This is a genomic window from Yoonia sp. R2331 (assembly GCF_041103235.1).
Classification (GTDB): domain Bacteria; phylum Pseudomonadota; class Alphaproteobacteria; order Rhodobacterales; family Rhodobacteraceae; genus CANMYO01.
Genome location: NZ_JBGCUN010000001.1, coordinates 2,781,810 through 2,835,296, shown reverse-complemented (window position 1 = coordinate 2,835,296; position 53,487 = coordinate 2,781,810). Strand labels below are relative to the sequence as shown.

The following is a 53,487-nucleotide window of genomic DNA, read 5'->3' as shown; positions in this document are numbered from 1 at the left end:
CAACCGAAATCTTCGCCCTTCTGTGTCAGCGCGCAGATGTCGCGGCTGAGCGGTGCGTGTTCATCGACGACGGGTTGCACAACTGTATCGGCGCACGGGCGGCAGGGATGGACGCAATCCATTTCACAGGTCCCGACGCCTTGCGCCGCGACCTTTCAGCACGGAGCCTGTTATGAGCGAATACAACTTCGCCTATCTGGACGAACAGACCAAGCGCATGATCCGCCGCGCGATCCTCAAGGGGTTGGCGATCCCCGGCTATCAGGTGCCATTCGCATCTCGCGAGATGCCGATGCCCTATGGTTGGGGTACGGGCGGGGTGCAGGTGTCCGCGGCGGTGATGATGCCAGATGACCGGTTCAAAGTGATTGACCAAGGGGCAGACGACACGACCAATGCCGTGTCAATCCGCACCTTCTTTGAGCGCACGGCAGGCGTCGCAACAACGACGAAAACGTCAGAGGCCACGGTCATTCAGACCCGCCACCGCATCCCCGAAGAGCCGCTGAATGAAGGCCAGATCCTTGTCTACCAAGTGCCGATCCCAGAGCCTTTGCGGTTTCTGGAACCCCGCGAAAGCGAGACGCGCAAGATGCATAGCCTTGAAGAATACGGGCTGATGCATGTGAAGCTTTACGAAGACATTAGCCGCCACGGCCATATCGCGACGTCATATGATTACCCGGTCAAGGTTGAGGGGCGCTATGTCATGGACCCATCCCCAATCCCGAAGTTTGACAACCCCAAGCTTGGGAATATGGCGGCGATCCAGTTGTTCGGGGCGGGCCGCGAACAACGCATTTATGCGCTGCCACCCTACACTCAAGTGGTGTCGCTTGATTTCGAGGACCACCCTTTTGAGGCCTCTAAACCGGATCATCCTTGTGCCATGTGCGGGGCGGAAAACAGCTACCTTGACGAAGTGATCACCGACGATGCGGGCGGGCGGATGTTCGTCTGTTCCGACACCGATTTCTGCGAGGCAAGGCAGGTCGCAGGCCACACCGGCACAATGAACGGAAAGGACGCGGCATGACACCTTTGCTTTCGGTCCAAGGGATTACAAATTTCTACGGCCACCATATCGGCTGCAAAGATGTGGGGTTTGACCTTTACCCCGGTGAGGTCATGGGGATTGTCGGTGAAAGCGGGTCGGGAAAGTCCACGCTGCTGAATTGTATGGCGGGGCACTTGACGCCTGACGCAGGCGCGGTCGTGTTCAACACCCGTGGTGATGGTCCGCGAGATACTGTCACGATGTCAGAACCCGAACGCCGCATGTTGTCGCGGACTGATTGGGCTTTTGTTCATCAACACGCCCGTGACGGGCTGCGTATGGGGGTCAGTGCGGGCGGCAATGTGGGCGAACGCCTGATGGCCGTCGGCGAGCGTCATTATGGCGATATCCGGGGAAAGGCGACCGATTGGCTGGGCCGCGTGGAAATTGACGCCGCCCGTGTCGATGATCGCCCCACGACGTTTTCTGGCGGGATGCAACAACGCCTTCAAATCGCCCGCAACCTGGTGACAGGGCCAAGGCTGGTGTTCATGGACGAACCAACAGGCGGGCTTGATGTGTCCGTGCAGGCGCGCCTGCTTGATCTGTTGCGCGGCTTGGTTCGCGACATGGGATTGTCTGCGATCATCGTCACCCATGACCTCGCTGTCGTGCGCCTCTTGGCGGATCGTTTGATGGTCATGAAAGACGGCCACGTCGTAGAGGCGGGCCTGACCGATCAGGTCCTCGACGATCCCCAGCACGCCTATAGCCAACTCCTCGTCAGTTCTGTTTTGCAGGTGTGAAAATGATTGAACTTAAAAACGTGTCCAAGACCTTTACGCTGCACAATCAAAGCAGTGCGGTGATCGAAGTCATCAATGACGTCTCATTGTCCGTGGCGGCGGGTGAATGTGTGGCGCTGACCGGTGCATCGGGTGCCGGAAAATCTACCCTGATGCGGATGATCTACGGCAACTACCTGACGCAAACCGGGCAAATCCTGATCGACGGGACCGACTTGGTGCAGGCCGAACCGCGCGAGGTGATCGCGCTACGCCGCGAGATTCTTGGATACGTCAGCCAATTCCTGAGGGTTGTGCCGCGTGTGCCGACGCTTGATGTCGTCGCGGAACCGCTACGCGCCGTTGGGGCCACCGCAGAAGATGCGCTTGCCCGTGCCGAAGAATTGCTCGCGAAACTCAATATTCCAAGGCGGCTTTGGTCCTTGTCTCCCACAACCTTTTCGGGGGGTGAGCAACAACGCGTCAACATTGCACGCGGCTTTGCCCATCCCTATCCGGCGATGTTACTGGACGAACCGACAGCCAGCCTTGATGCGGCCAACCGCGAAGTCGTGTTGTCTCTGATCGAAGACGCCAAGGCCCGAGGTGCTGCAATTGTTGGCATCTTTCACGATGAGGCCGCGCGCGACCGCGTCTGTGACCGTGAAATTGACGTGGGCCAATTTACACCCGGAATTGCGGCATGAAGAACGGGTGCCTCATCGCAGTTGTCGGCCCGTCCGGTGTCGGCAAGGACAGCGTCATGGAAGGGCTCGCCACAGCCGATCCATCGCTGCACCTCGTGCGGCGCACGATTACCCGAGCGCCGGCGCTGGGTGGTGAAGACTACGATGCCGTCAGCATTGCGGAGTTCGAAGCGATGGCGGCGCGTGGGCACTTTGCCGTCCACTGGGGCGCCCATGACTTGCAGTATGGCATTCCCGCGTCCATCGAAACTGTACTCGCCAGAGGGCAAGACTGCCTCGCAAATTTTTCACGTTCCGCGCTTCAGGCGGGTGATGCGGCCTTTTCCCATTTTTGTGTCCTCAACATCACCGCGGGGCCCGAGACGCTTGTGTCGCGTCTGAAGGCACGAGGCCGCGAAAGCGAGGAACAGATTGCGAAACGTTTCGCGCAAGCGACCAAGCCGTTGCCCAATGGCCTGGACGTCATGACGATCAGCAATGATGGCGCGCTTGAAGAAACTGTCGCAAGCGCCCTTTCACTGCTTCAACCAGTGAGGGTGTAGCGTTGGATAAGTTCAAATCGCCCATCGGGGCGCTCACCGCACAAGGCAATACTGCCCAACTCATAGCGGTCGGCCATGGGCGGCAGGTGCGCTTGCGCGGTTTCGATCCATATCGCCCGGTCCGTTTCGGGCAAACGCCCGCTCAGCGTCAGGTGGAACCGGAATTCCTCCATCACGTACGGATAGCCCCAGCGCTTCATCAGCGCCTCCTGATGCGCGTTCAGACCTGCTTTGCGGCGTCGCTCCAATTCAACCTCGGAAGCGGGCGCGCGAAGGGGGTCGAGGTCGCGCACACATGCGCTTGCGACCCGTTCCAACCCGCTCAGATCGCCGGTCGGGGTCAACGCAAGAAATCCGCCCAATGTCGTCAGCTGCAAACCACCGCTTTGTGCAGGTGCGCAGCGCCCAGCCAAATCGGCGGCCCTCGCTTGCAGTTCATCGAGTGTACGGCCATCCGCCAGCCTGAACGGCGGCTTCAACGTCCCATGAAAGCCGTACTTTCGCGGTGTCATCGTAATGTCATCCAAACCGGGCACATCTGCCTGACGCGTGGCGCTGCCCGTCCGCACATTCCATCCCAGCCACGTGGCCCCAAAATTGGCCAATGCGTCATCGAACGGCGCGTCATAAATCGCGAAACGAGTGTATGTCATGAATTATCCCCTTAGGCCTGCCGCTATGGACCCTTTGGATGACACTTCTATGTCAGACGATCTTTGCCTCGCCAATGCACGATTGGTATTGCCGGATCAGATTCTGACGGGATCCGTCACGATTGAGCAAGGCGTGATCACTGAGGTTGCCGAAGGCGACAAATGTCCAAGCGGCAGTTTGGATTGCGCTGGCGATTTCGTCATGCCCGGTCTGGTCGAACTGCACACCGACAACCTCGAACGTCATATGGAGCCGCGCCCAGAGGTGGATTGGCCGCATTTGCCTGCACTCATCGCCCATGATGCGGAATTGGCATCGGTCGGGATCACGACCGTGTTTGATGCTTTGCGCGCGGGATCGATTCATTCAGGCAAAGGGCGCTACATTGACTATGCACGCACGGTCGCGGATGAGCTTTTGGCAGCCCGCGCCAAAGCTGTGTTCAAGATCAGCCATTTCCTGCACCTGCGCGCAGAAATCTGTTCTGAAACCCTGCTTGACGAATTGGCCCGTTTCACGCCCGATGACCGTGTCGGCATTGTCAGCCTGATGGATCACACGCCCGGCCAGCGGCAATTCCGCGACCTGACCGCCTTGCGCACCTATGTCGCCAAGAAACGTGGCATGGATGACAACGACTTCGCTGAACATGTGGCGAACCTGAAAAGGTTGCAGTCCGAATTTGGCGACAAGCACGAAAAGGGTGCCGTATTAGAGGCCAAGCGTCTGGGTGCGGTTCTGGCGAGCCACGATGATACGACCCGCGATCACGTTGTAACTTCGCAAGAGAATGGCGTCGGGTTCGCTGAGTTTCCAACCACCCTAGAGGCCGCGTCAGCCTGCCGAGACCATGGTATCGCCGTCATGATGGGCGCGCCCAACGTCATCCGTGGCGGATCCCATTCCGGCAACGTCGCCGCAATCGAACTGGCAAAGGCCGATCTGCTGGATATTCTGTCGTCTGACTATGTGCCCGGAGGGTTGTTGATGGCGGCCTTCCGCGTCGCCGAATTCTGGAACGATCTGCCACGCGCGATTGCGACAGTGACACGCACACCCGCAATGGCGGCGCGATTGCTGGATCGTGGAAGCCTGCAAACAGGTCTGCGTGGTGATGTCCTGAGGGTGAATAACACCCAAGGCACCCCTGTGCTGCGTGGTGTGTGGGCCAAAGGCACGCGCATCGCCTGATGCGCACAAAGAAACCGATAGCGCAGGCGACTTTCCGGTCTGCGCCTTCGCCTACCTGTTACAATGTCATGTTTCGGTCCTTGAGGGGGGTACGTCGCATCAAGCGCGCTTTGACCCCCGAGTTAATAGGAAAGATACATGTCCGTTCGTACGCTACTTCTTACGTCTTCACTCACTTGTTTTGTGCTGCCAGCCTTTGCGCAAGACATGAACTTCAACCGGATTGCGTCGTTTCAAGTCGCCGATAACCTGCCAGAGGCCGAAGAAACCTCGGCCGAGATCATCGCAGCCACCGCCGATGGAATGACGCTGGTCTACACGGACAGCCCTGGCGCCTCGATTGGGTTCATCGACATCACTGACCCGGCAAACCCGGCTCCGCTCGGTGTATTCATGCCAGAGGGAGAGCCGACATCCGTCGCAGTGATCGGGAACCATGCGCTAGCTGGTGTGAACACGTCCCAAAGCTACACAGAGCCATCGGGCTTTCTGGTTGAGATCGACGTGACCACACAGCAAGAAGTCGGGCGTTGCGATTTGCCCGGTCAGCCTGACAGCGTGGGCATTGCACCTGACGGGTCTTTCCTTGCTGTTGCGATCGAAAACGAACGCGACGAGGACCTTGGTGATGGCCGCGTGGGCCAGATGCCTGCGGGCTCGGTCTTCATGGTTAATCTTACCGAAGACGGTTTGATCGCATGTGATACCGCACGGGTTGCCGATATCACGGGCCTCGCCGACATTGCGCCGGAAGATCCAGAGCCAGAGTTCGTGTCCATCAACAGCGAAAACGAAGTCGTGGTGACCCTGCAGGAAAACAATCACATCGTGGTTTTGTCTTCTGCCGGCGAGGTCCTCAGCCACTTTTCCGCCGGTGAAGTCACGCTGAACGGCGTCGACACCAATGAAGAAGGCGCGCTGGTGTTCAACCAGACAATCACCGTCCCGCGCGAACCCGACAGCATCACATGGATCGACAACACCCATTTCGCCATGGCCAACGAAGGCGACATGGACGGCGGATCGCGCGGCTGGACGATCTTCAGCCAAGACGGCGATGTGGTCTTTGAAAGCGGCGTTTCGTTCGAACATGCCATTATCTCGGTGGGCCACTACCCCGAAGAACGCTCAGGCAACAAAGGCGTGGAACCCGAAAGCGTGACGTTTGATGTTTTTGGCGGCACACCTTTCGTCTTTGTTGGCGCGGAGCGGTCCTCCATCGTGGGTGTCTATGACATTACCGATCCCACCGCTCCTGAATTGACGCAGCTCTTGCCATCGGGCATCGGGCCAGAGGGCTATGTGACAATCCCAGAGCGTAACCTGCTGGTCTCTGCCAATGAAGTTGATGACGCAGGTGCGCGCGCGCACGTCATGCTTTTTGAATACCAAGAGGCCGCGGCAACCTACCCGCATCTGACCTCCGCAGGTATGGATGAATTGACAGGATGGGGCGCGATTTCTGGTCAGGTCATGGCCGAGGACGGCACGATCTACGCCGTGTCTGACAGTTTCTACGGTATGCAGCCCACGATTTTTCATATCGACGTGTCAGAGACTCCTGCTCAAATCGTGGACGCCATTCGGGTCACGCGCGAAGGCCAGCCCGCGCAATTGTTGGACATGGAAGGCATTGCGCTGGACGGTGACGGCGGCTTCTGGATCGCGTCCGAGGGTCGGTCTGACCGTCTTGTGCCCCACGCGATTTATCACGTCGGTGCAGATGGCGCGATTGAGGATTATATCGCGTTGCCAGATGAACTGCTCGCGGTTGAACGCCGTTTCGGGTTCGAAGGGATCACGCGCGTGGATGACATGCTTTATGTCGCCGTTCAGCGCGAATGGCGCGACGATCCAGCAAACCACGCCAAAGTCCTCGGCTACAATCTGGAAACCGAAGAATGGTCGGTGATCCACTACGCCAAGACTAAGCCGTCAACGGGCTGGGTCGGCCTGTCAGAAATCGTCGCACATGGCGGTTTCATGTACTTCATTGAACGCGACAACCAGCACGACACCCGTGCAGTGACCAAGATCATCACCCGCGTGCCAATGTCGGCGATGAAGGGCATCGTCGCACTAGGAGAGACACCAGCGGTGCTAGAGCCTGAATTGGTCGTTGATCTGTTGCCCTATCTGACATCCACGGGTGGCTATGTCCTCGACAAGGTCGAAGGTCTGGCCATCGCAGAAGATGGCACAATGTGGGTTTCCACGGATAACGACGGTGTCGACGACCATTCGGGTGAGACGATGTTCTTCTCGATCAGCATGGAATAAAGCTTGGCTTCACAACCTCGATGAGCCCCGCCGCACGTTGCGCGCGGGGCTCATTGTTTTTCCATTTGAAGGCGAGCACCCTCTTGGCTAAAGGGACCCCATCTGCTGAACACAGCACATCGGGTTTGTGGCATTCCCTTACGGGAACCTTCGGTAGACTGAGATCGGCATCTTTGGGACTGCGGCCAATATTCTCTAGCCGCCGGATACTGCGCGCCGCTGCTCAAACAACAAAATGAAAGCAACCTTAGATTTGCGAAATTTTGACATCCGCAAAGCTGAGACCCAGTAAGAATAGTCAGTAAATTTCAATGGCCGCTTTGGTGAAACCGGCCGCACCTAGAAACGCACATCCTGCAAATTCGAGAGAATGCCGCGTCAGGAACATGCCCAGTCACCAAGGCCGGTTTTGTCTGCAAATCTGCCCTGATCCCTCGGGCCTATCCTCGCCCACGCGCGGCCAGATCATTGATCCCTTCGATCAGTTCCGCCTCGGCGATGGGTTTGGTCATGCGGATCACCTCGCTAAAGCGCGGATGCAATTGCCCGGCACTGCCGTAGCCGCTCAGAAACATGAACGGCACGTTGCGTTCCAGCAGGTGCTGGGCAAAGCCTTCACTGGTGGTGCCATCGCCCAGGTTGATGTCCAGAACGGCCACGTCAAACGGCGTTTCCTCGGCCCCGTTTTCCGCGCTTTTCAGGTCGGCATAGGGGCCCACAACCTCGAACCCGTGTTTTTCGAGGGCAGCCTTGATTCCGAAGGCAATCATCATCTGGTCCTCAAGCAGCAGGACGCGGGGCGTGGCAGTCATGGGGTCGTCTCCAGTGGAAAGTTCAACGTATAGGTCAGGCCGGTTGCCGGGACATCGCGCGACACGTCGGCTTGCAATTCGGCAGGCAGGATATCAAGCAGCAAGATGTTACCAAATCCGCGCGGCCCCTCGGCATCAATGGCTGCCTTTGTGGTCCGGGTTTCAACCCAGCGCAGCGTGGCGCGATTGTCGGCCACCCTTGCGGACAGGCTGACATGGCCGTCGGCATCCGACAGCGCCCCGTATTTGGCGGCATTGGTCAAAAGCTCGTGGAACGCCATCGAAACCGTCATCACCTGCCGCGCCGGGATCCGCACCGGGTCACCTTCCAACGTGACCCGGTTCAGGTTCTGCCCCAGAAAAGCAGCGGCCTCACGCTTGAACAGGGCGAACAACTCCACATCAGACCAGTCTCCGCGTCGCAGGGAATCGTGGGACAGGGCCACAGCGCGCAGCCGGTCATAGGTGGCTCGGTAATAGCTGTCGACATCGGTATGCCCGGTGCGCGACAGGTCCATCACGGCAATCGCGGTGGACAGGGTGTTCTTCACGCGGTGCTCTAATTCGTACAGCAACATGTCCATCTGCTGCTCTTGCCGTTTTTCGGCGGTAATGTCGCGCACAGTGCCCACCAGCCGAACGGGTTTGCCATCCTCAAAAATGCAATCCGCCACCGCGCGCACCCAGCGCATGGGCGCGCCATCCAGCGGGTACAGGCGATAGGAGATGTCCAGATGCCCGTCATTTGCAGGGTCCAGCGCTCTGGCCGTTTCCGCATCATGAAGCGCGTGATCCTCAGGATGCACGCCCCGAAGGACCAGATCATAGTTTGTCGGCTCGTCCGCCGAGACGCCCCAGATTTCGCGTACGCGGTCGTCCCAAAATGTCTCCTGCGTGGCGGGGTCGAATTCGAACACCCCGATGTCCGACGCGCGCAAGGCAACCTCGCGCCGGCGCTGTGCGGCATCTTCGATGCGTAGGATGCGCAACGCATCCGAGGGCGCTTGATGGGTCATCTGAACCTTTTGATGCGGGCGCAGCCCGTCGTTTCAGCCACGCGCACGACACCCTAACGTATATCAGGCGGCCCGGCTACGGCCTTACGGTTGTGCACAATCCGGCCTCACTGCGGCCCCAAAATGCCCGCAAGCAATGGTTAACGTGATCCCGTCGCTGGAAAAAGAGGCTCGTTATGCCGCTCAAATCGCTCTATTTTGTTGCCGTGTTGGGCATCTTTGCCATTGCTGCCACGCTCTTTGCCTGGGGCCAGCCGCTGATCTGCACCTGTGGGCAGGTCAAGCTCTGGGTCGGCTCGGTCTTTGACAGCGGCAATTCGCAGCACATCGCCGATTGGTACACGCTCAGCCACATCCTGCACGGTGTGCTGATCGCGCTTGTCGGGCGCGTGTTTTTTCCCCAGCTTGGGTTCAAACCGCTCTTTGCGACCGCGATTGCAACCGGCATCGGGTGGGAGATTATCGAGCATACGGATTTCGTGCTCGACGCCTTCCGCGCCACCACGATCAACGCGGGCTACCACGGTGACAGCGTGCTCAATGCCGTGGCGGACTATATCTGGATGATGGGCGGCTTCTTTACCGCCTGGCACTTGCGCAAACGCGTGGTGATCGCGCTGGTCGCCACGTTGGAGCTTTCCGCCGCCTTCGTCGCCCGCGACAGCCTCACCCTGTCCACACTGATGCTGATCTATCCGCTGGATGCCGTCGAGGATTGGCAGCAGGAAATCAATCCGCGCCGTCTCGCGTCAGCTTGAAGAAGAACGGATCGGCCCCGCGCTGATCCATGCAACCCAGCACAGTGGCGTCATCTATACGCCGGAAAACATCGCAAATCGGCTTGGCGTCATAGATCATCGTGGCCGAGGTCACGCCGCGATAGCCCATCATCCGCAGCCGCGCACGCGGGCGTCGCGTGGCAATCAACGGACGGATCAGCGGAAACGCAAACCGCACAAGGGCAGGGGGCAGATGCACGCCCCAGCTCAACGGCAGCAACGCCGGGTTCACCGCCACCCGACCCTCGGCCCCGTGCAGAAGCGGATGCACATCTTCGGGCCCCTCAAACGCCTTGCCCCACCAACCTGCGGCGGCCAACAACGGGTCCAGCCGATGCCCCGTTGGCACGGCTTCACCGCGCCAGCGGCCCGTCATGTCCGCGACGGTGACCGGGGCCAAACCGTCAAACCACGCCAGCGCCTCTGCCGGGGTCATTCCCACTTGTAATTGAACGACACGCTGATCCGCTCGTCCTCGGCCATGTTCATCGGCACCTCATGGCGCAGCCAGCTTTCCCACAGCAGAACATCACCGACCTTCGGTTTGACATAGATGAACTGCCGCAAATGCTCTGGCGCATCCTTGGTCCGCGGCGGGGCGGCCATCATCATCTGCAACCTTGGGTCCTCGAACTTGATAGCGCTGGCCCCCTCGGGCATCGCCACATAGGTCGTCCCAGAAATCACCGAATGCGGATGAATATGCGCCGTATGAATGCCACCCTCTGGCAGAATGTTGATCCACAAATCCTCCAGCACGATCTTTTTGTCGCCCAGATCAAAATGCAGGTCTTTCACAAAGGCGGCGACATGCTTGTCCAACTCCTCCACGAGGTCCTTAAAGATCGGAAACCGCCACGGCAGATCGGTGAGAGAGGCATAGGACGTATACCCCGGAAATTCATGCGCCTCACACCACTCTTGCCCCGCCTCATCGTCATCAGCGATCACAAGGCAGGATTGCTCCAACTCAGCCGCGTCGATGCCTTTGAGTTGGGAATGGTAGAGCGGGGTGGAGAAGAGGTCTGATGAGTTGGTCATGCTTCCGGTTCGCAATTTGCTAGAGATTAGGTCGAGACGTCAGAATTCCAGTTTGCACCAATTCGTCATCTATCTCTAATTCGCAAATGGCTTCCAGCCTATGTCCAATCGTCAATCCCTCTGCATTGTTCCTTTGATCGTCTGATGCCGGACGACAAATTGACCAGCCCTTGAGAATCCACTCGGGCAAATCAAAATTTCGGGCCGAATATCGGCGGTCAGGTTCAACAGTCTCTTGGTCGATCACGATGACTCGGTATCCATTCGTGAACGAAAGTGAGAACGCACCTTCAGGCATCGATGGGCGGGTATGCAATCCCATCTTGTAGACGTCGTAGCCAAGCCAGCCGACCACGCCCAATACGACGAGTAAGAGGATCTTTTTCATTGTCTTTGCGCTTTTATTAGTTTTGCCCAAATTGGGCATGAAACAGGTTTCCTCACAACCCCCTTGCCACATCCCTCCAACCCTCCTATACGGCCCACTTCTACCCACTCCACCGGGAATCGGGTCACCTGATAAGGGCCTGCCGGTGATGTTGAAAAAGGAGCCGTCCAATGGACGCCAATGAACTGCGGGGCAAGACCCCCGATCAGCTGCGTGATGAGCTGACAAACCTGAAGAAAGAAGCCTTCAACCTGCGTTTCCAGCAGGCCACCGGCCAGCTTGAGAACACAGCCGCCATGCGCAAAGCGCGCCGCGCGGCCGCTCAGGTCAAAACCATTCTGAACGAAAAAGCAGCCGACGCTGCCAAGGAGGCTTAATCCATGCCTAAGCGTATCCTGTCCGGTGTTGTCACAAGCAACCAGAACGCCCAGACCGTCACCGTGTCTGTCGAGCGTCGCTTCAAGCACCCGCTGCTGCAGAAAACTGTGCGGAAATCCAAGAAGTACCGCGCACACGACGAAAACAACGCTTTCAACGTCGGCGACCAGGTCCGTATCCAGGAATGTGCGCCGAAATCGAAAACCAAACGCTGGGAAGTGATCGCCTCCTAAGGGCGGGCACTGAGCAGCACAATCGAAACCCTGGGGGCCCGGTCAGAAATCGGGGATAGCCTCATAGGTCGGAAGGAAACCAAATGATCCAGATGCAGACCAATCTGGATGTTGCTGACAACAGCGGCGCACGCCGTGTTCAGTGCATCAAGGTTCTGGGTGGTTCTCACCGTCGTTACGCCAGTGTTGGAGACATCATTGTCGTATCGGTGAAAGAGGCCATTCCACGCGGTCGCGTAAAGAAAGGTGACGTGCGTAAAGCCGTCGTCGTACGCACTGCCAAAGAAGTACGCCGTGAAGATGGCACCGCGATCCGTTTTGATCGCAACGCCGCCGTGATCCTCAACAACAACGGAGAGCCGATCGGCACCCGTATTTTTGGACCGGTTGTGCGCGAACTGCGCGCCAAGAACTTCATGAAAATCATCTCGCTTGCTCCGGAGGTGCTGTAATCATGGCTGCGAAACTCCGCAAAGGTGACAAGGTCATCGTGCTGGCTGGCAAGGACAAGGGCAAAACGGGCGAAATCGCTTCGGTTGATCCAAAGTCCGGCAAGGCAATTGTTGACGGTGTCAACATGGCCGTCCGCCACCAGAAGCAATCCCAGAACGACCAAGGTGGCCGCACGCCCAAGGCGATGCCGATCCAGCTGTCGAACCTGGCTATCGTTGATGCAAAAGGCAAACCCACCCGCGTCGGCTTCCGTATGGATGGCGACCACAAGGTGCGCTTTGCCAAGACAACAGGGGATGCGATCTGATGCTTGATGCCGCAAACTACACCCCGCGCCTGAAGACCCAGTATGTCGACACGATCCGTGCCGCCATGAAAGAGGAATTCGGCTACAAGAACGACATGCAGATCCCGCGTCTGGACAAGATCGTCCTGAACATCGGCTGCGGTGCAGAAGCTGTCCGCGACAGCAAAAAGGCGAAGTCGGCTCAGGAAGACCTGACCACCATCGCCGGTCAGAAGGCCATGACAACACGCGCCAAGAAGTCCATCGCTGGCTTCCGCGTCCGTGAAGACATGCCGCTGGGCGCCAAGGTCACGCTGCGTGGCGACCGGATGTACGAATTCCTGGAGCGTCTGATCTATGTCGCCATGCCCCGTATCCGCGACTTCCGCGGTGTCTCGGGTAAGTCCTTTGACGGTCGTGGCAACTATGCCACCGGCCTGAAAGAGCACCTGGTGTTCCCCGAGATCAACTTCGACAAGATCGATGAGAACTGGGGCATGGACATCGTCATCTGCACCACCGCTGAAACCGACGCCGAAGCCAAGAGCCTGTTGAAAGCCTTCAACATGCCCTTCAACAGCTAAAGCGTCAGGGAGACATTAGATATGGCTAAGAAATCCATGATCGAGCGCGAGAAAAAGCGCGAAAAGCTGGTGGCGCAGTATGCTGAAAAGCGTGCCGCACTGAAGGCGATCATCAACGACCAAGAGAAGCCCGTGGAAGAGCGTTTCAAGGCAAGCCTTGAACTGGCAAAACTGCCGCGCAACTCTTCCAAGGTGCGTCTGCACAACCGTTGCCAGCTCACCGGGCGTCCACACGCCTATTACCGCAAACTCAAGATCAGCCGGATCGCGCTGCGGGACCTTGGTTCCAATGGCGAAATCCCCGGTATGGTCAAGTCAAGCTGGTAAGGAGAAACAATTATGAATGATCCTATCGGTGATATGCTGACACGTATCCGCAACAACCAGATGCGCGGCAAAGGTTCGGTGGAAACACCTGCCTCCAAGCTGCGTGCATGGGTTCTGGATGTCCTGGCCGACGAAGGCTACATCCGCGGCTACAGCAAGGTTGATGGCAAGGACGGTCACCCCGCCCTGCGTATTGAGCTGAAGTACCACGAAGGTACCCCTGTTATTCGCGAATTGAAGCGGGTCTCTAAGCCCGGTCGCCGCGTCTACATGGGCGCCAATGACCTCCCAAGCGTCCGTCAGGGCCTGGGTGTGTCGATTGTCTCCACCCCCAAGGGTGTGATGTCGGATGCAAACGCACGTGCGGCCAACGTTGGCGGCGAAGTGCTCTGCACAATCTTCTAAGGGGACCACAATGTCTCGTATTGGTAAAAAACCGGTCGAACTCCCCGCAGGAGTAGAGGCGAAAGTCTCCGGCCAGACCATCGAAGTGAAAGGCCCCAAGGGCGTCCGCAGCTTCACAGCCACTGATGATGTCACGCTGACCGTGGACGGCAACGCCGTATCCATCGATCCCCGTGGCAAATCCAAGCGCGCACGCCAGCAGTGGGGCATGTCCCGCACGCAGGTCGCAAACTGCGTTGAAGGCGTGACCAACGGCTTCAAGAAAGAGCTTGAGATCAGCGGCGTGGGTTACCGGGCACAGATGCAGGGCAACACCCTGAAGCTGTCGCTGGGCTACAGCCACGACGTCAACTTTGAGGTGCCAGCAGGCGTGACGGTCAAGGCCGACAAGCCAACTGAAATCTCTGTGGAAGGTATCGACCAGCAGCTTGTGGGTCAGGTCGCGGCAAACATCCGCGAATGGCGCAAGCCCGAGCCATATAAAGGCAAGGGTATCAAGTACAAGGACGAGTATGTCTTCCGCAAAGAAGGCAAGAAGAAGTAAGGACGCAAAAAATGGCAAATTCAAAGAGACAACTGTTTCTGAAGCGCCGCTTGCGCGTTCGGAACAAGCTGCGGAAGGTTACGGCAAACGTGGGTCGCCCCCGTCTGTCCGTGCACCGCTCCAACAAGAACATCAGCGTCCAGCTGATCGACGATGTGAATGGCGTCACACTGGCGTCCGCTTCCTCGCTCGAAAAGGATCTGGGCGTGGTCGGCAAGAACAACGTCGAAGCCGCTGCCAAGGTGGGTGCTGCAATCGCAGAACGCGCCAAGAAGGCCGGCGTCGAAGTTGCTTATTTCGACCGTGGTGGTTTCCTGTTTCACGGCAAGATCAAGGCCTTGGCCGATGCGGCCCGTGAAGGTGGCTTGAAAATCTAAAGGTGTGGCGGGGGTTGCTCCCGCCCTCCCAATCACCCGTAGGTCGGGGTTTACCCCGACTCTCGATGACCGGGGGCGCTGATGCGTCACTGCGGTTGGACAACCGGGCGGCAACGCCCACGATACAAAGGACGCCAGACACATGGCAGAACGTGAAAACCGCGGCCGCGGCCGCAACCGCGAAGAACAAGCACCCGAGTTTGCCGACCGTCTGGTCGCGATCAACCGGGTCTCCAAGACGACCAAAGGTGGTAAGAACTTCGGTTTTGCAGCCCTCGTCGTTGTGGGTGACCAAAAAGGCCGCGTCGGCTTTGGCAAGGGTAAAGCCAAAGAGGTGCCAGAGGCGATCCGCAAGGCCACTGAACAAGCCAAGCGTCAGATGATCCGCGTCGCCCTGAAAGATGGCCGCACACTGCACCACGACATCGAAGGCCGCCACGGCGCTGGTAAAGTCGTAATGCGCCAAGCGCCTGTTGGTACCGGGATCATCGCCGGTGGTCCGATGCGTGCCGTATTCGAAATGCTGGGTGTGCAGGACGTCGTGTCCAAGTCCGTCGGCTCTGCCAACCCCTACAACATGATCCGCGCCACCATCAACGGCCTGCAGAAAGAGCAGTCGCCGCGCAACGTCGCCCAGCGTCGTGGCAAGAAAGTGGCTGACATCCTGCCCAAGCGTGACGAGGCGCCTGCCGCCGAAGCCGCTGAAGCAGCAGACGCATAAGGAGACCGCGATATGGCTAAAACAATCGTCGTCAAACAGATCGGCTCTCCGATCCGTCGCCCCGAAAAGCAGCGCCAGACCCTCATTGGTCTGGGCCTGAACAAGATGAACCGCACCCGCGAGCTGGAAGATACCCCTTCCGTGCGCGGCATGGTCAACAAGATTCCCCACCTCGTCGAGATCATCGAAGAGAAAGGCTAACTGCCGGGCGGTTATGACTTTTAGGAACCCCGGGCCATCGGTCCGGGGTTTTTCGTTTCCAAAGGGGTGCGCCCATGTCGCTGACACTTGCCGATATCCAAACCACCCATGACGCGATCCGCGACGCCACGATCCTGACCCCCACCGTGCGCGCCAACCGCCTGTCGCTGCATCTTGGCATCGACCTCTATCTGAAACTGGAAAACCTCCAGCACACCAACGCCTTTAAGGCCCGTGGCGCGCTGGCAAAACTGCTGACCCTGACTGACGTGCAAAAAGCCGCAGGCGTCATTGCCTGTTCGGCTGGCAACCACGCCCAGGGCCTCGCCTATCACGCGCAGCGCCTTGGCATCGCCGCGACCATCGTCATGCCCGAAGGCACCCCCTTCAACAAAGTCCAGCGCACCGAAGAACTGGGCGCGCGGGTCATCCTGCATGGGGCGGGTTTTGACGACAGCGTCTCCTTCACCAATGACCTCGCCGCGCAGGACGGGCTGACCTTCGTGCATCCCTTTGATGATCCCGTTGTGGCCGCAGGGCAGGGGACCGTCGCACTTGAAATGCTGACACAGGTCGCCGACCTCGACGTGATCGTTGTTCCCATCGGCGGCGGCGGGTTGATCGCGGGCATGGCCGTCGCGGCCAAGGGGCTGAAACCCGATGTCACCGTGATCGGCGCGCAAGCACATCTGTTTGATGCCGTGAAATCACAGGTCGACGGCAGCCCCACGAATTTTGGCGGCGCGACACTGGCCGAAGGTATCGCCGTGCGCACCCCCTCGGATGCCAATGTGGCGCTGATCCGCGATCACGTCGACCACGTCTATTCCGTCGATGAACCCGCCATCGAAGACGCGGTCTTTGATTTGCTCTCAAACGAGAAGCTCGTCGTCGAAGGTGCCCCCGGCGCGGGCCTTGCTGTGATCAAACAGCACCTGAGCGACTTCAAAGGCAAAAAGGTCGGGCTGGTGATCTGCGGCGGCAATATCGACAGCAGGTTGTTGTCGACGCTGATCCTGCGCGGGCTGATGCGCGACGGCCGCATCACTCGCCTGACGTTTGAAATCGACGACACGCCCGGCCAGCTCTCCAACATCAGCCGCATCATCGGCGAGGCGGGCGCCAACGTGATCGAGGTCATTCACCAGCGCATGATGCAATCCGTCAGCCTCAAACAAGCCGAACTCGATGTCGTCATTGAGGCGCGCGACGCCCACCACGTCCGCAAAATCGTAGACACCCTGCGCGCCGCCGGATTCCGGCTGCGCTGCGATTTGGATGACCTCTCGGGCGCAAAATAGCCTGTGCAAACTGCACATCTTTCATTGCCGTTAACAAACGACCGCGTTAACGCCCCGCCCGCCGCATTCACCACGTCTGATGGCCCTTGGGTCAGCCGCGATGTGTATGGTTTGTGCATAGGGTGTGCATCGCCCATGTGCGATTTTCTTAACGGCGGTAACTGATTTTCAGGGTCATGACTGCGCCGGATTCAGAAACTTCGACCGGTCCTTGTTTGGTACGAACCAGAAATTCTCATCTGCAGACCGTCCCAGATCATCAAGCTCGGTCGCAGCCATATTTGCGGGCGTGAAACCCTCTGCGGTATTGGCCAACACGATGTAGTCCAGCGCTTTGAAAAAGCCGATCAGATCAGGCAGGCTGGCGCCGAAGCGATTGAAAACATGGTTGATTTCGCAGATGATGACCGGCTGCGCCTCTGCCAGTGTCTTTGCGAAACCTTTGAACGCAGGCAGCTCCATCCCTTCGATATCAATTTTGATCCAGGTCGGCGGTGGCAAGTCTTTGGCCGCGCGAAAGTCATCGAGGCGGACACATTCGACCTCCAGATCGCCGCTTTCGCTCAGATGGTTTGAGGATCGTTTGTCCGACGTCATCCGCACGGTTCCGGCTTGATCACCAACGGCAACCTGAAAAACACGGTCTTGCGCCAAGTTATTCAGCGCAAGATTCAGCAAAAGCTCCTTCGGTTGCGGCTCAAACGAATAGACCTTCAATCCCGCGACACGCCGTTGCGCGGTGATCGTGAAGACACCCCCATGCGCGCCGATGTCATAAAAGACGTCACCCGATTTCATCATTTGAAACAAGGCGTTACGCGTTGCGTTCTCGTTTTCTTCGGTCACGTCTAAATTGCCGGTCGCGCCGAACTTGCGGGCGTTATAGTGGAACAGCGCGCCTTCAAAAGCGGCGGCACTGCCGGATTTGCTGTTGCTGTAATGGGTGTTCGATCCATAGGCCCGCAGTACCGCGCGGTGAAGGGCCATGACGACGCCGTTCAGCAGACGAAAACTCAATTCCTTTAGTCTCAAACCAAAACCTCACACCAACAAAACCCAAGCTCACGAACTGTAGAGATCGCAAATTTAACGAGTCAACAAATTCTCGAACCGAGCCAGCGCCAATTTCCGTGAAAAGGCCCGCTGCGACGGGTATCACACGCATTCGGCTGACCTCAGGAAGACTCACGTTCTGTACGCCTCAAACAATTCCATCGCGGCTCTTGATCCGGTCCCTTGCCACCGCTATACGCGCGCAGTCGGGCTTTGATTTCCGACTCATTTGTAACGCCGTGTGCCCCATTTCCGTCGCTGGACGGGGTCTTCCGGCAAAAGGAGAAGCGACATGAAACTGAATGAACTGCGCGACAACGATGGCGCAACCAAGTCCAAGAAACGCATTGGCCGTGGTCCGGGTTCGGGCAAAGGTAAAATGGGTGGCCGCGGTATCAAAGGTCAGAAATCCCGTTCGGGCGTGGCGATCAAGGGTTATGAAGGCGGCCAGATGCCGCTGTACCAGCGCCTGCCGAAGCGCGGATTTAACAACATCAATTCAAAAACTTACGCCGTTGTGAACCTGGGCCTGATCCAGAAGTTCATCGACGCCAAAAAGATCGACGCTAAGAAAGACATCACCGAAGATGTGCTGGTCGAAAGCGGTCTGGTGCGGCGCAAGAAGGACGGTATCCGCGTTCTGGCCAAGGGCGAATTCACTGCCAAGGCCACCATCAGCGTGACCGGTGCCTCCAAGGGGGCCGTGGCCGCCGTGGAAAAGGCTGGCGGCTCACTGACCGTCACAACCCCGGCAGCGGCTGAGTAACGCCTTGTGAGCGGCCATGCGGTCGCTTACATAAGCATCTGATTTCCCAAACGCCGCGCCCGGGAAACCGTGGCGCGGTGTTTTCCTGACAAGGGGCACACATGGCATCCGCAGCAGAACAAATGGCCGCCAACATGAGCTGGGGCGCTTTCGGTAAAGCCACCGAACTGCGTCAGCGCATCTGGTTCACACTCGGCCTTCTGATCGTCTATCGCTTGGGCACCTATATTCCCGTTCCGGGCATTGACGGTGTTGAGTTGCGGGCGTTTATGGAAGACGCCGCCGCGGGGATCGGCGGCATCCTGTCGATGTTCACCGGGGGTGCGCTTAGCCGTATGGGCATCTTTGCCCTTGGCATCATGCCCTATATCTCGGCCTCGATTATCGTGCAGTTGCTTGGCTCCATGTGGGAACCACTCAAGCAGCTGAAAAAAGAGGGCGAACAAGGCCGCCGCAAGCTGAACCAATATACCCGCTATGGCACCGTGGTGCTGGCGACAGCACAGGCTTACGGCCTTGCCAAGTCATTGGAAGCGGGCGGTTTGGCCTCTGATCCGGGCCTCTTCTTTACGGCCTCCTGCGTCATTACCATCGTCGGCGGCACCATGTTCCTGATGTGGCTGGGTGAGCAGATCACCGCCCGCGGCATCGGCAACGGGATTTCGCTGATTATCTTTGTGGGCATTATCGCGGAAATCCCTGCGGCGCTTGCACAATTCCTGTCCCAGGGTCAGTCCGGCGCGATCAGCCCGGCGGTGATTGTGGGTGTGATCCTGATGGTCATTGCGACCCTGACCTTTGTGGTCTTCATGGAACGGTCACTGCGCAAGATCCACATCCAGTATCCGCGCCAGCAGCGCGGGATGAAGGTTTACGACGGATCAACCAGCCACCTGCCGATCAAGGTGAACCCTGCAGGCGTGATCCCGGCGATCTTTGCCTCTGCCCTGTTGCTGCTGCCAACCACGATCAGCACGTTCAGCGGCGGTTCCAATAGCCCGGTGATGTCGACCATTCTGGCCTACTTTGGCCCCGGTCAGCCTGCTTATCTGATCTTCTTCTCGGCGATGATCATCTTCTTTACCTATTTCTATACCAAGGAAGTAGCGTTCAAGGTTGATGACGTGGCCGACAACCTCAAGAACCAGAACGGCTTTATCCCCGGCATCCGTCCGGGCAAGAAGACGGCAGAATATCTTGACTACGTTGTGACCCGCGTCCTTGTTCTAGGCTCTGGCTATCTGGCGCTTGTTGCGCTGCTGCCGGAAATCCTCCGGGCGCAATTATCTATTCCTTTCTATTTTGGCGGTACCTCGGTTCTGATTATTGTGAGTGTGGGGATGGACACGATCCAACAAATCCAGTCACATCTGCTCGCCCATCAATACGAAGGGCTGATTGAGAAATCTCAGCTGCGCGGCAAGCGCGGTTCGGGTGCCAAAAAGAAAGGGCCTGCACGCCGATGAACATTATACTTTTGGGGCCTCCGGGCGCTGGCAAAGGCACGCAAGCACAGCGTTTGGTCGAAGAACGTGGCATGGTGCAACTGTCCACTGGTGATATGCTGCGCGCGGCACGCACCTCTGGCACTGAGATGGGCAGACGTGTGGCCGAGGTGATGGACCGCGGTGATCTTGTCACCGATGAGATCGTGATCGGCCTGATCCGCGAACAGCTTGAGGGCGATGCCGTGGATGGCGGCGGCTCTGGCGGCTTTATCTTTGACGGCTTCCCCCGGACTCTGGCCCAGGCCGACGCACTGGGTGCCTTGCTCAAAGAGCTGGATCAGCCGCTGGATCGCGTAGTCGAACTGCAAGTCAACGATGATGTGCTTGTTGACCGTATCGTCGGCCGCGCAAAAGAAGCCGCTGCTGCGGGTCAGCCCGTCCGTGCTGACGACAATGAAGAAAGCCTGAAAGTCCGGCTTTTGGCCTACTACAAACAGACCTCGCCGCTGATCGGCTACTACCACGCTAAAGGTGATTTGGTATCTGTGGACGGTCTGGCTAGCATGGATGACGTGGCCGCATCTATCCGTGATGTCTTGAAATAGCGGGCTGATTTGGTTGGGGGTTGACCCTGTGCTCACCCCGCCATAAATAGCGCCATCCCGCAAGGGAATCGCATGGGGTCGCGCCCCATTTGAACACCTAAATATGACGCAGCCCGGCGCCTTTCATAGCCCGGGCTTCCGTTGTGAAAAAAGGGTCTGGAATGACGGACCCGCAACGAAAAGGAATTGCACACGTGGCACGTATTGCCGGCGTAAACATCCCGACTGCAAAGCGGGTTCCAATCGCCCTCACCTACATCACCGGTATTGGCCAGACCACGGCCGAGAAAATCTGCAACGACACGGGCATCGAATTTGCCCGCCGCGTCAACGATCTGTCTGACGCCGAAGTTCTGAAGATCCGTGAATACATTGATGAAAACCTGACCGTCGAAGGCGACCTGCGCCGCGATACTCAGATGAACATCAAGCGTCTGATGGACCTGGGCTGCTACCGTGGCCTGCGCCACCGTCGTAACCTGCCCGTCCGCGGTCAGCGCACGCACACCAACGCACGCACCCGCAAAGGCCCTGCAAAGGCCATTGCCGGTAAGAAGAAATAAGGAGACGCACCAATGGCACGTGATACTCGCCGTGGGGGCAAGCGTAAGGTCTCCAAGAACATTGCAGCCGGAGTTGCACACGTAAACTCCAGCTTCAACAACACTAAAATCCTGATCTCTGACGTGCAGGGCAACGCCATTTCATGGTCGTCTGCTGGCACCATGGGCTTCAAGGGCTCTCGGAAATCCACACCTTATGCCGCCCAGATGGCTGCAGAGGATGCGGGCAAGAAAGCACAAGAGCACGGCGTCAAGACGCTGGAAGTCGAAGTGCAGGGCCCCGGTTCCGGTCGTGAAAGTGCGCTGCGCGCGCTTGCGGCAGTTGGTTTCAACATCACCTCGATCCGTGATGTGACCCCAATGGCCCACAACGGTTGCCGCCCGCCAAAGCGTCGCCGCGTCTAATCACCCCAACGCCTTGGGGCCTGTGGTTTTGCCACGGCCCCAATCCGTCATTTTAACCTCGGGCGTTTGCCTTTTTGGACATGAAGGCAGACAGGAATGGAGGGACATATGATCCACAAGAACTGGGCTGAACTGATCAAGCCAACACAGCTTGAAATCAAACCGGGTAACGATCCTGCACGTCAGGCCACCGTCATTGCCGAACCGCTGGAGCGCGGCTTTGGTCTGACGATGGGCAACGCGCTGCGCCGTATCCTGATGTCGTCGCTGCAAGGTGCCGCGATCACCGCGGTGCAGATCGACAACGTGCTGCATGAGTTTTCATCCGTGGCCGGTGTGCGTGAAGACGTCACCGACATCGTGCTGAACCTCAAAGGTGTGGCGATCCGGATGGAAGTCGAAGGCCCCAAGCGGCTGAGCGTTCAGGCCAATGGCCCGGGCGTTGTGACCGCTGGTGACATCTCCGAGACGGCTGGCATCGAGATCCTGAACAAGGATCACGTGATCTGCCACCTCGACGATGGCGCTGACCTTTACATGGAACTGACCGTCAACACCGGGAAGGGCTATGTGTCTGCCGACAAGAACAAGCCGGAAGACGCGCCCATCGGCATGATGTCGATCGACGCGATCTACTCGCCCATCAAGAAAGTCAGCTATGACGTGCAGCCGACCCGTGAAGGTCAGGTGCTCGACTATGACAAGTTGACCATGAAGGTCGAAACCGATGGCTCGATCACGCCGGATGATGCGGTGGCCTATGCCGCGCGGATCCTGCAGGACCAGCTGTCGATCTTCGTCAACTTTGATGAGCCCGAAAGCGCCAGCCAGGGGTCCGACGACGATGGCCTCGAATTCAACCCGCTTCTGCTGAAGAAGGTTGATGAGCTGGAGCTGTCCGTGCGGTCCGCAAACTGCCTGAAGAACGACAATATCGTATATATTGGCGATCTGATCCAGAAGACCGAAGCCGAAATGCTGCGCACGCCGAACTTTGGCCGCAAATCCTTGAACGAAATCAAGGAAGTGCTGTCCGGCATGGGTCTGCACCTTGGCATGGATGTCGAAGATTGGCCGCCAGACAACATCGAAGATCTGGCCAAGAAATTCGAAGACCAGTTCTAAGACAGTGGGCCAGACTTTTTGAAAAAGTCTGGTCCAAATCCTTCGAAGGATTTGGCTCCTTCACCCGGGCAATCCCGCCCCAACAACGGAGTTGGCGTCACCGCAGCGTCATCCCACATATAAAACGTAATGGAGACTTTGATATGCGTCACGCACGTGGTTACCGCCGCCTCAACCGCACACATGAGCACCGTAAGGCGCTGTTTGCGAACATGGCAGGCTCGCTCATTGAACATGAGCAGATCAAGACAACTTTGCCCAAGGCAAAAGAACTCAAGCGCGTCATCGAAAAGCTGGTGACACTTGGCAAGCGCGGCGATCTGCACGCCCGCCGTCAGGCCGCGTCCCGCCTCAAGCAGGACCAGTATGTCGCGAAGTTGTTCGACGTCCTTGGTCCGCGCTACAAGGATCGTCAGGGCGGTTATGTCCGCGTTCTGAAGGCGGGCTTCCGCTATGGTGACATGGCCCCGATGGCGATCATCGAATTCGTGGATCGCGACATTGATGCCAAAGGCGCCGCTGATAAGGCTCGTCTGGCCGAAGTTGACGCAGCGGAAGAGTAATCTCACCGCGGCTTTTGAAGAATGACAAAAGGCCCTGTCACTGACAGGGCCTTTTTGTTTGCAGATGCGATTTCTGCTAATCGGGGTCTTTTTGGTCCAGCGGGTCCTGATCTTTTGGTTTTATTGACTTTTTTGGTGTCTTCTGCGGTGGAAACAGGAACGACCGCAACGCTCTCAACTGACCTTTTGTCAGTTGCTGCAATCGTTGCCAAATGTCCTGTTCCGCCATGTCGCGGCTCCTTGCTGATTGGCGCAATTTACGGTTGACGGCTTCACAGGCAACTTGTCTAAAAAGATATGTCCATTCAGTCTGTTATAGAATTTCACACGCGCAAACTGTCCTACTGCGCCCCGGATGGGTTTTTCTTTGCATTGCACATTCGCTTTGCGTTGCCGCTTTTGCACCACCAGACCTACCCCGAAGGATGGACCAATCTTTACACCGAACAGGCCTTCGCTCTGCGTGACCCGATTATCGCCTGGGGCTTCAGCCAGGAAGGCATGACGCGCTGGTCTGAAATCGGCATCCCGGATCCGTTTGATATCCTGGGGCAGGCGAAACAGTTTGATATGAACTACGGCTTTGCGGTTTCGACCGGCCCGATCAACTCGCGGTCGATCGCGTCAGCGTCGCGCCCGGACCGTGAATTTAATGACGATGAGATGATCGAGTTCAACAAGATCATCCAGCAACTGCATGTTGCAACGGAACCGCCCAAGTCGCTGACTGATGCGCAGGTGGCGGCACTGCGTCTGATTGCCGATGGCGACCGACATGCCGCTGCGGCAGCTAAACTGGGGATCTCGGAAAGTGCCCTAAAGGCAAGGCTTTCTGCGGCGCGCAACAGCCTGCTGGCACGCACCACGGCAGAGGCGATTCAGCGGGCGCGCGACTACCGCCTGCTTTGAAACCATTCCTTATTTAAACCGGTTAGTTTAACCCTAGAAGGACGTTAACTACTCAACCGGAGAAGCCCTATGCAGGCCACCACACTCTCTTTTGCGAACATCCACAACCATGGCGAGTTGTTTGCAAATGTACTTCGCGCACGCCGCGAGTCCTTTATCGTCAAGAACAAATGGGATTTGCCCCAAACTATGGGGATGGAATACGACCAGTACGACACGCCACAATCCCGCTGGCTAGCCGTACATGATGACACGGGCCGTGTTCTTGCCGGGGTCCGCCTGACGCCGACGACGGCGCAATGCGGAATCTACAGCTACATGATCAAGGACGCACAGAACGGGTTACTCGACTCGATCCCCACCGACCTTCTGTATGATGACGCGCCTGTCGACGAAGCCACCTGGGAAGTCACCCGGGGGTTCGTTGCCAACGATATCCCGACCAGCATCAGACGCAAGGTGCATCTGCGCCTCGTGCATCAGATGCTGCGGACCAGCCGGGAAGAAGGGATCGGGCGTCTGCTCGCGCTGCTGCCCTCGAACTGGAGCCGTTGGAGCGCGCGTTGCCAGCTTGAAATGAAGGCTGCCGGGCGCAACATGAACATGGGTGGCATTGATTATCAGGCTGTCTGGATCGACTTTTCGACCCAGTTGCACTGATGCTTTGCCAAGCTCCTGCTGGCAGCATAGAACCCGGCTATGGCCGATCTGTTCGATGCTGCACCGTCCACGACACCACCCAGCGGTCCGCGACCGCTGGCCGACCGCTTACGGCCTGCAAGGTTGGCGGATGTCATCGGGCAAGAACAGGTGCTTGGCCCAGAGGCGCCGCTTGGCGCAATGCTGGCCGCCGGGTCGTTGTCCTCACTTATCCTGTGGGGGCCGCCCGGCGTCGGCAAGACGACGATTGCGCGACTTCTCGCTTCTGAGACGGATCTGCATTTCGTCCAGATCAGCGCGATCTTCACAGGCGTCCCCGATCTGCGCAAAGTCTTTGAAGCGGCCCGCATGCGGCGCGGCAATGGCAAGGGCACCTTGCTGTTTGTCGATGAAATTCACCGCTTTAACAAAGCCCAGCAAGACGGGTTCCTGCCCCATATGGAAGACGGAACGATTCTCTTGGTTGGGGCCACAACAGAGAACCCAAGCTTTGAATTGAACGCCGCCGTCCTGTCACGGGCGCAGGTTCTGGTGCTTAATCGGCTGAATTCCGCCGATCTGGAACGGCTTGCGCAACGGGCTGAGGCAGAGCTGGATCGCGCCCTGCCGTTGGATGATGCCGCGCGCACGGCCCTGATCGAGATGGCCGATGGCGACGGACGGGCGCTCTTGAATCTGATCGAACAGGTCACCGCCTGGACCGACGACAAGGTGCTGACCACCGAGACGCTGACCACCCGGTTGATGAAACGGGCGACGAAATACGACAAATCCGGTGACGAGCACTACAACCTGATTTCGGCCCTGCACAAATCGGTCCGCGGCTCTGACCCGGATGCCGCGCTTTACTGGTATGCTCGGATGCTCAAAGGCGGCGAAGACCCGCGCTATCTGGCACGCCGGATCACGCGCATGGCGGTCGAGGATATCGGCCTCGCTGATCCACAGGCGCACCGCGTCTGTCTGGACGCCTGGGAAACCTACGAACGGCTTGGCAGCCCCGAAGGCGAATTGGCGCTGGCACAGGCCGTGACCTATCTGGCACTCGCGCCGAAATCCAACGCAGGCTACGTGGCCTACAAGGCTGCGATGATTGCCGCCACCAGCACCGGGTCCGAACCGCCGCCCAAACATATCCTGAACGCCGCCACATCATTGATGAAGGATCAGGGCTATGGTGCGGGCTATGCCTATGATCACGACGCCGAAGACGGATTTTCCGGCCAGAACTATTTTCCCGACGGGATGGACCGCGACACATATTATCAGCCGGTGGATCGTGGGTTTGAACGGGATCTGAAGAAGCGCGTCGATTATTTCAACGGGTTACGTGACAAGCGCAACGCCGCCAAGAATTGACATCCCCGCCACAGCGGGCCAAGGGATGCGCCATGTTGATGACATTGGGACAAGTGGCCATTGGTGGCGCGATCGGGGCCAGCCTGCGCTTTTTGTGCGGGATGTGGATATTGCGCGCCTTGCCGGTGGGTTTCGGGTTTCCGGTCGCAATCATTTCGGTCAATGTTGTGGGCTCGTTTTTGATGGGGCTGTTTGTGGTCTGGTCGTTCCAACGCGGCATGGGGCACCTGAATCCCTTCGTGATGACCGGGCTGTTGGGCGGGTTCACGACCTTTTCGGCCTTCTCGCTCGAGGCGTTCACGCTGTTTGAAAAAGGGCAAATCGGGGCCGCCGGGGTCTATGTCGCCTCTTCGGTCCTGCTGTCCCTCCTCGGCCTGATGGCAGGCGTAATGATCGCAAGGGGGCTCTGGGCATGAGCGGCGTGCAGACACGGGTCATTGGCCCTGACGATGGCGACCAGCGGGTGGACCGTTACCTGCGGCGGCTGTTTCCGCATCTCACGCAGGGGCGCATCGAAAAGATGTGCCGTAAGGGCGAGCTGCGCGTTGACGGCGGCCGGGTCAAGACCAACACCCGGCTTGAAACGGGCCAGACGATCCGCATCCCACCGCTGCCGTCCGAAGCAGAGGTAGAGGCCGCGCGTGCCTTGCAAAAGCACGGCGTGACCAAAGCAGACGCCAAGCTGATCCAGTCCTGCGTGATTTACCGCGATGAGCATATCATCGCGATCAACAAGCCCCCCGGTCTTGCGACGCAAGGCGGCTCCAAGACCACACGCCACGTGGATGGTATGGCCGAGGCGCTGACATTTGGCATGGAAGAAAAGCCCCGTTTGGTGCACCGGCTAGATAAAGATACCTCTGGCGTGCTGCTGCTGGCGCGCACGCGCCTGATGGCCAAGCAGTTGACCGAGAACCTCAAGCATCACGCGACGCGCAAGATCTATTGGGCGGCCATCGCCGGTGTGCCGCATCCGCGCGCGGGCACGATCAAATACGGACTGGTAAAGGCACCGGGCCACGGGCGCGGTGGAGAGAATGAGAAAATGCGCTGCGTGCATCCGCGCGACGTCGACAGCACCGAAGGGGCCAAGCGCGCCACCACAGATTACGCGGTGATGGACAAGCTGGCCAACCGCGCCGCCTGGGTCGCACTTGTGCCGATCACCGGCCGCACCCATCAGCTGCGCGCCCATATGGCCGAGATCGGGCACCCGATCATCGGCGATGGCAAATACGGCGGGTCGAGCCAGGAAAACCTGGGCGATGGCTGGGGCGCGGGCATGGGTGAAGAAATCGGGCGCAAGATGCACCTGCACGCGCGGTCCCTGACAATCGAACACCCCGCCACCGGGGCGACCCTGCATCTGACAGCCCCCTTGCCGGACCACATGACCCACACCTGGGACTATGTCGGCTGGCACGTCAGCCACGCGCCGGTTGACCCCTTCAACATGCCCGAATGACCGACCTGCGTCTGGTCATATTTGATGTCGACGGCACGCTGGTCGATAGCCAGGACATGATCTTTGCCGCCTTCGCATTTGCTTACGAAGGGCAGGGGCTGCCGGTGCCCGACCGGACCCATGCGCTGTCCTTTGTGGGCATGTCGCTTGACCTGATCTTCCCCCGCCTGTCGCCGGACCTGACGCCCGATCAGCACAAGGGCCTGATCCAGGGCTACCGCGACGCCTATTTCCACATCCGCGAAACCTGCGGCAGCAATGCGACGTCGCCCTTCTTTCCCGGCGCGCGCGCGGCACTGGATAACCTGCGCGCGCAAGACTGGACGCTGCTGGCCGTAGCCACCGGAAAATCCAAGCGCGGGCTGGACAAGCTGATCGAAGGCCATGCCCTGCAGGGCTATTTCATCAGCGAGCAAACGGCTGATTTTCACCCCTCCAAACCGCACCCTTCGATGATCCAGGCGGCGATGGCGGACGCGGGCGTTGCGGCCGCCCAGACCGTCATGGTGGGCGACACCAGCTATGACATGGACATGGGCCGGGCCGCCGGGGTCAAGACCATCGGCGTGACCTGGGGCTACCATGACGCGGGCACCCTTGACGCCGATCGCTTGATTGATGATTTCGCCGACCTGACAAAAACCGTGGATGAGTTGATATGAGCGATTGGGCCGCCAAACGATTCTGGGACGCCGCCAGCGTTGCGCCCGCTGATGGCGGGTTCACCGTGCATCTGGATGCGCGGCCTTTGCGCACACCGGGCAAGTCCGCGCTGATCGTGCCGACACATGACATGGCCTCCGCAATTGCCGCGGAATGGGACGCACAAACCGGCAAAATTGATCCCAACACCATGCCGGTGACCCGTGCCGCCAATTCGGCGATCGAAAAGGTGATGTCGCAGAAAGACGCGGTGATTGATGAACTGTCGGGCTACGGTAAAAGCGATCTAATTTGCTATCGCGCCACCGGACCAGAGGCGCTGATCGACCAGCAAAAGGCTGCTTGGGACCCTTGGCTGGCCTGGGCGGCCAACGCGCTTGACGCGACGCTGGTCACAACGCAGGGCGTGATGCCGGTGGACCAACCTGCCGCTGCCATTGCCCGCCTGCGCGACGCTGTGGCGCAGATGGATGCCTTCCAGCTTGCTGGATTCCACGAATTGGTCACGATTTCGGGCTCACTGGTGCTGTCGCTTGCGGTCACGGCGGACAAGCTTTCACCGCAAGAGGCATGGGACCTCAGCCGCGTGGACGAGCTTTGGCAGATATCACAATGGGGCGAGGACGAAGAGGCATCAGCCCACGCGGCACGCAAATGTCAGGCTTTTCTGGCTGGTGCGCGATTCTTTCAATTGTGCTTGACGTAAGGGCGGCTCGCCCTGTCGTTGAACAATCGTGAAAAATCCTGCGTTTTCTGCACGATTAGGTCCGGTTTGATCCAGTCGTGCCCTTGACCTTGGGTCGAACTTTCCTTCACTCTGTATCCACTGGGGATCACTCTCCCCTTTCGCAACGTTTGCCCGCAAAGGGCGACATACCACTGTCCCCGCCCGGGGCAGAAACTCAGGAAGAGGTAAAAATGAAAAAAACCGTATTCTTCGGCGCGCTGGCTGTTGCTGGTCTGTCCGCAGGTGCTGCCGCTGCCGGCACGCTCGATGACGTGAAGGCACGTGGCACATTGAACTGTGGCGTGACCACCGGTCTGGTGGGCTTTGCCGCCCCTGACGCGAATGGCGTCTGGGAAGGCTTTGACGTCGGCGTTTGCCGTGCTGTTGCCGCTGCTGTTCTGGGTGACCAGAATGCTGTTGAATTCATCCCGACCACCGGCAAGACCCGCTTTACAGCGCTTGCTTCGGGTGAAATCGACATGCTGGCCCGTAACACCACATGGACATTCAGCCGTGACGTCGACCTGAAGTTCGAATTCGTCGGCATCAACTACTACGACGGTCAGGGCTTCATTGCACCCAAAGCACTGGGTGTGTCATCGGCCAAAGATCTCGATGGCGCGACCGTCTGTGTGCAGACCGGCACCACAACAGAGCTGAACCTGGCCGACTTCTTCCGGTCCAACAACATCTCTTATGAGCCTGTGCCGATTGAAACCAACGCAGAAGGTCAGCAGCAGTACCTTGCCGGTGCTTGCGACGTTTACACCACTGACGCATCCGGTCTGGCTGCGACACGTGCTACGTTCGAAAACCCCGGCGATCACATTCTGCTGCCTGAAATCATCTCCAAAGAGCCGCTGGGCCCACTGGTCCGCCACGGCGACAACGACTGGGGTGATGTGGTGCGCTGGACACTGAACGCGCTGATCACAGCAGAAGAGCTGGGCGTGACATCTGCCAACATCGAAGAACTGGCAGCTGCACCAACCAACAACCCGGAAATCAACCGCTTGCTGGGCACCGATGGTGAACTGGGCGCGATGCTGGGTCTGGACGCTAACTGGGCCATGATGGCCATCAAGGCTGGCGGCAACTACGGTGAGCTGTTTGAAAAGAACATCGGTGAGAACACACCGATTGGTCTGGCACGTGGCCTGAACGCCATGTGGACCGAAGGCGGGCTGATCTACTCGCCTCCTTTCCGCTAAGACCGGAAACACACGAAAGGGCGCGGCAATGGCCGCGCCCTTTTACCACAAGCCAACAGAATTCCCGATCAACCTACAGACGGCCATCCAACGAGCCGCTGATGTGATCGGACCAGTGGGGAAAACATTATGAGTGCGATCACAGACCCACCACAGGGGTCATTCCGCCTTTCGATGCTCATCAACGATACGCGGTATCGTTCATACACATTCCAAGCCGTCGCAGCCATCGTTCTTGCTTGCTGCCTTGGCTTCTTTTATCTCAATGTCAGTACCAATCTGGCCGCGGCCGGGTTGAACATTTCTTATGATTTTCTCGGCTCTCCTGCCGGTTATGACATCAACCAGCGCCTGATCGAGTATGATAGCCAATCCTCCAACGCACGTGCGGCGATGGTTGGCATCCTCAATACATTGCTGGTGGCGTTTCTGGCCTGTGTGACAGCAACCGTGTTCGGCGTTCTCGCCGGTGTGTTGCGGCTGTCCAACAACTGGCTCGTGCGCAAGCTGATGTCCTTTTATGTTGAGATCTTCCGCAACATCCCGGTGCTGATCTGGATCCTGATTATCTTCACGATCATGATTGCCGTGCTCCCTGGGCCGCGGTCATTCCGCGGTGATGAGCCCGAAGCGCGCATGTTGTTCGACCTTTTTGCCTTTACCAATCGCGGTGTCTATACGCCCGGGCCCTACTTTACTCGTGGGCTTGGTGCCGAAGGCAACGGCGGCATCAATTGGTTGATTGTGATCGGTGTTCTGGTCGCATCCTTCTTTGCCACACGCGCCGTCACCGCCCGCGCCAATGCCACGCAAGAGGCGACCGGCATTCGCCCCAACACGCTGTGGACAAACCTTGCGATCTGGTTCCTGCCTGTGATCGTTGTGCTCTTTGCACTGGGCCTCAAGTGGGAAATCCCCGAACTCAAGGGCTTTAACTTTGCTGGCGGCATCAAGGTCGGCGGTCCGTTGATCGCCCTTTGGTTCGCGCTGTCGATCTACACCGGCGCTTTCATCGCTGAAAACGTGCGTGCGGGTATTCAGGCCGTGTCCAAAGGCCAGACCGAAGCGGCTGGCGCGCTGGGCTTGCGTCCGGGCCGGATCATGTCGCTGGTGGTGCTGCCACAGGCGCTGCGGGTGATCATCCCGCCGCTGATCTCGCAGTACCTCAATATCACCAAAAACTCGTCCCTCGCGATTGCCGTGGGGTACGCTGACATCACTGCGACTCTGGGCGGCATCACGCTGAACCAGACCGGTCGCGCGATCGAATGCGTGCTGTTGCTGATGCTCTTCTATCTCACGATCAGCCTGCTGATCTCGACGTTCATGAACATCTACAACAACGCCGTAAAGTTGAAGGAGCGCTAGGATGGCTGATACGCAAACCAATGCCGTTTCTTACGTGCGCACCGAAACCCTGCCGGAACTTGATCCGCCAGCGGCAGAGCGTGGCATCGTCAAGTGGATGCGCGAGAATCTGTTTTCGACCGTCCCCAATGCGATCCTGACCTTGCTCGCAATCGCGGTCATCTACGCGATCCTCAGCAAGGCCTTGCCGTGGATTCTGGGAGGCGTCTGGACAACCAGCAGCCTTTCGGAATGCCGTGAAGTTCTGGATGGCGCGACGGGGGCCTGTTTCTCTGTCCTGACAGAACGTTGGAACCAACTGATGTTCGGCTTTGTCTACCCGTCGGATCAATACTGGCGGCCAACACTGGCGTTCGTTCTGCTGTTTGTTGCAGCAGCACCGGTTATGTTCTTTGACCTGCCACGCAAGATGCTGATCTTCACAGCACTCTTTCCGTTTATCGCCTACTACCTGATCTGGGGCGGAACGATCCTTGTGCCGATCCTGGCCCTTCTGGGCGTGGTTGGGGGCGTGATGGTCTACCGCAAACTGGTACAGGGCAGCTTTGCCATGGGCTTTTTCGGGGGGCTGCTCGCCGCAGTAGTGATCTGGGTCATCGGCGGCATGCTGATCCCCGACGGCGCGAACGACACCGCCGCCCTGCAAGCAGTGCCTAGCCGTGATCTAGGTGGCTTTATGCTCAATATGATGCTGGGCGTGGTCTGTGTGTCGCTGTCGATCCCGCTGGGGATTGCCTTGGCGCTGGGCCGCCAGTCGTCGATGCCGTTGATCAAATGGATGTGCGTGATCTTCATCGAGTTCATCCGTGGTGTACCGCTGATCACCTTGCTTTTCGTGGCGTCGGTGATGCTGGCGTATCTGTTCCCTCCGGGGACCACGACAGACCTGTTCCTGCGGGTGGTGATCATGATCACCATGTTCTCTTCGGCCTATATCGCCGAGGTGATCCGGGGTGGCCTCGCTGCCCTGCCAAAGGGCCAATACGAAGCCGCTGACAGCCTTGGTCTGGACTATGCCCAGGCCATGCGTCTGATCATCCTGCCGCAAGCGCTCAAGATTTCCATTCCGGGGATCGTGAACATCGCCGTGGGTCTGTTCAAAGACACCACGCTGGTCTCGGTCATTTCGATGTTCGACGTCGTGGGCATGATCCGTGGCCCGCTGTCTGCGGCGACCGAATGGAACGGTATCTATTGGGAACTCTACGGCTTTGCCGCCCTGCTGTTCTTTGTCGTCTGCTACGGCATCTCACAATACTCACAATGGTTGGAGCGTCGTCTCGCAACCGACCACCGTTAATCAAGGAGACACTCCTATGGCTGAAGCCGCTCAAATGCAGGTCTCTGACGAGATCGCCATCACCATCGACAACATGAACAAGTGGTACGGTACGTTCCACGTGCTGCGTGACATCAACCTGACCGTGAACCGGGGCGAACGCATCGTGATCTGTGGCCCTTCGGGGTCGGGTAAATCCACACTGATCCGTTGCATCAACGCGCTGGAAGAACACCAGCAGGGCAAGATCACAGTGGACGGCACCTTGCTGTCCTCGGACCTCAAGAACATCGACAAGATCCGGTCAGAGGTCGGCATGTGCTTTCAGCACTTCAACCTTTTCCCGCATCTGACGATCCTTGAAAACTGCACGCTGGCGCCGATCTGGGTCCGCAAGACACCCAAGAAGGAAGCCGAAGAAACGGCGATGCATTTCCTTGAAAAGGTGAAAATCCCGGATCAGGCGAACAAGTACCCCGGACAGTTGTCCGGTGGTCAGCAGCAGCGTGTGGCAATCGCCCGCAGCTTGTGTATGCGTCCGCGCATCATGCTCTTTGACGAACCCACCTCGGCGCTTGACCCCGAGATGATCAAAGAAGTGCTGGATACGATGATCGAGCTGGCCGAAGAGGGCATGACCATGCTCTGCGTCACGCACGAGATGGGCTTTGCCCGTCAGGTCGCCAACCGCGTGATCTTTATGGATCAGGGCCAGATCGTTGAACAGAACGAACCAGAAGAGTTCTTCAACAACCCCAAATCCGAGCGGACCCAGCTGTTCCTCAGCCAGATCCTCGGCCACTAACGGGGACGGATCTTCGTCGAAAATTCGGGGCCGTCGCATAAAGCGGCGGCCCTTTCAGGTATGACAGTTTGAATGTCCGTGGGCTTTCACTGCGCCATCGCGCAACATCACAAGCTGATCCGCGAACATCGACGCAACGTTAAGCTCGTGCAGCACCACAACGACGGTCCGGCCCCTGTCCTGTGCGATTGATCGCAGCAGGGGCAAGACGTCGATTTGGACCTTCAGATCAACGAACGTGGTTGGTTCATCCAGCAACAGGATATCGGTGTCCTGGGCGAGGATCATAGCAATCCAACAACGCTGCCGCTGCCCGCCTGGCAAAGTCATTACAGGCAGTTCCGCAAAGGCCGTTACATCGGCGGGCTTCATTGCCTCCTCGACTGTCTTTGCATCAACGGCGGACCATTGCCGCTATAGCGTCTGATATGGAAACCGCCCTTGGGTGACCAATCCGCGGACGGTCAACCCTTCTGGCGCAACAGGCCCGTGCGGCAAAAGCGATAGTGTCAATGCCAGCGGCTTCGTTGGGATGCTTTGAAGTGGGGCACCATCAATAGTTATGGCGCCCGACATGGTCGGCAGTACGCGGGACAACGCCTTAAGCGAGGTGGATTTACCGCACCGATGGATATGTCTGTCACGATGGCAGACGTGCCGTAGCCGACGCCGACGGATGTCGCCTCTACCTGACAGGATGCGAGAACCATAGATTGGCCCACTTTAAAACTGGCGTTCTTCATCGACCTGATCCAACCGTTGTTAACGGGTTCGATTGGGTCGCAAATTTTAGCCTTACCTCCTCAACCTCCGCGTATTTTCGGTTCGAAGAGTTTTCTTGCGCAGCAAAAGCGTGCCAAACACGACCTCGAAGGGATGCTGCGCCTGCAATGTAGGCAATCCGAAAGTCGGACTTGTCCGTAACGCCACCCTTCGGCCTCTGTGACGAAGCGCTAACCTAGCGCTTGTTTTCGATCTCAAACCGTTTCTTGGCGTAGACCTCATTCTTGTCGGCTTTTTGCTGACCGAAAAGCGCGGATTCGACAAAGGTCAGGTGGCTTTCCACGGCGGCCCGCGCGGCGGCTGGATCGCGGGATTGCAGGGCGTCGTTGATGGCACGGTGCTGGTCCAGCAGTTGGTCGCGGGTTAGACGCTGCTTGAACATGACAGAGCGGTTGTAGAACACGCCTTCGCGCAGCAGTTGGTACATCGACCGCATCATGTGCAGCATGACGATGTTGTGGCTCGCCTCGATGATCGCAAGGTGGAAGTCGGCGTCCAGCTGCGCCTCATCCTCTGGGTTTCGCTTTTGGTGGGCGGTTTCCATCTTGCCAAAGATCGCATCGATCACTTGCAGATCTGTGTCGCTGGCAAAGCGCGCGGCGCGCTCTGCGGCGAGACCCTCCATATCGCGGCGAAAGCTGATGTAGTCGAAAACAGCAGAGTCGTGCGTGGCAAACATGGTCACAAGGGCAGGGGCAAAGGCGCTGCCTAAGACATCGGCCACAAAGACGCCTGCCCCCGCTTTCGAGGTCAGCAACCCCCGCTCTTGCAGGTCGGCAAAGGCTTCTCTCAAGGAGGGACGAGACACGCCCATCCGGTCGGACAGTTCACGTTCTGATGGCAGGCGTTCACCAGGGCGCAAGATGCCACGCAGGATCAATTCCTCGATCTGGCGGATTACACCATGGGACAGTTTTTGCTGTGCGACGGGTTCAAAGGGCATTGCGCGCTCCGGTTGATTGGTCATTTTATATGACCAATTTTGGCGCACCGCAACATAAAGGGGGCCGCGTTGCGACCCCCGTTGTTGCATGAGACCAGATCAGTTGGGTGTGATCACCACTTCGACACGACGGTTCTCGGCGCGGCCCGCGTCGGTGAGGTTGGTGGCGATCGGTGCATCTTCGCCGCGCCCGATCGAGCGGATGCGCGATGGTGAGACGCCTGCGTTGATCAGCACCGATGACACGGCCTGCGCGCGGCGTTGGGACAGATCAAAGTTGAACGCCGCTTCGCCCACGTTATCGGTGTGGCCGATCACGTTGACGGTCGAATTCGGGTAGCGCTGCAGCGAATTGGCCAGTGTAAAGAGGTTGTTCTGCGCAACCGGCGACACGGCCGTCGAATTGGTGGCGAAGGTGATCGCCTCTGGCAATGTCACAGTCAGGTTGTTGCCATTGTTGACGATGCCGACGTTGCTGCCCAACTGCTGGCGCAGCTCTTCTTCCTGTTGGTCAAGTGCGTTGCCGATCCCTGCGCCGATGCCTGCGCCTACTATCGCGCCCAAAGCGGCTTGGCGTCGACGTTCGCCCTTGTTGTCGCCGGTCGCGGCCCCCACCAGCGCACCAAGCGCGGCGCCCGCAGCAGCACCCGACCGGGCGTTTTGATTGTCATTTGGGCCACCTGTGCCGGCGCAGGCCGTGACAAAGGCCAAAGAGCCAGCAGCGAGAACGAGGTTCATTCGTGAAAAAGTCATGGGGAGGTTTCCGTCCGTAAAGCGCAAATCAGCGCGGTTGTTGTGCCCAACCTATGCCGGAATAGTCCCTGATATCCAATAACGCAGGTGCAATGGGCAAATTTTTGCCCGCTGCTATGGAATTACGCCACCGCGTCGGCGCGCGCGGATTCCCATGCCAATAGGGCGCGTTTGACGGGCAATCCCCAGTGATAGCCGCCCAAAGCACCCGATTTCCGCAAGGCGCGGTGGCAGGGGATCAGATATCCCACCGGGTTGCGGCCCACGGCTGTTCCGACCGCGCGCACGGCCTTGGGGTTGCCGATGGATTTGGCGATTTCGCCATAGGTCGTGACCTGTCCTGGGGGGATGTGCAGCAACGCCTCCCACACCTTGAGTTGGAAGGGCGCGCCGATCATATGCAACTTGGCCTCGCCCCGCATGCTGAAGGCGGCTTCGACCCAAGGGGCCAAAGGTGCGCTGTCTTCGACAAAAGTGGCATTGGGCCAGCGCTTTTGCAGGTCCTGCAGGGCGGCGACCTCGCCCGCTTCTGCCGCGAAGCCCAAGCCGCAAATGCCCTTGTGAGTGCCCATCACCAAAGCCGGGCCAAAGGGGCTGTCAAACCGGCCCCAGGTGATGGTCAGGCCAGCACCGCCTTGGGCGTAGTCGCCAGGTGTCATCGCTTCCCACCGCAGGAAAAGGTCATGCAACCTTCCGCTGCCGGACAAGCCAACCTCTGCCGCGGTGTCCAGCGTCGTGAAATGGTCCCGCAGCAGGCTGCGCGCGTGGTCGAGTTTGAGGTATTGCTGATAGCGCTTGGGTGACACGCCAACCCATGTGGTGAACACCCGTTGAAAGTGCGCGGGACTCATCTGCATGTCAGCGGCAAGGTCGGTCAGGCTGATCGTGCCTTCGGCTGCATCAATCGCGTCAATCGCGCGCCGCATGACCTGATAATGATATGACTGTTCTTGTTCCATGGCCCTAACCTAGGGGCGCGCTGCATTGCAGGCGACCCGGAAATTGCGCATACCGTGCCACATGGCAAAGCAGCTAGATTACCACGCGATCCGCGCGATCTTTGAACGCTTCCGCGAAAGCGACCCAGAACCCAAGGGCGAGCTTGAGCATGTGAACGTCTACACACTGGTGGTGGCCGTGGCCCTATCGGCGCAGGCCACAGATGCGGGCGTGAACAAGGCGACACGCGCTTTGTTCAAGGTGGCCGATACACCGCAAAAGATGCTGGACCTTGGGCTTGATGGGCTGACCGAGCACATCAAGACAATTGGGCTGTTCCGTCAGAAGGCCAAAAACGTCATGAAGATGAGCCAGATCCTTGTCGATGACTACGGTGGCGTCGTGCCCAATTCACGCGCGGCGCTGCAATCACTGCCCGGTGTCGGGCGCAAGACGGCCAATGTGGTACTGAACATGTGGTGGGGCCAGCCTGCACAGGCGGTGGACACGCATATCTTTCGCGTCGGCAACCGCACGGGCATAGCGCCAGGCAAGAACGTCGATGTTGTGGAACGCGCGATTGAGGACCATATCCCGGCCGATTTTCAGCTGCATGCCCATCACTGGCTAATCCTGCATGGGCGCTATACATGCGTCGCCAGAAAACCGAAATGCGCGGTCTGTATCATCCGCGATCTCTGCCCTTTTGAGGAAAAAAACCTATGAGTGCTTACGATGTGATTGGGATCGGCAACGCGATTGTCGACGTGATTTCCTCTGCCGAGGATACGTTTCTGGACCATATGGGCATCGAAAAAGGGATCATGCAGCTGATCGAACGCGACCGGGCAGAGGTGCTTTATGCCGCGATGACTGACCGGACCGAAACACCGGGCGGTTCGGTTGCCAATACAATTGCGGGGCTTGGCGGATTGGGCCTGTCGACGGCGTTTATCGGCAAGGTGAAGGACGATGCACTTGGCCGCTTTTATGCGAAAGGCATGGAAGACGCAGGGACAGCTTTCCCGAACGCACCGACACCCGCTGCAGAGGCGCCAACCTCACGCTCGATGATTTTTGTGTCGCCCGATGGTGAGCGGTCGATGAATACCTATTTGGGCGCCGGTGCCGACATCAGCAGTGCAGATGTGGCACCCGATGTTTTTGCGGCCAGCAAGGTGCTGTTCCTGGAGGGATATCTGTTCGACAAGGACGAAGGGAAGACAGCCTTTGCCGCCGCCGCGCAGCAGATGCGCGCCGCTGGTGGCAAGTCTGGGATTACCTTGTCTGACCCGTTCTGCGCAGACCGGCATCGCGCGGACTTCAAACGCCTGATCACGGAAGAAATGGATTTTGTGCTGGGCAATGCCGCGGAATGGACCACGCTTTACGAGACCGACGATCTTGCCTCCGCGTTGGAACAAGCCGCAGCGGTTTGCGAAACGGTTGTTTGCACCTGTTCAGGCGATCCGGTGATCCTGATCTCGGGTGATGAACGCGCCGAGGTGCCGGTCACAAAAGTTGTGCCGGTGGATGCCACAGGCGCGGGGGACCAATTTGCCGCCGGGTTCCTTTACGGGTTCGTCACGGGCCGGTCGCTTGCGGATTGCGGGCGCATGGGGGTTGTGTCAGCGGCAGAGGTGATTGGCCACGTTGGCCCGCGCCCTGCGACCGATATGACGCAATTGTTCAGGGATGCCGGGCTGCTTTGAGCCAAAGCGCATCAAGCGCGTCGATCTCTTCCACATCAAAGCGGTCTTCTTCTTTCCAATACTTGCCAGATGGCACGACATAGCCAAGCCGCTCTTCCGCGGCCTTGGCGGCCCGCGTCTCTGCGTTGTTGTAGGGCGCGGCTTCGACGCTTGTCAGCTCATTTGGCTGGTGGCGCGGAAAGATCAGGGTGCTGTCATCGGTGGACAAGTTGACCATGGCGCAGCCATTCTGTGCGGCGATGTGCATCAGCCGCGCAGACTTTGCGGATAAGTCGCGCAGGGTCACATCCTTGCGCAAGGGATCAGGTGTGCCTTTACCGTAGAAATGGGTCTTGTCCGCGTCGGGATAGACCATGTCACACCCCAGCATCGCGATCACCGACGGCTTTAGCGCCCCCAGCGCCCAGTAAGCCGCGGTAAAGGCCATCGTGCCACCGGCATAGACAAAGCCGCCAAAACGGTTCTGGATCGGCACGTAAGTATCTGCCGTGATGATCTGTTGACTCGCCGCCAAGGCAATTGGTTGCCGCTCAGCAGGGAAGTCGCTGGGGTGGATCAGATAGTCCCAATCAGGGCGCACGGCCCAGGCGTTGTTGATCGCTACGATCTTGTCAAATGGCGCGCGCGGCCAGTCACGGCAAGCCGTCACAGCAGGGCCAGAGCCCAGAATGAGCACGATCGACATTCCCAATTGCCCCTGATTGGTGCGTTTGAACACAAGCGCGCTTGGACATTTCCAACCGGGCGGTGTTGTCATCACTTTAATCCTAGGGGCGGGCCATGGAAAATCAAACTTCCGCTAGCGCAATTCCTTGCGGATCATCAGTTTGAGCCCGGACCAAACCTCGGTCACGGCGCAGACCTTCACATCCACGAGGCCTATCGGCAGCGCGACCTCTCTGATCGTGTCTTCGATGACTTCTGTTGGCACTTTGGACGTCTTCTTGGGCCAACTGACCCAGATCATGCCATCGCGCGCCATGGTCGATAGGCGGGCGGTCAGCACTTCCTCAAGCTCTGCTCGGAGCGTCGTGAAAAGATGGACAAAGTCCTGATCTGCAACGGCCCCCCAATTCACAACCGGCGATCCTGACAAGAGATGATGGGAATAACTATCAGGCGGGTTTATCACTTCTGCAGCCATTCCGTCTTTCAGGCCCAGCTTTTTCCAAAGCGGGGTGCCTGAATATCCGGCTGTCATTCGCCCAGCTTGGCGTGAACTTCGTGCAGGTCAATTTCGCCCACGGGCATCTTGTTGCCGGGGTTTTCAAAGTCGTATTTGAACAGCTGGAAATCTTTCTTGTAGATTTCATAGACCAGATGCATCGACAGATCGTCGAAATAGTCCTCGACCGGGTGCTGGCGTTTCGGTCCGTGGCCCTCGCTTTCGTTGAAGCGGGGGATCGCCGACAGATCGACCGGGTGCGGCGTGTCGATCTTGTCGAGCACCTGCTGCATCCCGTCATTGAAGCTTTCGGTCCAGAAAATCTTATCATAGCGGCCGCCGTTCACGATGAACGTGCTGATATGGCCAGACATTGCGGACCAATGAATGTCAGGTTCCATCGGGCGGCGCCAGCGGATGGTATCGCGCGCAAACAGCAAAAAGCGGCGGAAGGATTTGATCTGATCGAATTCAAAGCCGGTTTCGGGGTCACCCACCTCGATCCCGTATTTCTGGATCAGAAGTGGCACAAGGTTGCCGCGATACCTGCGACCATTGCGCTGAATGCCACAAATCTTGTCAAAGAAGGATGACAGGATGCGGGTGTAGGGGTTTCGCACGCAGGTAAAGGCATAGGAATTATGCGCTTTGACGTTCGCGCTGATCACCGGCTGGCTTTCATCCATCGCCCACTTGTGCATGCCATGCTTGGCGTCGTGAATGTCGCCGTCAAAGAACGCGCCGTGGTCAGAATAGAACATGATCTGACCGATGGTCGAGCAGGCGCATTTCGGGACGACCCGATACACCACACTTTCACTTTCTGTCATCCACGTGCCGGGGAAACCCATGAACCGAACCCTCCGCGTCAGGGAACACAGGTGCCTGACATCTACGTCATTCTATTAGTTGACCCTGAAAAGCAAAGAAACCCTGTATATTCAATGTCTGTTCACGCTATGACGTGTAAACAATAGTGCGCTTCGGGCAGGACCGTTTCCATCATGGCAAAAATTGCCTTCATTCTGCTGTGTCACAAGGATCCCGATGCCATCGTGCAACAGGCCGAACAGCTGACGGCAGCGGGCGACTATATTGCGATTCATTTCGATGCCCGCGCCCCAAAAGCAGCGTTTGCCCAAATCCAAGACGCATTGGGCGACAACCCGAATGTCACTTTTGCAACCAAACGCATCAAATGTGGCTGGGGCGAATGGTCGTTGGTGCAGGCCACGCTTTATGCGGTTGAAGCGGCCGAAGCCGCCTTTCCGCGGGCCACGCATTTCTACATGGTTTCTGGCGATTGCATGGCAATCAAGTCGGCGGCTTTTGCGCATCAGTTTCTGGACGCAGAAGACGTCGACTATGTGGAAAGTTTTGATTTTCACAACAGCGATTGGATCAAAACCGGCTGGCGCGAAGAACGGCTGATTTATCGTCACTTCTTCAACGAGCGCACGCAGAAGGCGTTGTTTTACAGTAGTTTTCGGCTGCAACGTTGGCTTGGACTGACACGTGACATCCCCAGCGACATTCAGGTGATGATCGGCAGCCAATGGTGGTGTTTGCGCCGCCGCACGGTCGAGGCGATTTTGGAGTTTGTCGCGCGGCGCAAGGACGTGATGCGCTTTTTCAAGACGACCTGGATCCCGGATGAGACGTTTTTTCAAACCCTCGTGCGCCACCTTGTACCGGGGTCGGAGATCAAGGCGCGGACGCTGACGTTTTTGATGTTCACCGACTACGGGATGCCGGTCACGTTCTACAACGACCACTATGATCTCTTGCTGTCACAGGATGCGTTGTTTGCCCGTAAGATCAGCCCCGAAGCGAAAGAGCTAAAGTCGCGGCTGGGTGCGCTTTATGCCTCTGACCGGGACGATTTCAAGATTTCTGATGAAGGGCGCAGCCTTTTCAAATTTCTGACGGGTCGGGGGCGGGTCGGACGGCGGTTTGCCACGCGGTTTTGGGAGACTGAAACATCGCTGGGGCATGATCGTGAGCTGCTGATTGTCGCTTGCAAGAAATGGCACGTGGCCAAGCGTTTGCTGGGTGGGATCAAGCATTGCACCAACATTCCGGCTGTCGAATATCTGTTCAACGAAGAAGATACTGCGATGCCGGATCTGGGCGGCATCCAATCCACGCTGGCCAAGCGGACCCGCCATCGCCGCGCGTTAATGCGGATGCTGTTTGACTACTACGAATCCGACCGCATGATCATCTGTCTGGACACGTCGAATTTTGACCTGATGCAAGACTTTTTCGCCGACCGCGCGACAACACGGTTGCTGGAGGTCGAATGTGAAATGACGGACGAATACCTTGCAGGTCATGCGCGCCGCGTTGGGCTGGCGGGCGAGCAGACATCAAACGACGCGATTGCGCAAATTTTGCCGACAATCCGCTATGACGTGATATTTGAAAGCGACCGTATTCGCGACGCTGAGTTTGCGCATCACTGCCGCATTCGCGAAAGCTGGACTGCCGAGCGAAATGCGGGTGAAATCGCCAAGTTTCTGAGCGTGAATGATGATACTGCCAAGGCAATTGCCGAGACGCCGCACCTTTTTGTCGATTGAGGAGCCGACATGTTCGATTATGACGACCAGAACATTTTTGCCAAGATCCTGCGCGGGGAGATCCCCAACCAGACCGTGTTCGAAAGCGACCATGCACTGGCATTTAATGACATAAACCCGCAAGCGCCGGTGCATGTGCTGGTGATCCCAAAGGGACCATATGTCTCTTTGGATCACTTCGCAGGGGCCGCGAGCGCTGCTGAGCAGGCAGGATTTTTTGCAGCCGTGGCAGAGGTGTGCAGGATCACGGGTGTCGATGCAGGATTCCGCGCGATTGCCAATACTCGCACCCATGGGGTGCAGGATGTGCCGCATTTTCACATGCATATCATTGGCGGCGCTCAGCTGGGCCGGATGTTGCCAGCCGGCTGACGCTGTTTGCCGCAAGCGGCAAAGGCGCCCCACCCGCCCGGCAACCTATTTGCCAGAGGTCAACGACAAGAAGACGTCTTCGAGGTCCGGCTGTTCGGTTGTGACATCACGGATGCTGATCCCGGCGCTTTGGATGGCGGATAGGATCGCCTCTGCCGGGGTGGCGCTGGCGGCATAGGTGATTGCAAGCGTGCCATCAGAGCGGATTTGCCCCGACGCGCCATCCGGCAGGACGGGCAGATCGGCGGCTTGAGTCGGTGTAATGACAAGTGTCTTTTGATCCAGCGTGCTGAGCAGATTGGATGTTGTGTCACGCACGATCATCTCGCCATGATTGATGATCGCAATCTCGTCGCACATCGCCTCTGCCTCTTCGAGGTAGTGGGTGGTCAGAATGATCGTTTTGCCCGCACGGTTCAGGTCGCGGACGTTGTCCCACAGCATATTGCGCAATTCGATATCGACACCCGCTGTTGGTTCATCCAGCACTAGAATGTTGGGGTCATGCACTAACGCCTTACCCAGCAGCAAACGCCGCCGCATGCCGCCGGAAAGTGAGCGGGCGTAAGCTTCTGCCTTGTCGGAAAGACCAATCAGTTCAAGGATTTCATCGGTACGCCGTTGCGCTTTGGGCACGCCGTAAAGCCCCGCCTGCACATCAAGTGATCCGCGGGGTGTGAAGAAAGGATCAAGGTTGGGTTCCTGCGGCATGATCCCGATGGCAGCGCGGCTTTGGCGCGGGTTCACATCCTGGTCAAAGCCCCAGATTTCCACGCTGCCAGCGGTTTTGTTGACCAGCCCGGCCAGAATATTGATCAGCGTGGACTTGCCCGCTCCATTTGGCCCCAGAAGCCCAAAGATCGACCCGCGCGGGATATCCAGATCAACGCCTTTCAGCGCATCCTTGGCGGGGGCGCGTCCAGTGGCGGCGTAGGTCTTGGTCAGGCCAGATATTTGCAGCGCTTGATCGGTCATTGGCGTCTTTCCACCGGGACAGGGTCGTATTAGTGTCGCGCCTGAGATATGGCGGATCAGACCCGCGACAACAGACAGGCCGACCCATGACACGTCCCGCACCGGAAACCAAGATCGTCAAAGACTGGCGTATTGCCTGCGATGGTGGGGAGGGCGGATTGGGCCACCCGCGTGTCTGGTTGCAACTGCCAAAGGAACACGGCTGGGTCGAATGCCCTTACTGTGATGCGAAATATATCCATGAGGATTTTGAAGGCAAAGTCTGATCTGGCCCCCCAGCCGCGTTCATGGCAAAAACCAAGGGCGACGATCAGGGGGACACGCGATGACAACTTTCGGCAAAGGCTGCCATCTGCATCTGATTGACGGCTCTGCCTTTATCTTTCGCGCTTATCACGCCCTTCCACCTTTGACGCGCAAGTCTGATGGTTTACCGGTCGGTGCCGTCAGCGGTTTTGTGAACATGTTGCAGCGCTATATCGAGGGCAACACCGGCCCTGATGCTGCAACCCATGTTGCGGTGATCTTTGACAAGGGCAGCCATACGTTCCGCAATGACATGTATGACCAATACAAGGCGAACCGCGAAGCGATGCCAGAGGATTTGCGCCCGCAAATTCCGCTGACCCGTGATGCGACACGGGCGTTCAACATTGCCTGCGAAGAGATTGAGGGGTTCGAGGCGGATGACATCATCGCCACGCTTGCCCATCAGGCCCGCGATGCCGGAGGGCGGGTCACGATCCTGAGTTCAGACAAGGACCTGATGCAGCTTGTTGGCGGTGGGGTCGAGATGTTGGACCCAATGAAGAACAAGCGGATCGACAGTGACGGTGTCGTCGAAAAATTTGGTGTTGGGCCTGACCGCGTCGTGGATGTGCAGGCGCTGGCAGGGGATTCGGTTGACAACGTGCCAGGTGCGCCAGGCATCGGGATCAAGACGGCGGCACTTTTGATTAATGAATATGGGGACTTGGAAAGCTTGCTGGACCGGGCGACCGAGATCAAGCAACCCAAGCGCCGACAGACCCTGATCGACAATCGCGCGCAGATTGAGCTGTCCAAGAAGTTGGTGCAGTTGGATTGCGGGATGGACCTGCCGTTCGACCTTGATAGCCTAGAAATCCGCGACCCGGAGATTGATCCGTTGATGGCTTTTTTGGCCGAGATGGAGTTTCGGACCGTCACCAAGCGGATCGCCGACAAGTTAGGTGTTGAGCCCCCGGTGATCGAAGCGGCCCCGCAAGCAGAAGAAGCGGCCCAACCGGAAGAAAAACCTTTTGATCCAGAGCTTTATGAATGCGTTCGCGATGCGGTGGCACTGCAGGTCTGGATCGACCGTATCCGGGAACGCGGCTATGTGGCGATTGATACCGAGACGACCGCGCTGAACGAAATGCGCGCCGATTTGGTTGGCATCTCGCTTTGCGTTGAGGCCGGAGAGGCCTGCTACATCCCGCTGACCCACAAGGCGGGTGGTGCTGATGATTTGTTCGGCTCTGACGAACTGGCCGAGGGGCAAATGCCCTTTGAGGATTGTCTCGCGATGCTGAAGCCCGTGCTGGAGGATGAGAGCGTCCTGAAGATCGGGCAGAACATGAAATACGACGCCAAGATTTTCGCGCGCCAGGGGGTCAACGTGGCCCCTGTCGATGACACGATGCTGCTGTCTTATGCGATGCACGCGGGCGAGCATAACCACGGGATGGACCTGCTGTCAGAGCGCTATCTGGGGCACACGCCGATCCCGATTAAGCCATTGTTGGGAAGCGGAAAATCAGCGATCACCTTTGACCGGGTTGGTGTTGATGATGCGGTGAAATATGCGGCTGAGGATGCGGATATCACGCTGCGACTGTGGCAGTTGCTGAAGCCGAAACTGCATACCCGCAAGGTTACGACGGTGTATGAAACGCTTGAGCGTCCCATGATCCCGGTGCTGGCCGAGATGGAGATGGCGGGGATCAAGGTGGACCGCGATACGCTGTCGCGGATGTCCAACGCCTTTAGCCAGAAGATGGCGGGTCTGGAGGATGAAATTCAGGACAAGGCGGGCCGGAAATTCAACGTCGGTTCACCTAAGCAATTGGGCGAAATCCTGTTTGATGAGTTGGCGCTGCCCGGCGGAAAGAAGGGCAAGACCGGCGCGTATTCCACCGGGGCTGACATTCTGGAGGATTTGGCGACAGAGCATGAAATCCCGGGGCTGATCCTGGATTGGCGGCAACTGTCGAAGCTGAAATCAACTTATACCGATGCGCTGCAAGAACATATTAACGCAGAGACCGGTCGTGTTCACACCTCTTACTCTATCGCCGGTGCGAACACGGGGCGGCTGGCCTCGACTGATCCGAATTTGCAGAACATCCCGGTGCGCAGCGAAGAGGGCCGGCGGATCAGAGAGGCCTTTGTCGCGGAAGATGGCAAGGTTCTGGTGTCCTTGGATTATAGTCAGATTGAGCTACGGATCTTGGCGCATGTGGCGGGCATTGAAGAGTTGAAACAGGCGTTCCGGGATGGTGTGGATATCCATGCTTTGACGGCGTCCGAGATGTTTAACGTCCCGTTGGAAGAAATGACCCCGGATGTGCGCAGACAGGCCAAGGCGATCAATTTCGGCGTGATCTACGGCATTTCCGGTTTCGGTCTAGCGCGCAATCTGCGCATTCCGCGGGCCGAAGCACAGGGGTTTATCGACCGCTACTTCGAACGTTTTCCCGGCATTCGCGCCTACATGGACGACACGGTAGCCTTTGCCAAAGAGCATGGATACGTGCAGACGCTGTTTGGGCGGCGGATCAACACGCCAGAGATCAACGCCAAGGGGCCGCATGCAGGCTTTGCCAAGCGCGCGGCGATCAATGCGCCGATCCAAGGAACTGCCGCCGACGTGATCCGCCGGGCGATGATCCGGATGCCGGATGCGATTGCAGGGATGCCCGCGAAGATGCTGCTGCAGGTGCATGATGAACTGCTCTTTGAGGTGGAAAAGGGCGCTGTTGACGATCTGATTGGCACCGCACGGGATGTGATGGAGAACACGTCCGACCCTGCCGTGAAACTGGATGTGAAGCTGTCTGTGGATGCAGGACAGGGGGCGAATTGGGCGCAAGCTCACTGATCTGTGACGGTGGTGCTACCATGTGAGCTATCGGAATTGGCAGAAATCGGACTAGGTTTACGGTAACACCGACAAATTCCGCGCTTCCTTGCGTTTAACTTCAAAAGGAGCATTGCAGATGACAAAATTCAGAGCCTCCCGCCGCCGCTTTATCGCGACCGCTGCCGCGAGCGCCAGCTTTGCCACCGGTCTTTTGTCGCCCGCGCAGGCGCAGTCACTTGCCCCGACCCCGTCAATGCGCGGTGGGGCCAATAACTATCGCCCCGGCGCCCCGATTGTAGAGCGGATTGGCGGCGGTGGTTTCATGATGACGGGCACGGTGCGCCGTGCGGGTGATGGTGCACCGCTGCAGGGCGTGCGCATTCAGATCTGGGCGCATACGACCGAAGGGCATGAGCGCGACGCGCATAGCCATGGGGCCACCCTGACCGATGCGCAGGGCGTTTTCCGCATGGATATGCCGCAGATCGTGCCCGCTTTTGGCCAGGCTCATGGGCATTTGGCATCTGAGGCGGACGGGTTTGAAACGGTGTTTTTGCGGCCCCTGCTGGCAAGCTCAAGCGATACCTCACTGAACGCCGATTTCGTGCTTGCCACGTTGTGACCAAGGCGGACGGCAGAGGGTATAACCTTCAGATTTGGTTCGTTTTTCTGTGCTTTTTGATTGTCCCGCTTGCGCTGGCGGCAACCAGTCCGTTGTTGGCGTGGCGGCAGCCGATCTATATCGCGGCAGGCTTTGCCGGGATCATCGGGATGACGCTGCTTCTGGTGCAGCCGGTGTTGATCGCCGGGCATCTGCCGGGGTTTCAGGGGATCACGGGGCGGCGGATGCATCGGGTTACGGGTGTGCTGCTGTTGTTGGCGGTTCTGGCGCATATCGCGGGGCTTTGGATCACCAGCCCACCTGATGTCATTGACGTGTTGCTGTTTGCATCGCCCACACCCTTTGGGGTCTGGGGGGCGATCGCGATGTGGGCGGTGTTCGCCAGCGCGTTGGTGGCGCTGCTGCGTCGGAAATTTCGGCCAAAGGCGTGGCGGCGGCTGCATGCGGGCTTGGCGGCGGTTATTGTTGGGGGAACCGTGGCACATGCGGTGCTGATCGAAGGCACGATGGAGAGCATGTCCAAGATCGCGCTGAGCGCATTCATCATCATGGCAAATCTGCCCGTGATTTACCGCGCCTTTGTGCCGCGCCGGGCATGAAAAAGGGCGGGGAAAGCCCCGCCCAATCGCAATTTGAAGCTGTAAGAGGTCTAGTTGACCTTATCGGCCTCAATCACATCGGCCTGTTTTGGTGTCGATTTTGCAATCGTAATGCGGCGCGGTTTCAGCGCTTCGGGCACTTCGCGCACCAGATCGATGTGGAGCATGCCGTTTTCATGGGCCGCCCCTGTGACCTGTACGTGATCGGCAAGGGTGAAGCGGCGTTCGAACGCGCGGTTGGCGATGCCACGGTGCAGGTAGGTCCGCTCTTCTGTGTCTTCCGCTTTGCGGGCGGTGACGATCAGGGCGCGATCCTTGACTTCGATGGACAGGTCTTCGTCGCTGAAACCAGCAACGGCAATCGAAATGCGCCAGCCATCTTCGCTGGTCTTTTCGATGTTGTAAGGGGGGTAGCTGGAGTTGCCCACGTCAGAGGCCAGCGCCCGGTCCATCAGGTCGGCAATTTGGTCAAAGCCAACGGTGGCACGGTAAAGTGGTGTCAGATCAAAACTACGCATATCAGGTCATCCTTTATCAAGCGATAACAGTTGTTTAGCCTTCCCATTGGGGACAGGCCGGTTTTGTCGAAACCCGGTTCCCGGCGTTCCGATAGTCATTATTTGGGGAGCGATTTTGCGGTTTCAAGACCCTTAAGGCCGGACGAATTTCGCACCGGTGTCGTTGCGTTCACCCATCTGGATCAGCCGTTGCGACCCGCCCGGTTTGGCCGGGCCGACGCTGGCAAAGTGGCGCAAAAGCTCTTGCAACGGTTCGTTGAGGGAGGTGCCAAGCGAGACCTCTCTTTCGCCCAGACTGGACATGGAAGACACGACCGAGACGATGCGCGGTTTGCCGTTTTCAAGCGTAAATACCGGCGCGCCGCTCGACCCCGGTTCGATGTCGCAGGTCATGATCAACACGCCTGATTGACGCCCCATGACGCTGCACACTTCTTGCAGACTTGCGGCGTTCGCGCGGCCCCGACCATAGGACACAACGCCGATCTGGTCGCCGCGGCGCGGGTCAGCGGCGACGTCAAAAGGCTGCACGCGGGTCAGGCGGATGGAGCGGTCAAGTTCGAGGACGGCGATGTCCATTGCGACACCGCCGGCGCGTCCGGTTTTGCCTGTGAAAATATACTCGGGGTGCGCGACCAAACGGTTAACGCCCCGTGTCGCCTCTGCCCGGCCGCCGCGCAGCCCTGCGTTGAATTGAAACGCCTCTGCGGGCAGCAAACGGCCATTTTGGCCATACACACAATGGGCGGCAGTGAGAATCAGCCGTTCCTCGATCAGGGCGGCGGTGCAAAAGCCGGTGCCGTCGATGTCCAACCGCCCGACACCTTCCCAACCGCGCGATGCCTCGCCAGTTTCAAGCGTGACAAGCGGTGTTTCATCCGCAATCTGCGCAAGGGCCTGGGTTGCCAGACCCAGAAAAAGTGACGCAAAGACAATAAAATAACGCATGGATGCTCCGATAGATCGGGGGCGAGCCTAGTGCGCTGTTAGGGCAATATTAAGGCGTTAACGCAGGATTGGCACGGCAGGTGTGGCATTTGCGTTGGCCGACAATGCGGGAGGCTTTGGCCCGCCCGTCGCCCAATCCAAAAGCTCGACCGTGTGGACGATAGGCACGTCCGTCGCACCGCCAATCTGCATCATGCACCCGATGTTGCCAGCCGCGATAATGTCAGGGCTAAGCGCTTCTAGCGTTTGCACTTTTCTAGTCTTGAGCTGTTTGGAAATCTCGGGCTGCATCAGGTTGTAAGTCCCCGCAGACCCGCAGCACAAATGACTGTCTGCCGGTTCCAAGACAGTAAAGCCCGCAGCGCGCAAAAGGTCCTTTGGTGCAGATTTTACTTGCTGACCGTGCTGGAGCGAGCAGGCCGCGTGGTATGCCACGTTCACGTCAGAAAAATCATGCACAACTGATGCAGAACCAATGCACAGTCCATGCACGTCAGAGTCTTGCGATCCGTTAACCGTCGTGACGGTGGTGAGTTCGAGCAACACTTCCGAGATATCCTTTGCAATGGCCGAAACCCTTGCCGCATCTGCAGAAAGTTCCGGATCATTGCGAAACATATGGCCATAATCCTTAACAGTTGTGCCACAACCAGAGGTGTTGATCACGATCGCGCTTAACCCTTTGTCAATCTCGCGCGCCCATGCCCGAATGTTCCTGGCCGCAGTGGCGTGGCTTTCGTTTTCCTTGCCCATGTGGTGGGTCAAAGCACCGCAGCAGCCCTGACCTTCGGGGATCACAACCTCGGCCCCAAGTCGGGTCATCAGCCGGATTGTAGCGTCGTTGATATCGGTGTTGAGCGCGCGCTGGGCGCAGCCGGTCATCAGGACCACACGCATCTTTGCGTCTGGCACCTCAAAGGTCTGTGGGTCGTCATTTCGGCTGACGGGGGGGATGTGTTTGGGCGCCATTTCCAGCATCGCGCGCAGGCGGGCATCGGGCATGAACCGGGCAAAGGGTCGCCCGATCTTGGCCCCCAGCAGTGCGATCCGGAACCGCATCGGATAGGGCAGGATCCGGGCCAGCACCCAGCGCAGGGCCCGGTCTGACCACGGGCGATCATAGTGTTTTTCGATATAGGCCCGCGCGTGATCGACCAGATGCATGTAATGCACGCCCGAAGGGCAGGTGGTCATGCAGGCCAGACAGGACAAACAGCGGTCAATGTGCTTAACGGTTTTTTCATCTGGCTTACGCTCATTTTCGAGCATGTCCTTGATCAGGTAGATGCGACCGCGCGGGCTGTCGAGTTCATCGCCCAGCACCTGATAGGTGGGGCAGGTGGCAGTGCAAAACCCGCAGTGAACGCAGGCGCGCAGGATTTCGTTGGCACGGGCAGTGCCGGGGTCTTTGAGTTGGTCTGAGGTGAAATGGGTCTGCATCAGGTCATCAATCCGGGGTTCAGGATGCCGCGCGGATCGAACCGGTCGCGCAGGCCTTGGGTGATGGCCGCGACGGGGGCCGGTTCGGGGTGGAAGGCAGGGCCGTGGGTCGTGCCGCGGATCAGCGTGGCGTGGCCCTGTGCGATGGCGCTGCGCACGTCGGTGCCGGGGGGAATCGCCAGCCAGATCAGCCCGCCGCCCCAGTCCAGAAGCGCAGCGGATGGCTTGATGGCCTCCAGAATGCCGGGGGCGTCGGTCGGTTTGACCGATAGCCGCCAGATATCGCCTGAGGCACCGGCCAGGACGTCCACGTCCCGGATGGCGCGCCAGCGCGCGGCGCTGTCGTCAATCGGTGTGGCCGTACCAAAGGGGGCAAGGTGTTTGGTCAATTCCGCCGTGCGGTATGTGACGGATTCAGAAAACCCTTCCAACCGGAAGAGCGTATCTTGCCCGTCATGGGCCACACCGTTGACGTCAAAGGGTGAACCAAGCGCTGCAGACATCGCCCCGACGGCTTGGTCAGGATCAAGGCCGGTGATTGTCAAAGTCGTCTCGGCCGATGCAACCGGCAGCACCTTTAATGCCACTTCGGTCATTACGCCGAGGGTGCCGTATGACCCGCACATCAGCTTGACCAGATCATACCCGGTGACGTTCTTCATCACCCGCCCGCCGTTTTTGACCAGCGTGCCGCTGCCATCGACGAAGGTGACCCCAAGCATGAAATCACGGCAGGCCCCCACGGCAATCCGACGCGGGCCAGAGATATTGCCCGCCACGACGCCACCGATGGTCGGTGTTCCGTCGGTGCCGAGCAACATGCGGTGGTCCATTGGTTCAAAGGCGAGGCGTTGACCTTCTTTGGCCAGTGCCGCTTCGACCTCCTCCACCGGCGTTCCGGTCTTGACCACGATGGTCAGCGCGCCGGGGTCGTAAAGCGTGATCCCGGTCAGCCCGCGGGTTGACAGGACCTCGCCCACCACAGGGCGGCCAATGGGCCGGGTGCCGCCGCCCTGAATACGCAGGGGGCCTGTGGCATCGCGGATCGCTGCGGCCAGTTCGCTTTCGGATGTGACTGTCATGATCTTTCTTTTGAATAAAAATATGCTGGGGGGCGCGGGCTTGCCCGCGTGGGGGCTAGCCCCCTTTATGCGGCGTCACGGCGCGCGGCGGATGCATCAAGCGGAAAAACTTTGGCGGGGTTTAGCAACCAGCGCGGGTCAAAGACGTCCTTGACCGCCATCTGCGCCTCGAGGTCGGCTTCGGTGTATTGCGCGCGCATCAGGTCACGCTTTTCGATACCGACACCATGTTCGCCGGTCAGACAGCCGCCTTCTTCGACGCAAAGCTTCAGAATCGCGGCCCCCAGCGCCTCGCAGCGTTCCAGATCGCCGGGGGTGTTGGCGTTATACAGGATCAGCGGGTGCATGTTGCCGTCGCCTGCGTGAAAGACATTGCCGACATCAAGGCCGTATTCGCGCGACAGCTCTCCTATGCGGCGCAGCACGTCGGGCAGGCGGCTGACTGGCACTGTGCCGTCAAGACACATGTAGTCATTGACCTGACCCATGGCACCAAACGCCGATTTCCGGCCAAGCCAGATGCGGCCTGCTTCGTCGGCGTCTTGCGCCTCGCGCATCTCAACCGGGTTCAGGCGTCGGGCGATGTCCTTGATCAGCGCAAGCTGTTCGTCAATCTCGGCGGGCGCGCCTTCAACCTCGACGATCAGCAGCGCCTCGCACAGCGGATAGCCGGCCTGCGCGTGGGCTTCGCAAACCTCGATACAGAGCTTATCCATGTATTCGATGGCGACCGGCAAGACGCCCGCCTTGATGATGTCGGACACGCATTGCCCGGCCACTTCGGCGGAATCAAAGCCCATCAGGATGGGCCGCGCGCCTTCGGGCTTGTGCAGGATGCGCAATGTGGCCTCGGTCACTACGCCCAACTGCCCTTCGGACCCACAGATCACGCCCAAAAGGTCGAGCCCGGCTGCATCCAAATGGCCGCCGCCAATCTCAACCACTGTGCCATCCATCATGACCATCGTGACGCCC

General features: G+C 58.5%; 66 protein-coding genes and 3 pseudogenes (2 of these 69 running past the window's edge). 46 read left to right on the top strand and 23 right to left on the bottom strand.

Features of this window, described 5'->3' with window-relative positions; translation table 11 throughout:
* The 5 genes in view from AB3Y40_RS14650 to phnN are tightly spaced (at most 2 nt apart) and all read left to right on the top strand, a layout consistent with a single transcriptional unit that may run on beyond the window.
* Positions 1–176, top strand: the final stretch of a protein-coding gene (locus tag AB3Y40_RS14650) for an HAD family hydrolase (RefSeq protein WP_369439522.1). It extends 424 nt beyond the left edge of the window; only the last 176 of its 600 coding nucleotides appear in the window; its start codon lies beyond the left edge, outside the window; the stop codon is at positions 174–176.
* Positions 173–1,036: an alpha-D-ribose 1-methylphosphonate 5-phosphate C-P-lyase PhnJ gene (locus AB3Y40_RS14645; protein ID WP_369439521.1), complete on the top strand. Its 864-nt coding sequence runs from the start codon at positions 173–175 to the stop codon at positions 1,034–1,036. The genes AB3Y40_RS14650 and AB3Y40_RS14645 overlap by 4 nt, the downstream gene beginning before the upstream one ends.
* Positions 1,033–1,803, top strand: coding sequence for a phosphonate C-P lyase system protein PhnK (gene phnK / locus AB3Y40_RS14640; protein WP_369439520.1), 771 nt, complete (start codon positions 1,033–1,035; stop codon positions 1,801–1,803). The genes AB3Y40_RS14645 and phnK overlap by 4 nt, the downstream gene beginning before the upstream one ends.
* Positions 1,804–1,805: 2 nt before the next feature.
* Complete coding sequence (phnL, locus tag AB3Y40_RS14635) at positions 1,806–2,489, top strand: phosphonate C-P lyase system protein PhnL (protein WP_369439519.1); 684 nt, start codon at positions 1,806–1,808, stop codon at positions 2,487–2,489.
* Positions 2,486–3,031, top strand: a complete 546-nt coding sequence (gene phnN / locus AB3Y40_RS14630; RefSeq protein ID WP_369439518.1) for a phosphonate metabolism protein/1,5-bisphosphokinase (PRPP-forming) PhnN — start codon at positions 2,486–2,488, stop codon at positions 3,029–3,031. The genes phnL and phnN overlap by 4 nt, the downstream gene beginning before the upstream one ends.
* Here phnN and AB3Y40_RS14625 read toward each other — a convergent pair.
* Positions 3,013–3,684, bottom strand: coding sequence for a DUF1045 domain-containing protein (locus AB3Y40_RS14625; RefSeq protein ID WP_369439517.1), 672 nt, complete (start codon positions 3,682–3,684; stop codon positions 3,013–3,015). The two genes, phnN and AB3Y40_RS14625, sit on opposite strands and share 19 nt — an antisense overlap.
* A gap of 49 nt (positions 3,685–3,733) precedes the next feature.
* On the opposite strand from AB3Y40_RS14625, the gene AB3Y40_RS14620 reads away from it, so the two are divergent.
* Together AB3Y40_RS14620 and AB3Y40_RS14615 are read left to right on the top strand one after the other, a co-directional pair.
* Positions 3,734–4,876, top strand: a complete 1,143-nt coding sequence (locus tag AB3Y40_RS14620; protein ID WP_369439516.1) for an alpha-D-ribose 1-methylphosphonate 5-triphosphate diphosphatase — start codon at positions 3,734–3,736, stop codon at positions 4,874–4,876.
* Positions 4,877–5,014: 138 nt separating this feature from the next.
* Positions 5,015–7,156: an esterase-like activity of phytase family protein gene (locus AB3Y40_RS14615; RefSeq protein WP_369439515.1), complete on the top strand. Its 2,142-nt coding sequence runs from the start codon at positions 5,015–5,017 to the stop codon at positions 7,154–7,156.
* Positions 7,157–7,596: 440 nt separating this feature from the next.
* Here the strand turns inward: AB3Y40_RS14615 and AB3Y40_RS14610 are convergent, their stop codons facing one another.
* Both AB3Y40_RS14610 and AB3Y40_RS14605 read right to left on the bottom strand, forming a co-directional pair.
* Positions 7,597–7,968, bottom strand: a complete 372-nt coding sequence (locus AB3Y40_RS14610; protein WP_369439514.1) for a response regulator — start codon at positions 7,966–7,968, stop codon at positions 7,597–7,599.
* The gene (locus tag AB3Y40_RS14605; RefSeq protein ID WP_369439513.1) at positions 7,965–8,984 is read right to left on the bottom strand and encodes a sensor histidine kinase; all 1,020 of its coding nucleotides are present in this window, start codon (positions 8,982–8,984) and stop codon (positions 7,965–7,967) included. The genes AB3Y40_RS14610 and AB3Y40_RS14605 overlap by 4 nt, the downstream gene beginning before the upstream one ends.
* A gap of 176 nt (positions 8,985–9,160) precedes the next feature.
* Here AB3Y40_RS14605 and AB3Y40_RS14600 point away from each other — a divergent pair, with 176 nt between their 5' ends.
* Complete coding sequence (locus AB3Y40_RS14600; RefSeq protein ID WP_369439512.1) at positions 9,161–9,742, top strand: DUF2585 family protein; 582 nt, start codon at positions 9,161–9,163, stop codon at positions 9,740–9,742.
* Here AB3Y40_RS14600 and AB3Y40_RS14595 read toward each other — a convergent pair.
* Genes AB3Y40_RS14595 through AB3Y40_RS14585 form a run of 3 tightly spaced genes read right to left on the bottom strand, consistent with a single transcriptional unit; the run spans position 9,714 to position 11,192 of the window.
* Positions 9,714–10,199, bottom strand: coding sequence for a DUF4334 domain-containing protein (locus tag AB3Y40_RS14595; protein ID WP_369439511.1), 486 nt, complete (start codon positions 10,197–10,199; stop codon positions 9,714–9,716). The genes AB3Y40_RS14600 and AB3Y40_RS14595 overlap by 29 nt on opposite strands.
* Entirely contained in the window at positions 10,196–10,804 is a 609-nt protein-coding gene (locus AB3Y40_RS14590) for a TIGR02466 family protein (RefSeq protein WP_369439510.1), read from the bottom strand. Before AB3Y40_RS14590 ends, AB3Y40_RS14595 begins: the two co-directional genes overlap by 4 nt.
* Positions 10,805–10,823: 19 nt before the next feature.
* The gene (locus AB3Y40_RS14585) at positions 10,824–11,192 is read right to left on the bottom strand and encodes a hypothetical protein (RefSeq protein WP_369439509.1); all 369 of its coding nucleotides are present in this window, start codon (positions 11,190–11,192) and stop codon (positions 10,824–10,826) included.
* Between the two features lie 170 nt (positions 11,193–11,362).
* Between AB3Y40_RS14585 and rpmC the strand changes: the two genes are divergently transcribed.
* From rpmC to AB3Y40_RS14525, 12 genes are all read left to right on the top strand, one after another.
* Positions 11,363–11,569: a 50S ribosomal protein L29 gene (gene rpmC, locus AB3Y40_RS14580; protein WP_369439508.1), complete on the top strand. Its 207-nt coding sequence runs from the start codon at positions 11,363–11,365 to the stop codon at positions 11,567–11,569.
* A gap of 3 nt (positions 11,570–11,572) precedes the next feature.
* Positions 11,573–11,803, top strand: a complete 231-nt coding sequence (gene rpsQ, locus AB3Y40_RS14575) for a 30S ribosomal protein S17 (protein ID WP_369439507.1) — start codon at positions 11,573–11,575, stop codon at positions 11,801–11,803.
* Positions 11,804–11,886: 83 nt separating this feature from the next.
* Entirely contained in the window at positions 11,887–12,255 is a 369-nt protein-coding gene (rplN, locus tag AB3Y40_RS14570; protein ID WP_369439506.1) for a 50S ribosomal protein L14, read from the top strand.
* A gap of 2 nt (positions 12,256–12,257) precedes the next feature.
* On the top strand, positions 12,258–12,563 hold the full coding sequence (rplX, locus tag AB3Y40_RS14565) for a 50S ribosomal protein L24 (RefSeq protein WP_369439505.1): 306 nt from the start codon (positions 12,258–12,260) through the stop codon (positions 12,561–12,563).
* Positions 12,563–13,126 carry a 50S ribosomal protein L5 gene (gene rplE, locus AB3Y40_RS14560; protein ID WP_369439504.1) on the top strand — a complete coding sequence of 188 codons (564 nt, stop codon included), beginning with the start codon at positions 12,563–12,565 and terminating at the stop codon, positions 13,124–13,126. The genes rplX and rplE overlap by 1 nt, the downstream gene beginning before the upstream one ends.
* A gap of 21 nt (positions 13,127–13,147) precedes the next feature.
* A complete protein-coding gene (gene rpsN, locus AB3Y40_RS14555; RefSeq protein WP_369439503.1) occupies positions 13,148–13,453 on the top strand; it encodes a 30S ribosomal protein S14 in 306 nt (101 codons plus the stop codon).
* Between the two features lie 12 nt (positions 13,454–13,465).
* Positions 13,466–13,858 (top strand): 30S ribosomal protein S8, encoded by a 393-nt coding sequence (gene rpsH, locus AB3Y40_RS14550; protein ID WP_369439502.1) that lies wholly within the window; start codon positions 13,466–13,468, stop codon positions 13,856–13,858.
* 10 nt (positions 13,859–13,868) lie between these two features.
* Positions 13,869–14,402: a 50S ribosomal protein L6 gene (gene rplF / locus AB3Y40_RS14545; RefSeq protein WP_369439501.1), complete on the top strand. Its 534-nt coding sequence runs from the start codon at positions 13,869–13,871 to the stop codon at positions 14,400–14,402.
* A gap of 11 nt (positions 14,403–14,413) precedes the next feature.
* Positions 14,414–14,779, top strand: coding sequence for a 50S ribosomal protein L18 (gene rplR, locus AB3Y40_RS14540; protein ID WP_369439500.1), 366 nt, complete (start codon positions 14,414–14,416; stop codon positions 14,777–14,779).
* Positions 14,780–14,921: 142 nt separating this feature from the next.
* Entirely contained in the window at positions 14,922–15,500 is a 579-nt protein-coding gene (gene rpsE, locus AB3Y40_RS14535) for a 30S ribosomal protein S5 (RefSeq protein ID WP_369439499.1), read from the top strand.
* A 12-nt stretch (positions 15,501–15,512) separates the two neighbouring features.
* Positions 15,513–15,701, top strand: coding sequence for a 50S ribosomal protein L30 (gene rpmD / locus AB3Y40_RS14530; RefSeq protein WP_369439498.1), 189 nt, complete (start codon positions 15,513–15,515; stop codon positions 15,699–15,701).
* Between the two features lie 74 nt (positions 15,702–15,775).
* Positions 15,776–17,002 (top strand): threonine ammonia-lyase, encoded by a 1,227-nt coding sequence (locus AB3Y40_RS14525; protein ID WP_369439497.1) that lies wholly within the window; start codon positions 15,776–15,778, stop codon positions 17,000–17,002.
* 174 nt (positions 17,003–17,176) lie between these two features.
* On the opposite strand, the gene AB3Y40_RS14520 is transcribed toward AB3Y40_RS14525, so the two are convergent.
* Positions 17,177–17,989, bottom strand: a complete 813-nt coding sequence (locus AB3Y40_RS14520) for an FkbM family methyltransferase (RefSeq protein ID WP_369439496.1) — start codon at positions 17,987–17,989, stop codon at positions 17,177–17,179.
* A 358-nt stretch (positions 17,990–18,347) separates the two neighbouring features.
* Between AB3Y40_RS14520 and rplO the strand changes: the two genes are divergently transcribed.
* From rplO to rplQ, 7 genes are all read left to right on the top strand, one after another.
* Complete coding sequence (rplO, locus tag AB3Y40_RS14515; protein ID WP_369439495.1) at positions 18,348–18,821, top strand: 50S ribosomal protein L15; 474 nt, start codon at positions 18,348–18,350, stop codon at positions 18,819–18,821.
* Positions 18,822–18,922: 101 nt separating this feature from the next.
* The gene (secY, locus tag AB3Y40_RS14510; RefSeq protein WP_369439494.1) at positions 18,923–20,287 is read left to right on the top strand and encodes a preprotein translocase subunit SecY; all 1,365 of its coding nucleotides are present in this window, start codon (positions 18,923–18,925) and stop codon (positions 20,285–20,287) included.
* Entirely contained in the window at positions 20,284–20,874 is a 591-nt protein-coding gene (locus tag AB3Y40_RS14505) for an adenylate kinase (protein WP_369439493.1), read from the top strand. Before secY ends, AB3Y40_RS14505 begins: the two co-directional genes overlap by 4 nt.
* A gap of 194 nt (positions 20,875–21,068) precedes the next feature.
* Positions 21,069–21,437, top strand: a complete 369-nt coding sequence (rpsM, locus tag AB3Y40_RS14500) for a 30S ribosomal protein S13 (RefSeq protein ID WP_369439661.1) — start codon at positions 21,069–21,071, stop codon at positions 21,435–21,437.
* A gap of 12 nt (positions 21,438–21,449) precedes the next feature.
* Positions 21,450–21,842, top strand: coding sequence for a 30S ribosomal protein S11 (rpsK, locus tag AB3Y40_RS14495; RefSeq protein WP_072902733.1), 393 nt, complete (start codon positions 21,450–21,452; stop codon positions 21,840–21,842).
* Positions 21,843–21,950: 108 nt separating this feature from the next.
* The gene (locus AB3Y40_RS14490; RefSeq protein WP_369439492.1) at positions 21,951–22,967 is read left to right on the top strand and encodes a DNA-directed RNA polymerase subunit alpha; all 1,017 of its coding nucleotides are present in this window, start codon (positions 21,951–21,953) and stop codon (positions 22,965–22,967) included.
* Between the two features lie 143 nt (positions 22,968–23,110).
* A complete protein-coding gene (rplQ, locus tag AB3Y40_RS14485; protein ID WP_369439491.1) occupies positions 23,111–23,530 on the top strand; it encodes a 50S ribosomal protein L17 in 420 nt (139 codons plus the stop codon).
* Between the two features lie 76 nt (positions 23,531–23,606).
* On the opposite strand, the gene AB3Y40_RS14480 is transcribed toward rplQ, so the two are convergent.
* On the bottom strand, positions 23,607–23,759 hold the full coding sequence (locus AB3Y40_RS14480) for a hypothetical protein (protein WP_369439490.1): 153 nt from the start codon (positions 23,757–23,759) through the stop codon (positions 23,607–23,609).
* A gap of 68 nt (positions 23,760–23,827) precedes the next feature.
* Between AB3Y40_RS14480 and AB3Y40_RS14475 the strand changes: the two genes are divergently transcribed.
* The 11 genes from AB3Y40_RS14475 to AB3Y40_RS14425 all read left to right on the top strand — a co-directional run bounded on the left by AB3Y40_RS14475 (position 23,828) and on the right by AB3Y40_RS14425 (position 33,976).
* A complete protein-coding gene (locus tag AB3Y40_RS14475; protein WP_369439489.1) occupies positions 23,828–24,439 on the top strand; it encodes an autoinducer binding domain-containing protein in 612 nt (203 codons plus the stop codon).
* Between the two features lie 69 nt (positions 24,440–24,508).
* A complete protein-coding gene (locus AB3Y40_RS14470) occupies positions 24,509–25,099 on the top strand; it encodes an acyl-homoserine-lactone synthase (RefSeq protein WP_369439488.1) in 591 nt (196 codons plus the stop codon).
* A gap of 39 nt (positions 25,100–25,138) precedes the next feature.
* On the top strand, positions 25,139–26,458 hold the full coding sequence (locus AB3Y40_RS14465) for a replication-associated recombination protein A (RefSeq protein ID WP_369439487.1): 1,320 nt from the start codon (positions 25,139–25,141) through the stop codon (positions 26,456–26,458).
* 32 nt (positions 26,459–26,490) lie between these two features.
* Positions 26,491–26,874, top strand: a complete 384-nt coding sequence (gene crcB / locus AB3Y40_RS14460) for a fluoride efflux transporter CrcB (protein ID WP_369439486.1) — start codon at positions 26,491–26,493, stop codon at positions 26,872–26,874.
* A complete protein-coding gene (locus tag AB3Y40_RS14455; protein WP_369439485.1) occupies positions 26,871–27,923 on the top strand; it encodes an RluA family pseudouridine synthase in 1,053 nt (350 codons plus the stop codon). The genes crcB and AB3Y40_RS14455 overlap by 4 nt, the downstream gene beginning before the upstream one ends.
* The gene (locus AB3Y40_RS14450) at positions 27,920–28,585 is read left to right on the top strand and encodes an HAD-IA family hydrolase (protein WP_369439484.1); all 666 of its coding nucleotides are present in this window, start codon (positions 27,920–27,922) and stop codon (positions 28,583–28,585) included. Before AB3Y40_RS14455 ends, AB3Y40_RS14450 begins: the two co-directional genes overlap by 4 nt.
* Positions 28,582–29,292 carry an ATP12 family chaperone protein gene (locus tag AB3Y40_RS14445; RefSeq protein ID WP_369439483.1) on the top strand — a complete coding sequence of 237 codons (711 nt, stop codon included), beginning with the start codon at positions 28,582–28,584 and terminating at the stop codon, positions 29,290–29,292. The genes AB3Y40_RS14450 and AB3Y40_RS14445 overlap by 4 nt, the downstream gene beginning before the upstream one ends.
* Before the next feature lie 212 nt (positions 29,293–29,504).
* Entirely contained in the window at positions 29,505–30,524 is a 1,020-nt protein-coding gene (locus tag AB3Y40_RS14440; protein ID WP_369439482.1) for an amino acid ABC transporter substrate-binding protein, read from the top strand.
* A 129-nt stretch (positions 30,525–30,653) separates the two neighbouring features.
* A complete protein-coding gene (locus tag AB3Y40_RS14435) occupies positions 30,654–31,892 on the top strand; it encodes an amino acid ABC transporter permease (protein WP_369439481.1) in 1,239 nt (412 codons plus the stop codon).
* A gap of 1 nt (position 31,893) precedes the next feature.
* Positions 31,894–33,192 (top strand): amino acid ABC transporter permease, encoded by a 1,299-nt coding sequence (locus AB3Y40_RS14430; protein ID WP_369439480.1) that lies wholly within the window; start codon positions 31,894–31,896, stop codon positions 33,190–33,192.
* A 16-nt stretch (positions 33,193–33,208) separates the two neighbouring features.
* The gene (locus AB3Y40_RS14425) at positions 33,209–33,976 is read left to right on the top strand and encodes an amino acid ABC transporter ATP-binding protein (protein ID WP_369439479.1); all 768 of its coding nucleotides are present in this window, start codon (positions 33,209–33,211) and stop codon (positions 33,974–33,976) included.
* A gap of 54 nt (positions 33,977–34,030) precedes the next feature.
* Here the strand turns inward: AB3Y40_RS14425 and AB3Y40_RS14420 are convergent, their stop codons facing one another.
* From AB3Y40_RS14420 to AB3Y40_RS14395, 6 genes and pseudogenes are all read right to left on the bottom strand, one after another.
* On the bottom strand, positions 34,031–34,264 hold the full coding sequence (locus AB3Y40_RS14420) for an ATP-binding cassette domain-containing protein (RefSeq protein WP_369439665.1): 234 nt from the start codon (positions 34,262–34,264) through the stop codon (positions 34,031–34,033).
* A 9-nt stretch (positions 34,265–34,273) separates the two neighbouring features.
* A pseudogene (locus tag AB3Y40_RS14415) lies at positions 34,274–34,348 on the bottom strand (hypothetical protein); the annotation flags it as partial.
* A 586-nt stretch (positions 34,349–34,934) separates the two neighbouring features.
* A pseudogene (locus AB3Y40_RS14410) lies at positions 34,935–35,387 on the bottom strand (FadR/GntR family transcriptional regulator); the annotation flags it as partial.
* A 105-nt stretch (positions 35,388–35,492) separates the two neighbouring features.
* A pseudogene (locus AB3Y40_RS14405) lies at positions 35,493–35,702 on the bottom strand (FadR/GntR family transcriptional regulator); the annotation flags it as partial.
* 99 nt (positions 35,703–35,801) lie between these two features.
* Positions 35,802–36,455, bottom strand: coding sequence for an OmpA family protein (locus AB3Y40_RS14400; protein ID WP_369439478.1), 654 nt, complete (start codon positions 36,453–36,455; stop codon positions 35,802–35,804).
* A 122-nt stretch (positions 36,456–36,577) separates the two neighbouring features.
* Positions 36,578–37,414: a methylated-DNA--[protein]-cysteine S-methyltransferase gene (locus AB3Y40_RS14395; RefSeq protein ID WP_369439477.1), complete on the bottom strand. Its 837-nt coding sequence runs from the start codon at positions 37,412–37,414 to the stop codon at positions 36,578–36,580.
* A 61-nt stretch (positions 37,415–37,475) separates the two neighbouring features.
* Between AB3Y40_RS14395 and nth the strand changes: the two genes are divergently transcribed.
* Positions 37,476–38,120 (top strand): endonuclease III, encoded by a 645-nt coding sequence (gene nth, locus AB3Y40_RS14390; protein ID WP_369439476.1) that lies wholly within the window; start codon positions 37,476–37,478, stop codon positions 38,118–38,120.
* The gene (locus AB3Y40_RS14385; RefSeq protein WP_369439475.1) at positions 38,117–39,106 is read left to right on the top strand and encodes an adenosine kinase; all 990 of its coding nucleotides are present in this window, start codon (positions 38,117–38,119) and stop codon (positions 39,104–39,106) included. The genes nth and AB3Y40_RS14385 overlap by 4 nt, the downstream gene beginning before the upstream one ends.
* On the opposite strand, the gene AB3Y40_RS14380 is transcribed toward AB3Y40_RS14385, so the two are convergent.
* The 3 genes from AB3Y40_RS14380 to AB3Y40_RS14370 all read right to left on the bottom strand — a co-directional run bounded on the left by AB3Y40_RS14380 (position 39,084) and on the right by AB3Y40_RS14370 (position 41,122).
* Entirely contained in the window at positions 39,084–39,791 is a 708-nt protein-coding gene (locus AB3Y40_RS14380) for a hypothetical protein (RefSeq protein ID WP_369439660.1), read from the bottom strand. The two genes, AB3Y40_RS14385 and AB3Y40_RS14380, sit on opposite strands and share 23 nt — an antisense overlap.
* A 114-nt stretch (positions 39,792–39,905) precedes the next feature.
* The gene (locus AB3Y40_RS14375; RefSeq protein WP_369439474.1) at positions 39,906–40,307 is read right to left on the bottom strand and encodes a DUF3052 family protein; all 402 of its coding nucleotides are present in this window, start codon (positions 40,305–40,307) and stop codon (positions 39,906–39,908) included.
* Complete coding sequence (locus tag AB3Y40_RS14370; RefSeq protein WP_369439473.1) at positions 40,304–41,122, bottom strand: sulfotransferase family protein; 819 nt, start codon at positions 41,120–41,122, stop codon at positions 40,304–40,306. The genes AB3Y40_RS14375 and AB3Y40_RS14370 overlap by 4 nt, the downstream gene beginning before the upstream one ends.
* Before the next feature lie 153 nt (positions 41,123–41,275).
* Here AB3Y40_RS14370 and AB3Y40_RS14365 point away from each other — a divergent pair, with 153 nt between their 5' ends.
* Both AB3Y40_RS14365 and AB3Y40_RS14360 read left to right on the top strand, forming a co-directional pair.
* Positions 41,276–42,853 (top strand): DUF5928 domain-containing protein, encoded by a 1,578-nt coding sequence (locus tag AB3Y40_RS14365; protein WP_369439472.1) that lies wholly within the window; start codon positions 41,276–41,278, stop codon positions 42,851–42,853.
* A 9-nt stretch (positions 42,854–42,862) separates the two neighbouring features.
* Positions 42,863–43,225: an HIT domain-containing protein gene (locus AB3Y40_RS14360; protein WP_369439471.1), complete on the top strand. Its 363-nt coding sequence runs from the start codon at positions 42,863–42,865 to the stop codon at positions 43,223–43,225.
* Positions 43,226–43,270: 45 nt separating this feature from the next.
* Here AB3Y40_RS14360 and AB3Y40_RS14355 read toward each other — a convergent pair whose 3' ends face one another.
* A complete protein-coding gene (locus AB3Y40_RS14355) occupies positions 43,271–44,200 on the bottom strand; it encodes an ABC transporter ATP-binding protein (RefSeq protein ID WP_369439470.1) in 930 nt (309 codons plus the stop codon).
* Positions 44,201–44,286: 86 nt separating this feature from the next.
* On the opposite strand from AB3Y40_RS14355, the gene AB3Y40_RS14350 reads away from it, so the two are divergent.
* The 4 genes from AB3Y40_RS14350 to AB3Y40_RS14335 all read left to right on the top strand — a co-directional run bounded on the left by AB3Y40_RS14350 (position 44,287) and on the right by AB3Y40_RS14335 (position 48,524).
* Positions 44,287–44,466 (top strand): zinc-finger domain-containing protein, encoded by a 180-nt coding sequence (locus AB3Y40_RS14350; protein ID WP_369439469.1) that lies wholly within the window; start codon positions 44,287–44,289, stop codon positions 44,464–44,466.
* Between the two features lie 59 nt (positions 44,467–44,525).
* Entirely contained in the window at positions 44,526–47,321 is a 2,796-nt protein-coding gene (gene polA, locus AB3Y40_RS14345; protein WP_369439468.1) for a DNA polymerase I, read from the top strand.
* Positions 47,322–47,439: 118 nt separating this feature from the next.
* Positions 47,440–47,925, top strand: a complete 486-nt coding sequence (locus AB3Y40_RS14340; RefSeq protein ID WP_369439467.1) for a peptidase associated/transthyretin-like domain-containing protein — start codon at positions 47,440–47,442, stop codon at positions 47,923–47,925.
* Between the two features lie 95 nt (positions 47,926–48,020).
* A complete protein-coding gene (locus AB3Y40_RS14335) occupies positions 48,021–48,524 on the top strand; it encodes a ferric reductase (protein ID WP_369439466.1) in 504 nt (167 codons plus the stop codon).
* Positions 48,525–48,574: 50 nt separating this feature from the next.
* On the opposite strand, the gene AB3Y40_RS14330 is transcribed toward AB3Y40_RS14335, so the two are convergent.
* The 5 genes from AB3Y40_RS14330 to AB3Y40_RS14310 form a co-directional block, all read right to left on the bottom strand.
* Complete coding sequence (locus AB3Y40_RS14330) at positions 48,575–49,042, bottom strand: Hsp20 family protein (protein WP_369439465.1); 468 nt, start codon at positions 49,040–49,042, stop codon at positions 48,575–48,577.
* A gap of 132 nt (positions 49,043–49,174) precedes the next feature.
* Positions 49,175–49,990, bottom strand: coding sequence for a trypsin-like serine peptidase (locus tag AB3Y40_RS14325; protein ID WP_369439464.1), 816 nt, complete (start codon positions 49,988–49,990; stop codon positions 49,175–49,177).
* 57 nt (positions 49,991–50,047) lie between these two features.
* Positions 50,048–51,430: a glycolate oxidase subunit GlcF gene (gene glcF / locus AB3Y40_RS14320; protein ID WP_369439463.1), complete on the bottom strand. Its 1,383-nt coding sequence runs from the start codon at positions 51,428–51,430 to the stop codon at positions 50,048–50,050.
* A complete protein-coding gene (gene glcE, locus AB3Y40_RS14315) occupies positions 51,430–52,512 on the bottom strand; it encodes a glycolate oxidase subunit GlcE (RefSeq protein ID WP_369439462.1) in 1,083 nt (360 codons plus the stop codon). The genes glcF and glcE overlap by 1 nt, the downstream gene beginning before the upstream one ends.
* Before the next feature lie 65 nt (positions 52,513–52,577).
* Positions 52,578–53,487, bottom strand: the 3' portion of a protein-coding gene (locus AB3Y40_RS14310) for an FAD-linked oxidase C-terminal domain-containing protein (RefSeq protein ID WP_369439461.1). Its footprint extends 527 nt past the window's final position; the window shows 910 of its 1,437 coding nt (coding positions 528–1,437); its start codon lies off the right edge, out of view — the gene reads right to left on this strand; it ends in the stop codon at positions 52,578–52,580.

Coding starts and splice junctions, on each gene's coding strand:
- AB3Y40_RS14645 (WP_369439521.1), top strand. CDS start 173: ATGAGCGAATACAACTTCGCCTATCTGGACGAACAGACCAAGCGCATG.
- phnK (WP_369439520.1), top strand. CDS start 1,033: ATGACACCTTTGCTTTCGGTCCAAGGGATTACAAATTTCTACGGCCAC.
- phnL (WP_369439519.1), top strand. CDS start 1,806: ATGATTGAACTTAAAAACGTGTCCAAGACCTTTACGCTGCACAATCAA.
- phnN (WP_369439518.1), top strand. CDS start 2,486: ATGAAGAACGGGTGCCTCATCGCAGTTGTCGGCCCGTCCGGTGTCGGC.
- AB3Y40_RS14625 (WP_369439517.1), bottom strand. CDS start 3,684: ATGACATACACTCGTTTCGCGATTTATGACGCGCCGTTCGATGACGCA.
- AB3Y40_RS14620 (WP_369439516.1), top strand. CDS start 3,734: ATGTCAGACGATCTTTGCCTCGCCAATGCACGATTGGTATTGCCGGAT.
- AB3Y40_RS14615 (WP_369439515.1), top strand. CDS start 5,015: ATGTCCGTTCGTACGCTACTTCTTACGTCTTCACTCACTTGTTTTGTG.
- AB3Y40_RS14610 (WP_369439514.1), bottom strand. CDS start 7,968: ATGACTGCCACGCCCCGCGTCCTGCTGCTTGAGGACCAGATGATGATT.
- AB3Y40_RS14605 (WP_369439513.1), bottom strand. CDS start 8,984: ATGACCCATCAAGCGCCCTCGGATGCGTTGCGCATCCTACGCATCGAA.
- AB3Y40_RS14600 (WP_369439512.1), top strand. CDS start 9,161: ATGCCGCTCAAATCGCTCTATTTTGTTGCCGTGTTGGGCATCTTTGCC.
- AB3Y40_RS14595 (WP_369439511.1), bottom strand. CDS start 10,199: ATGACCCCGGCAGAGGCGCTGGCGTGGTTTGACGGTTTGGCCCCGGTC.
- AB3Y40_RS14590 (WP_369439510.1), bottom strand. CDS start 10,804: ATGACCAACTCATCAGACCTCTTCTCCACCCCGCTCTACCATTCCCAA.
- AB3Y40_RS14585 (WP_369439509.1), bottom strand. CDS start 11,192: ATGAAAAAGATCCTCTTACTCGTCGTATTGGGCGTGGTCGGCTGGCTT.
- rpmC (WP_369439508.1), top strand. CDS start 11,363: ATGGACGCCAATGAACTGCGGGGCAAGACCCCCGATCAGCTGCGTGAT.
- rpsQ (WP_369439507.1), top strand. CDS start 11,573: ATGCCTAAGCGTATCCTGTCCGGTGTTGTCACAAGCAACCAGAACGCC.
- rplN (WP_369439506.1), top strand. CDS start 11,887: ATGATCCAGATGCAGACCAATCTGGATGTTGCTGACAACAGCGGCGCA.
- rplX (WP_369439505.1), top strand. CDS start 12,258: ATGGCTGCGAAACTCCGCAAAGGTGACAAGGTCATCGTGCTGGCTGGC.
- rplE (WP_369439504.1), top strand. CDS start 12,563: ATGCTTGATGCCGCAAACTACACCCCGCGCCTGAAGACCCAGTATGTC.
- rpsN (WP_369439503.1), top strand. CDS start 13,148: ATGGCTAAGAAATCCATGATCGAGCGCGAGAAAAAGCGCGAAAAGCTG.
- rpsH (WP_369439502.1), top strand. CDS start 13,466: ATGAATGATCCTATCGGTGATATGCTGACACGTATCCGCAACAACCAG.
- rplF (WP_369439501.1), top strand. CDS start 13,869: ATGTCTCGTATTGGTAAAAAACCGGTCGAACTCCCCGCAGGAGTAGAG.
- rplR (WP_369439500.1), top strand. CDS start 14,414: ATGGCAAATTCAAAGAGACAACTGTTTCTGAAGCGCCGCTTGCGCGTT.
- rpsE (WP_369439499.1), top strand. CDS start 14,922: ATGGCAGAACGTGAAAACCGCGGCCGCGGCCGCAACCGCGAAGAACAA.
- rpmD (WP_369439498.1), top strand. CDS start 15,513: ATGGCTAAAACAATCGTCGTCAAACAGATCGGCTCTCCGATCCGTCGC.
- AB3Y40_RS14525 (WP_369439497.1), top strand. CDS start 15,776: ATGTCGCTGACACTTGCCGATATCCAAACCACCCATGACGCGATCCGC.
- AB3Y40_RS14520 (WP_369439496.1), bottom strand. CDS start 17,989: ATGGCCCTTCACCGCGCGGTACTGCGGGCCTATGGATCGAACACCCAT.
- rplO (WP_369439495.1), top strand. CDS start 18,348: ATGAAACTGAATGAACTGCGCGACAACGATGGCGCAACCAAGTCCAAG.
- secY (WP_369439494.1), top strand. CDS start 18,923: ATGGCATCCGCAGCAGAACAAATGGCCGCCAACATGAGCTGGGGCGCT.
- AB3Y40_RS14505 (WP_369439493.1), top strand. CDS start 20,284: ATGAACATTATACTTTTGGGGCCTCCGGGCGCTGGCAAAGGCACGCAA.
- rpsK (WP_072902733.1), top strand. CDS start 21,450: ATGGCACGTGATACTCGCCGTGGGGGCAAGCGTAAGGTCTCCAAGAAC.
- AB3Y40_RS14490 (WP_369439492.1), top strand. CDS start 21,951: ATGATCCACAAGAACTGGGCTGAACTGATCAAGCCAACACAGCTTGAA.
- rplQ (WP_369439491.1), top strand. CDS start 23,111: ATGCGTCACGCACGTGGTTACCGCCGCCTCAACCGCACACATGAGCAC.
- AB3Y40_RS14480 (WP_369439490.1), bottom strand. CDS start 23,759: ATGGCGGAACAGGACATTTGGCAACGATTGCAGCAACTGACAAAAGGT.
- AB3Y40_RS14475 (WP_369439489.1), top strand. CDS start 23,828: ATGTCCATTCAGTCTGTTATAGAATTTCACACGCGCAAACTGTCCTAC.
- AB3Y40_RS14470 (WP_369439488.1), top strand. CDS start 24,509: ATGCAGGCCACCACACTCTCTTTTGCGAACATCCACAACCATGGCGAG.
- AB3Y40_RS14465 (WP_369439487.1), top strand. CDS start 25,139: ATGGCCGATCTGTTCGATGCTGCACCGTCCACGACACCACCCAGCGGT.
- crcB (WP_369439486.1), top strand. CDS start 26,491: ATGTTGATGACATTGGGACAAGTGGCCATTGGTGGCGCGATCGGGGCC.
- AB3Y40_RS14455 (WP_369439485.1), top strand. CDS start 26,871: ATGAGCGGCGTGCAGACACGGGTCATTGGCCCTGACGATGGCGACCAG.
- AB3Y40_RS14450 (WP_369439484.1), top strand. CDS start 27,920: ATGACCGACCTGCGTCTGGTCATATTTGATGTCGACGGCACGCTGGTC.
- AB3Y40_RS14445 (WP_369439483.1), top strand. CDS start 28,582: ATGAGCGATTGGGCCGCCAAACGATTCTGGGACGCCGCCAGCGTTGCG.
- AB3Y40_RS14440 (WP_369439482.1), top strand. CDS start 29,505: ATGAAAAAAACCGTATTCTTCGGCGCGCTGGCTGTTGCTGGTCTGTCC.
- AB3Y40_RS14435 (WP_369439481.1), top strand. CDS start 30,654: ATGAGTGCGATCACAGACCCACCACAGGGGTCATTCCGCCTTTCGATG.
- AB3Y40_RS14430 (WP_369439480.1), top strand. CDS start 31,894: ATGGCTGATACGCAAACCAATGCCGTTTCTTACGTGCGCACCGAAACC.
- AB3Y40_RS14425 (WP_369439479.1), top strand. CDS start 33,209: ATGGCTGAAGCCGCTCAAATGCAGGTCTCTGACGAGATCGCCATCACC.
- AB3Y40_RS14420 (WP_369439665.1), bottom strand. CDS start 34,264: ATGATCCTCGCCCAGGACACCGATATCCTGTTGCTGGATGAACCAACC.
- AB3Y40_RS14400 (WP_369439478.1), bottom strand. CDS start 36,455: ATGACTTTTTCACGAATGAACCTCGTTCTCGCTGCTGGCTCTTTGGCC.
- AB3Y40_RS14395 (WP_369439477.1), bottom strand. CDS start 37,414: ATGGAACAAGAACAGTCATATCATTATCAGGTCATGCGGCGCGCGATT.
- nth (WP_369439476.1), top strand. CDS start 37,476: ATGGCAAAGCAGCTAGATTACCACGCGATCCGCGCGATCTTTGAACGC.
- AB3Y40_RS14385 (WP_369439475.1), top strand. CDS start 38,117: ATGAGTGCTTACGATGTGATTGGGATCGGCAACGCGATTGTCGACGTG.
- AB3Y40_RS14380 (WP_369439660.1), bottom strand. CDS start 39,791: ATGTCGATCGTGCTCATTCTGGGCTCTGGCCCTGCTGTGACGGCTTGC.
- AB3Y40_RS14375 (WP_369439474.1), bottom strand. CDS start 40,307: ATGACAGCCGGATATTCAGGCACCCCGCTTTGGAAAAAGCTGGGCCTG.
- AB3Y40_RS14370 (WP_369439473.1), bottom strand. CDS start 41,122: ATGGGTTTCCCCGGCACGTGGATGACAGAAAGTGAAAGTGTGGTGTAT.
- AB3Y40_RS14365 (WP_369439472.1), top strand. CDS start 41,276: ATGGCAAAAATTGCCTTCATTCTGCTGTGTCACAAGGATCCCGATGCC.
- AB3Y40_RS14360 (WP_369439471.1), top strand. CDS start 42,863: ATGTTCGATTATGACGACCAGAACATTTTTGCCAAGATCCTGCGCGGG.
- AB3Y40_RS14355 (WP_369439470.1), bottom strand. CDS start 44,200: ATGACCGATCAAGCGCTGCAAATATCTGGCCTGACCAAGACCTACGCC.
- AB3Y40_RS14350 (WP_369439469.1), top strand. CDS start 44,287: ATGACACGTCCCGCACCGGAAACCAAGATCGTCAAAGACTGGCGTATT.
- polA (WP_369439468.1), top strand. CDS start 44,526: ATGACAACTTTCGGCAAAGGCTGCCATCTGCATCTGATTGACGGCTCT.
- AB3Y40_RS14340 (WP_369439467.1), top strand. CDS start 47,440: ATGACAAAATTCAGAGCCTCCCGCCGCCGCTTTATCGCGACCGCTGCC.
- AB3Y40_RS14330 (WP_369439465.1), bottom strand. CDS start 49,042: ATGCGTAGTTTTGATCTGACACCACTTTACCGTGCCACCGTTGGCTTT.
- AB3Y40_RS14325 (WP_369439464.1), bottom strand. CDS start 49,990: ATGCGTTATTTTATTGTCTTTGCGTCACTTTTTCTGGGTCTGGCAACC.
- glcF (WP_369439463.1), bottom strand. CDS start 51,430: ATGCAGACCCATTTCACCTCAGACCAACTCAAAGACCCCGGCACTGCC.
- glcE (WP_369439462.1), bottom strand. CDS start 52,512: ATGACAGTCACATCCGAAAGCGAACTGGCCGCAGCGATCCGCGATGCC.